The sequence below is a fragment of the Pedococcus soli genome (assembly GCF_054782575.1).
Genome location: NZ_BAAGSF010000004.1, coordinates 1408186 through 1465856 on the forward strand (window position 1 = coordinate 1408186; position 57671 = coordinate 1465856).

The 57671-nt window shown below is 71.4% G+C and carries 49 protein-coding genes and 1 tRNA gene (2 of these 50 only partly in view); 32 read left to right on the forward strand and 18 right to left on the reverse strand.

All coding sequences use genetic code 11. The annotated features are described in order from the left end of the window. On the forward strand, positions 1–328 hold the 3' portion of the coding sequence (locus ACYVKF_RS12770; protein ID WP_460966800.1) for a response regulator transcription factor. 95 nt of this gene lie to the left of the window's left edge; 328 of the gene's 423 nt are visible here — the last part of the coding sequence; its start codon lies off the left edge, out of view; its stop codon occupies positions 326–328. Positions 329–338: 10 nt separating this feature from the next. Here ACYVKF_RS12770 and ACYVKF_RS12775 read toward each other — a convergent pair whose 3' ends face one another. Both ACYVKF_RS12775 and ACYVKF_RS12780 read right to left on the reverse strand, forming a co-directional pair. Further along, positions 339–560 carry a hypothetical protein gene (locus tag ACYVKF_RS12775; protein WP_460966802.1) on the reverse strand — a complete coding sequence of 74 codons (222 nt, stop codon included), beginning with the start codon at positions 558–560 and terminating at the stop codon, positions 339–341. 16 nt (positions 561–576) lie between these two features. Then, entirely contained in the window at positions 577–1299 is a 723-nt protein-coding gene (locus ACYVKF_RS12780; RefSeq protein ID WP_082553316.1) for a response regulator transcription factor, read from the reverse strand. A gap of 490 nt (positions 1300–1789) precedes the next feature. Here ACYVKF_RS12780 and ACYVKF_RS12785 point away from each other — a divergent pair, with 490 nt between their 5' ends. From ACYVKF_RS12785 to ACYVKF_RS12795, 3 genes are all read left to right on the forward strand, one after another. Then, on the forward strand, positions 1790–2218 hold the full coding sequence (locus tag ACYVKF_RS12785; RefSeq protein WP_460966804.1) for a response regulator: 429 nt from the start codon (positions 1790–1792) through the stop codon (positions 2216–2218). A gap of 1 nt (position 2219) precedes the next feature. Continuing rightward, positions 2220–4286, forward strand: a complete 2067-nt coding sequence (locus ACYVKF_RS12790) for a sensor histidine kinase (protein WP_460966806.1) — start codon at positions 2220–2222, stop codon at positions 4284–4286. 71 nt (positions 4287–4357) lie between these two features. Beyond that, positions 4358–6574, forward strand: coding sequence for a glycoside hydrolase family 31 protein (locus tag ACYVKF_RS12795; RefSeq protein ID WP_460966808.1), 2217 nt, complete (start codon positions 4358–4360; stop codon positions 6572–6574). Between the two features lie 81 nt (positions 6575–6655). Here the strand turns inward: ACYVKF_RS12795 and ACYVKF_RS12800 are convergent, their stop codons facing one another. Both ACYVKF_RS12800 and ACYVKF_RS12805 read right to left on the reverse strand, forming a co-directional pair. Next, positions 6656–6916 (reverse strand): hypothetical protein, encoded by a 261-nt coding sequence (locus ACYVKF_RS12800; protein ID WP_056919780.1) that lies wholly within the window; start codon positions 6914–6916, stop codon positions 6656–6658. 17 nt (positions 6917–6933) lie between these two features. After that, complete coding sequence (locus tag ACYVKF_RS12805) at positions 6934–8490, reverse strand: dolichyl-phosphate-mannose--protein mannosyltransferase (protein WP_460966810.1); 1557 nt, start codon at positions 8488–8490, stop codon at positions 6934–6936. 33 nt (positions 8491–8523) lie between these two features. On the opposite strand from ACYVKF_RS12805, the gene rsmI reads away from it, so the two are divergent. After that, positions 8524–9375: a 16S rRNA (cytidine(1402)-2'-O)-methyltransferase gene (rsmI, locus tag ACYVKF_RS12810; RefSeq protein WP_460966813.1), complete on the forward strand. Its 852-nt coding sequence runs from the start codon at positions 8524–8526 to the stop codon at positions 9373–9375. 24 nt (positions 9376–9399) lie between these two features. Here rsmI and ACYVKF_RS12815 read toward each other — a convergent pair whose 3' ends face one another. From ACYVKF_RS12815 to ACYVKF_RS12825, 3 genes are all read right to left on the reverse strand, one after another. Next, the gene (locus ACYVKF_RS12815; RefSeq protein ID WP_056916544.1) at positions 9400–10170 is read right to left on the reverse strand and encodes a CPBP family intramembrane glutamic endopeptidase; all 771 of its coding nucleotides are present in this window, start codon (positions 10168–10170) and stop codon (positions 9400–9402) included. Positions 10171–10201: 31 nt separating this feature from the next. After that, complete coding sequence (locus ACYVKF_RS12820) at positions 10202–10801, reverse strand: DUF4126 domain-containing protein (RefSeq protein ID WP_460966815.1); 600 nt, start codon at positions 10799–10801, stop codon at positions 10202–10204. A gap of 94 nt (positions 10802–10895) precedes the next feature. After that, entirely contained in the window at positions 10896–12053 is a 1158-nt protein-coding gene (locus ACYVKF_RS12825; protein WP_056916546.1) for a cell wall-binding repeat-containing protein, read from the reverse strand. Positions 12054–12367: 314 nt separating this feature from the next. Between ACYVKF_RS12825 and metG the strand changes: the two genes are divergently transcribed. The 4 genes from metG to rsmA all read left to right on the forward strand — a co-directional run bounded on the left by metG (position 12368) and on the right by rsmA (position 17475). Further along, complete coding sequence (metG, locus tag ACYVKF_RS12830) at positions 12368–14170, forward strand: methionine--tRNA ligase (RefSeq protein ID WP_056916547.1); 1803 nt, start codon at positions 12368–12370, stop codon at positions 14168–14170. Positions 14171–14184: 14 nt separating this feature from the next. After that, entirely contained in the window at positions 14185–15057 is an 873-nt protein-coding gene (locus ACYVKF_RS12835) for a TatD family hydrolase (protein WP_056916548.1), read from the forward strand. Between the two features lie 326 nt (positions 15058–15383). Beyond that, on the forward strand, positions 15384–16478 hold the full coding sequence (locus ACYVKF_RS12840; RefSeq protein WP_460966818.1) for a ubiquitin-like domain-containing protein: 1095 nt from the start codon (positions 15384–15386) through the stop codon (positions 16476–16478). Between the two features lie 130 nt (positions 16479–16608). Then, positions 16609–17475: a 16S rRNA (adenine(1518)-N(6)/adenine(1519)-N(6))-dimethyltransferase RsmA gene (gene rsmA / locus ACYVKF_RS12845; protein ID WP_056919785.1), complete on the forward strand. Its 867-nt coding sequence runs from the start codon at positions 16609–16611 to the stop codon at positions 17473–17475. 19 nt (positions 17476–17494) lie between these two features. Here the strand turns inward: rsmA and ACYVKF_RS12850 are convergent, their stop codons facing one another. Further along, positions 17495–20008: a DUF4153 domain-containing protein gene (locus ACYVKF_RS12850; RefSeq protein WP_460966821.1), complete on the reverse strand. Its 2514-nt coding sequence runs from the start codon at positions 20006–20008 to the stop codon at positions 17495–17497. Further along, positions 20005–20691 (reverse strand): response regulator transcription factor, encoded by a 687-nt coding sequence (locus ACYVKF_RS12855; protein WP_460966823.1) that lies wholly within the window; start codon positions 20689–20691, stop codon positions 20005–20007. Before ACYVKF_RS12855 ends, ACYVKF_RS12850 begins: the two co-directional genes overlap by 4 nt. A gap of 150 nt (positions 20692–20841) precedes the next feature. On the opposite strand from ACYVKF_RS12855, the gene ACYVKF_RS12860 reads away from it, so the two are divergent. Together ACYVKF_RS12860 and ACYVKF_RS12865 are read left to right on the forward strand one after the other, a co-directional pair. Continuing rightward, on the forward strand, positions 20842–21777 hold the full coding sequence (locus tag ACYVKF_RS12860; protein ID WP_460966825.1) for a 4-(cytidine 5'-diphospho)-2-C-methyl-D-erythritol kinase: 936 nt from the start codon (positions 20842–20844) through the stop codon (positions 21775–21777). Then, positions 21777–23597 carry an ABC-F family ATP-binding cassette domain-containing protein gene (locus ACYVKF_RS12865; protein ID WP_460966827.1) on the forward strand — a complete coding sequence of 607 codons (1821 nt, stop codon included), beginning with the start codon at positions 21777–21779 and terminating at the stop codon, positions 23595–23597. The genes ACYVKF_RS12860 and ACYVKF_RS12865 overlap by 1 nt, the downstream gene beginning before the upstream one ends. A 6-nt stretch (positions 23598–23603) precedes the next feature. Here ACYVKF_RS12865 and ACYVKF_RS12870 read toward each other — a convergent pair whose 3' ends face one another. Next, positions 23604–24125: a MarR family winged helix-turn-helix transcriptional regulator gene (locus tag ACYVKF_RS12870; RefSeq protein ID WP_056919788.1), complete on the reverse strand. Its 522-nt coding sequence runs from the start codon at positions 24123–24125 to the stop codon at positions 23604–23606. A gap of 64 nt (positions 24126–24189) precedes the next feature. Between ACYVKF_RS12870 and ACYVKF_RS12875 the strand changes: the two genes are divergently transcribed. Beyond that, positions 24190–24996: a methyltransferase domain-containing protein gene (locus tag ACYVKF_RS12875; protein ID WP_460966829.1), complete on the forward strand. Its 807-nt coding sequence runs from the start codon at positions 24190–24192 to the stop codon at positions 24994–24996. Between the two features lie 20 nt (positions 24997–25016). On the opposite strand, the gene ACYVKF_RS12880 is transcribed toward ACYVKF_RS12875, so the two are convergent. Continuing rightward, positions 25017–25619 (reverse strand): TetR/AcrR family transcriptional regulator, encoded by a 603-nt coding sequence (locus ACYVKF_RS12880; protein ID WP_056917417.1) that lies wholly within the window; start codon positions 25617–25619, stop codon positions 25017–25019. Positions 25620–25794: 175 nt separating this feature from the next. On the opposite strand from ACYVKF_RS12880, the gene ACYVKF_RS12885 reads away from it, so the two are divergent. From ACYVKF_RS12885 to ACYVKF_RS12895, 3 genes are all read left to right on the forward strand, one after another. After that, positions 25795–25873: transfer RNA gene (locus tag ACYVKF_RS12885), tRNA-Gln, on the forward strand. Between the two features lie 99 nt (positions 25874–25972). After that, a complete protein-coding gene (locus ACYVKF_RS12890) occupies positions 25973–26650 on the forward strand; it encodes a GPP34 family phosphoprotein (protein ID WP_460966830.1) in 678 nt (225 codons plus the stop codon). Positions 26651–26691: 41 nt separating this feature from the next. Then, positions 26692–27243, forward strand: coding sequence for a hypothetical protein (locus ACYVKF_RS12895; protein ID WP_460966832.1), 552 nt, complete (start codon positions 26692–26694; stop codon positions 27241–27243). Between the two features lie 30 nt (positions 27244–27273). On the opposite strand, the gene ACYVKF_RS12900 is transcribed toward ACYVKF_RS12895, so the two are convergent. From ACYVKF_RS12900 to ACYVKF_RS12910, 3 genes are all read right to left on the reverse strand, one after another. Beyond that, positions 27274–27612, reverse strand: a complete 339-nt coding sequence (locus tag ACYVKF_RS12900) for a hypothetical protein (RefSeq protein ID WP_460966834.1) — start codon at positions 27610–27612, stop codon at positions 27274–27276. Positions 27613–27630: 18 nt separating this feature from the next. Continuing rightward, positions 27631–28362, reverse strand: coding sequence for a VOC family protein (locus ACYVKF_RS12905; RefSeq protein WP_460966835.1), 732 nt, complete (start codon positions 28360–28362; stop codon positions 27631–27633). A gap of 117 nt (positions 28363–28479) precedes the next feature. Next, complete coding sequence (locus ACYVKF_RS12910) at positions 28480–28986, reverse strand: hypothetical protein (protein ID WP_460966837.1); 507 nt, start codon at positions 28984–28986, stop codon at positions 28480–28482. A 279-nt stretch (positions 28987–29265) separates the two neighbouring features. On the opposite strand from ACYVKF_RS12910, the gene ACYVKF_RS12915 reads away from it, so the two are divergent. The 5 genes from ACYVKF_RS12915 (at position 29266) to ACYVKF_RS12935 (ending at position 33277) form a co-directional block, all read left to right on the forward strand. After that, positions 29266–29715 (forward strand): cupredoxin domain-containing protein, encoded by a 450-nt coding sequence (locus tag ACYVKF_RS12915; RefSeq protein ID WP_460966839.1) that lies wholly within the window; start codon positions 29266–29268, stop codon positions 29713–29715. After that, on the forward strand, positions 29712–30179 hold the full coding sequence (locus ACYVKF_RS12920) for a hypothetical protein (protein ID WP_460966841.1): 468 nt from the start codon (positions 29712–29714) through the stop codon (positions 30177–30179). The genes ACYVKF_RS12915 and ACYVKF_RS12920 overlap by 4 nt, the downstream gene beginning before the upstream one ends. 102 nt (positions 30180–30281) lie before the next feature. Then, complete coding sequence (locus tag ACYVKF_RS12925) at positions 30282–31046, forward strand: hypothetical protein (protein WP_460966843.1); 765 nt, start codon at positions 30282–30284, stop codon at positions 31044–31046. Then, the gene (locus tag ACYVKF_RS12930; RefSeq protein ID WP_460966845.1) at positions 31046–31756 is read left to right on the forward strand and encodes a class F sortase; all 711 of its coding nucleotides are present in this window, start codon (positions 31046–31048) and stop codon (positions 31754–31756) included. The genes ACYVKF_RS12925 and ACYVKF_RS12930 overlap by 1 nt, the downstream gene beginning before the upstream one ends. A 96-nt stretch (positions 31757–31852) precedes the next feature. Beyond that, positions 31853–33277 (forward strand): HNH endonuclease signature motif containing protein, encoded by a 1425-nt coding sequence (locus tag ACYVKF_RS12935; protein ID WP_460966847.1) that lies wholly within the window; start codon positions 31853–31855, stop codon positions 33275–33277. A gap of 117 nt (positions 33278–33394) precedes the next feature. On the opposite strand, the gene ACYVKF_RS12940 is transcribed toward ACYVKF_RS12935, so the two are convergent. Continuing rightward, entirely contained in the window at positions 33395–33721 is a 327-nt protein-coding gene (locus tag ACYVKF_RS12940) for a sigma-70 family RNA polymerase sigma factor (RefSeq protein WP_460966849.1), read from the reverse strand. 150 nt (positions 33722–33871) lie between these two features. Between ACYVKF_RS12940 and glmU the strand changes: the two genes are divergently transcribed. Both glmU and ACYVKF_RS12950 read left to right on the forward strand, forming a co-directional pair. Beyond that, the gene (glmU, locus tag ACYVKF_RS12945; protein ID WP_460966851.1) at positions 33872–35413 is read left to right on the forward strand and encodes a bifunctional UDP-N-acetylglucosamine diphosphorylase/glucosamine-1-phosphate N-acetyltransferase GlmU; all 1542 of its coding nucleotides are present in this window, start codon (positions 33872–33874) and stop codon (positions 35411–35413) included. Next, the gene (locus ACYVKF_RS12950; RefSeq protein WP_056916564.1) at positions 35410–36390 is read left to right on the forward strand and encodes a ribose-phosphate diphosphokinase; all 981 of its coding nucleotides are present in this window, start codon (positions 35410–35412) and stop codon (positions 36388–36390) included. Before glmU ends, ACYVKF_RS12950 begins: the two co-directional genes overlap by 4 nt. Before the next feature lie 46 nt (positions 36391–36436). On the opposite strand, the gene ACYVKF_RS12955 is transcribed toward ACYVKF_RS12950, so the two are convergent. Further along, positions 36437–36988 (reverse strand): CGNR zinc finger domain-containing protein, encoded by a 552-nt coding sequence (locus ACYVKF_RS12955; protein ID WP_460966942.1) that lies wholly within the window; start codon positions 36986–36988, stop codon positions 36437–36439. A gap of 89 nt (positions 36989–37077) precedes the next feature. Between ACYVKF_RS12955 and ACYVKF_RS12960 the strand changes: the two genes are divergently transcribed. From ACYVKF_RS12960 to ACYVKF_RS13000, 9 genes are all read left to right on the forward strand, one after another. Continuing rightward, positions 37078–38052 carry an EamA family transporter gene (locus tag ACYVKF_RS12960; RefSeq protein WP_460966853.1) on the forward strand — a complete coding sequence of 325 codons (975 nt, stop codon included), beginning with the start codon at positions 37078–37080 and terminating at the stop codon, positions 38050–38052. A gap of 147 nt (positions 38053–38199) precedes the next feature. Further along, complete coding sequence (locus ACYVKF_RS12965) at positions 38200–38895, forward strand: 50S ribosomal protein L25/general stress protein Ctc (protein ID WP_460966855.1); 696 nt, start codon at positions 38200–38202, stop codon at positions 38893–38895. A gap of 127 nt (positions 38896–39022) precedes the next feature. After that, positions 39023–39625, forward strand: a complete 603-nt coding sequence (gene pth / locus ACYVKF_RS12970; RefSeq protein WP_056916568.1) for an aminoacyl-tRNA hydrolase — start codon at positions 39023–39025, stop codon at positions 39623–39625. 408 nt (positions 39626–40033) lie between these two features. After that, positions 40034–41566 (forward strand): sugar transferase, encoded by a 1533-nt coding sequence (locus tag ACYVKF_RS12975; RefSeq protein WP_460966858.1) that lies wholly within the window; start codon positions 40034–40036, stop codon positions 41564–41566. Then, positions 41566–42261 carry a hypothetical protein gene (locus ACYVKF_RS12980; RefSeq protein WP_460966860.1) on the forward strand — a complete coding sequence of 232 codons (696 nt, stop codon included), beginning with the start codon at positions 41566–41568 and terminating at the stop codon, positions 42259–42261. Before ACYVKF_RS12975 ends, ACYVKF_RS12980 begins: the two co-directional genes overlap by 1 nt. Further along, positions 42258–43580 carry a hypothetical protein gene (locus ACYVKF_RS12985; RefSeq protein ID WP_460966861.1) on the forward strand — a complete coding sequence of 441 codons (1323 nt, stop codon included), beginning with the start codon at positions 42258–42260 and terminating at the stop codon, positions 43578–43580. Before ACYVKF_RS12980 ends, ACYVKF_RS12985 begins: the two co-directional genes overlap by 4 nt. After that, positions 43570–48273, forward strand: a complete 4704-nt coding sequence (locus ACYVKF_RS12990) for a PKD domain-containing protein (RefSeq protein WP_460966863.1) — start codon at positions 43570–43572, stop codon at positions 48271–48273. The genes ACYVKF_RS12985 and ACYVKF_RS12990 overlap by 11 nt, the downstream gene beginning before the upstream one ends. A 110-nt stretch (positions 48274–48383) precedes the next feature. After that, positions 48384–53072: a PKD domain-containing protein gene (locus ACYVKF_RS12995; RefSeq protein ID WP_460966865.1), complete on the forward strand. Its 4689-nt coding sequence runs from the start codon at positions 48384–48386 to the stop codon at positions 53070–53072. After that, on the forward strand, positions 53069–54229 hold the full coding sequence (locus ACYVKF_RS13000) for a glycosyltransferase family 4 protein (RefSeq protein WP_460966867.1): 1161 nt from the start codon (positions 53069–53071) through the stop codon (positions 54227–54229). The genes ACYVKF_RS12995 and ACYVKF_RS13000 overlap by 4 nt, the downstream gene beginning before the upstream one ends. On the opposite strand, the gene ACYVKF_RS13005 is transcribed toward ACYVKF_RS13000, so the two are convergent. Continuing rightward, complete coding sequence (locus ACYVKF_RS13005) at positions 54178–55536, reverse strand: O-antigen ligase family protein (RefSeq protein ID WP_460966869.1); 1359 nt, start codon at positions 55534–55536, stop codon at positions 54178–54180. The genes ACYVKF_RS13000 and ACYVKF_RS13005 overlap by 52 nt on opposite strands. Positions 55537–55668: 132 nt before the next feature. Here ACYVKF_RS13005 and ACYVKF_RS13010 point away from each other — a divergent pair, with 132 nt between their 5' ends. Continuing rightward, positions 55669–56337, forward strand: coding sequence for a hypothetical protein (locus ACYVKF_RS13010; RefSeq protein WP_157581494.1), 669 nt, complete (start codon positions 55669–55671; stop codon positions 56335–56337). Positions 56338–56352: 15 nt separating this feature from the next. Here the strand turns inward: ACYVKF_RS13010 and ACYVKF_RS13015 are convergent, their stop codons facing one another. Next, a protein-coding gene (locus ACYVKF_RS13015; protein WP_460966872.1) for a tyrosine-protein kinase domain-containing protein crosses the window boundary here: on the reverse strand, positions 56353–57671 show its 3' portion. The gene runs 709 nt beyond the window's last position; the window shows 1319 of its 2028 coding nt (coding positions 710–2028); its start codon lies beyond the right edge, outside the window — the gene reads right to left on this strand; it ends in the stop codon at positions 56353–56355.

The window sequence follows — 57671 nt, forward strand, 5'->3', positions numbered from 1 at the left end:
CACCACCGTCGGCAACGGGGCCGCGGCTCTGGCGGCCGTGTCGGACGTCGACCCGCACTGCCTGGTCCTGGACCTGCGCATGCCCGACGTCGACGGCATGGAGGTCCTGACCACCATGCGTCACACGGGCGCCACGGTGCCGGCGGTCATGCTCACTGCCTCGGTCGAGACCGAGATCGAGGTGGAGGCGCTCGAGGTGGGGGCCTTCGCCGTGGTGCGCAAGCCGTTCCAGACCCGTGCCCTGCTCACCGTCGTGGCACGGGCGATCCGTTCGGTGTCACCGGACCTTCCGTTCCCCGAGCGGTTCGCGGAGGCGACCCGGCTCTGAGGCCTGGGGGCTATCCCTCGTCCCTGACGTCCTCGACGTCCTTGTGGGCGCCCTCGCCGTGGTCGGCGGTGCCGTCGTCCGCATGCACCCCGAGGAGGTGCTCGAGCCTGGTCAGCGACGCAAGGCTGTCGCTGAGGTCGCGCACGACGTCCTCCGGCCGACCCGCCTCACCGCGGGCTGCCTCCCTGGCCAGCTCGAGGTAGCCGCGCAGGGCGGCCAGCGTGTTCCGCACGCGGTGGTCCACGGGCTCACCCACCCTGGCCGGTCCCTGCCTGGGCGACGCCGGCGACGACGGTCGGCACCCAGCGGTAGCCGATCCGGGTCTCCGTGCGCACGAACCGCGGTTCCTTGGAGTCGTCGCCGAGCTTGGCCCGCAACGAGCGCAGGTGGGCCCGCAGGGTCTGCACCGTCTCCTCACCGTGGCCGGCGCCCCAGATGCGGGCGATCAGCCACTGGTGCGTCAGCAGCTTGCCCGGCTGCGCCACGAACAGCTCGAGCAAGCGCCACTCGGTCGGGGTGAGCCGCAGGGCGACGCCGTCGAGCTCCACGGTCTTCATGGCCAGGTCCACGTCGAGGCCGTCCGTGCTGAGGGTGGCCGAGTCCGGGGTGGCGCCCGACCGCCGGAGCAGCGCCCGCACGCGGGCGCGGAGCTCGCCCAGGCTGAACGGCTTCTCGAGGTAGTCGTCAGCGCCCTCGTCGAGAGCCGCGATCTTGCGCTCCTCCTCCCCGTCGCCGGAGAGGATCAGGACCGGGACCGAACTCCACGAGCGGATCCGGCGCAGCACCTCGATCCCGTCGATGTCCGGGAGGTTGAGGTCGAGCACGATCAGGTCCGGGGCGCTGGACGCGGCGAGGGAGACGGCATCGAGTCCGTTCCGGGACGCGTCGACGTCGTATCCCTCCCGCTGGAGGCCGCGGGTCAGCGCCGTCACGATCTGCGCCTCGTCATCGACCACCATCAGTCGAGCCATTCCGTGAGTCTAGAGACACAAAGGTGCACAAGGGGCACAATCGACGTAGCTCACAGGTGGACGCGTGGGTCGGCATCGCGACGGCTTCCCTGGCGCGCGGTCGCTCCCGCTGGCCCTCGTCGGCCAGGACCTTCGTGGATCTTCACGCCATCTTCACGCGGTGCGGGGGGTTGCTCATCGCCTCCTTCACGCCGACCGTCGCAGAATGGGTCTCGGCACCACGCGGTGCCGGTCATGACGGTCCTGGATTTCCCCCCTGCAGGACCCCGGCGACCGGACGGACTCGTAGAGACCTCCCTGCACTCTTCGAGTCCGTCCACCCCCTGATGAACCCGTGCCGACGTCCCCCGGTCGGCGCGCGGACGTCACCGAAGACGGCGGCGGTGCGAGACCCCTGATCGCACCTGCCGTCACTGCCCCGGGACGGGCTCGTGATGGTTCCCCCTCCATTTCGAGCCCGTCCCTGCACGTGATGGGAGATCGTGGACTCATGCCCCTTGCCCTGATCGCCGACGACGACGCGGACATCCGCGATCTCCTGTCGCTGGCCGTGGGCAGGACCGGCGCCCAGACCGTCCTCGTGGAGGACGGCCGTGAGGCGGTGCGGAGGCTGCAGGACATCACCCCGGACGTGATCCTCCTCGACGTCCAGATGCCCGGGTTGAGCGGCATCGAGGTCTGCTGGTGGATCCGGCGGCAGCGGCACCTGGTGCACGTGCCCGTGATCCTGGTCAGCTCGCGGACGTCGCCGTTCGAGATCGACGCGGGCCTGCTGGCCGGTGCGAACCACTACGTGACCAAGCCGTTCAGCACGGCGCACATCATGGCGGTGGTCGCCCAGCTGCTCACCGAGCGTGCCGCACTTGCACTTCCCGCACCGGTCGTGATCCCCGACCTGCCGATGCAGAGGGACTGCTGACATGACCATCGCCGGCCTCACCGCATACGGGAAGGGCCTCCCTCGTCGCCCGAGGGAGGTGGCCGTCGGTGTCGCGGTCCTCGCGGTCGTCTTCGTCCTCATGCTGACGTCCGTCCGGTTGGCGCCGGTGGGTTCCACCGTGGCTGCGTGGTGGCCGGCGGCGGGGGTGAGCGCAGGCGGCGTGCTCCTCGCCCGCGGCCGCCAGCGGGTGGTCATGCTCGCCGGCATCTGGCTGGTGTGCCTGTCCGCCAACGTCATCGGTGGCCGGCACGTGCCCTCCGCCGCGGGCTTCGCCTTCGCCAACCTGGCCGAGTGCGTCGTGGTCGCGCTGCTGATGTTCGGCTACGGCGGCCAGGGGCGCTCGCTGCGGACGATGCAGGACTTCTGGCGACTGCTGCTCGCGGCGTTCTGCGGTGCCGTGGTGGCGGGCGCGCTCGGCGGGCTCAGTGCCACGGCCCTCACGCCGGCACCGTTCCTGCCCACCGCGCGCTCGGTCGCCGCGTCCCACCTCGCAGCCCTGCTGGTGATCCTCCCCCTGTTCCTGCGCACCGGTCCGACCATCCACCGCCGGCCGTGGGAGCGGGTCGTTCAGTGGACCGGCGTCGTCGTGAGCACCTCGGTGGTGTTCGGCCTCACCGAGCAGGTCCCCGTGGCGTTCGTGGCGATCCCCGTCCTGGTCTGGAGCGCGTTGCGCAACTCCCTGCGGACGACCTCGCTGCAGCTGCTCTGCGTCGGGGTGCTCGTCAGCGTGTTCACTGCTCGCGGCCACGGTCCGTTCGCCCTCAGCGCGTCCGGGTCGAACCTCCGGCCCGAGACCGTCGCCTCGCTGGTGCAGGCGTTCCTGGCCGTGTGCGCGTTCACCGTGCTGCCCCTGTCGTTGACGGTCATGCAGCGCCGTGAGCTGCTGGCCCGGGTCAGCGAGAGCGAGGAGGTGTTCCGGCACGGGTTCGCCGACGCGATGCTGGGCATGTTCATCCTGCGTTGCGAGGACGCCTACCCCCGCGCCATCGAGGCGAACGACGTGGCGGCCCGCCTCCTGGGCCAGGACCGCGGGGCCCTGCTGTCCGACGGCGACTGGCTGGAGAACTTCCTGGAGCCGGGACGTTCCGAGGTCCGCGCCGGAATGCTGGCGATCATGGCCGAGACCAGCAAGGGGTGGCGCGGCGAGGTCCAGCTCGCGCAGGACCCGTCGCGGTGGATCGAGCTGGTGCTCTCCACCCTCAACCGTGACGGCTCCCACTACATGTTCACCGCCCAGCTCGTCGACACCACGGAGCAGCACAGTGCGCGCCAGCTCCTCGAGGCGGCCCTGGTCAAGGAGCGCGAGGCCGTCGTCGAGCTCCAGCGCCTCAACGACGCGAAGTCCACGTTCGTCTCGTCCGTGAGCCATGAGCTGCGCACCCCCGTGACGAGCGTCGTCGGCTACACGGAGATGCTCATCGACGGGGTGGGCGGCGACGTCAACCCCGACCAGCGCGACATGCTCGGCCGGATCCGGCGCAACGGTCAACGCCTCATGGTCCTCATCGAGGACCTCCTCACCGCCTCCCGGCTCGAGTCCGGCGCGAACACCCCGGTCCTGCGCAACCACGACCTGCGCGACACCGCCAAGGGCGCGCTCGAGGGGGTCGCGCCGCTGCTGCGCGACCGGCGGCTGCGGATGAACCTCGAGGTCGGCAGCCAACCGACGCCGGTGCTCGCCGATGCCGGTCAGCTCGAGCGACTGGTCATGAACCTGCTGAGCAACGCCATCAAGTTCACCCCCGACGGTGGTGCCGTCACGGTACGCGTGTCCCACAGCGGCACGAACGCCCTGCTCTCGGTGTCGGACACCGGCATGGGCATCCCCGAGGACGAGCAGGACCAGCTCTTCAGCCGCTTCTTCCGGTCCAGCAGCGCCCAACGGCAGGCGATCCAGGGCACGGGGATCGGCCTGTCGATCGTCCGCGGCATCGCCAGCCAGCACGGTGGGGCCGTGTCGGCCGCCTCGGTCGAGGGACTCGGCTCGACGTTCACGCTGAACCTGCCCCTCGACGACCCTGCCGCCGTGGACGCCGCCACCCTCTGACGCCGAGGTCCGGGCGCACGGACGTGGAAGAGTGGTGGCCGTCCGTTCCGGCCCACCCGACAGGGAGCACCGTGAAAGAGCACTTCCGGCTCGAGACCCACCCGATCGCCGACCCCGCGAACATCGTGCAGGGCGAACACCACCGGATCACCGTCCTCGACGCCGGGCTGGCGCGGCTGGAGTACAGCGCGACGGGGGAGTTCGAGGACCGGGCGTCGCAGACGGTGCTCAACCGCGCCTTCCCGCCGTGCGACTTCACGGTGACGCAGGGGGCCGACGGCCTGGTCGAGATCAGCACCGAACGCTTCCACCTCACCTACGACGGGGGCGAGTTCACCACCCAGGGCCTGTCCGTGTGGGCGAAGGGCGGGTTCCACTCCCAGGACAGCGTGTGGAGGTATGGCGTGCCGTCCCCGAACCTCGGTGGCACCGCGCGCACGCTCGACGACGTCGACGGCGCCATCGCGCTGGAGAACGGGATCCTCGCCCACGACGGCATCGCGATGGTCGACGACTCCTCGACGGTCCTGCTCACCGACGACGGCTGGATCACCCCGCGCCGTGAGGGCAACCTCGACCTCTACGTCTTCGCGTACGGCCGCGACTTCCGTCGCGCGCTCGAGGTGCTCTACACACTGACAGGCCCGACCCCGCTGCTGCCGCGGTACGCGCTCGGCAACTGGTGGAGCCGCTACCACCCGTACTCCGCGGACGAGTACCTCGCGCTCATGGACAAGTTCGCGGGCGAGGGCATCCCGTTCTCCGTCGGTGTCATCGACATGGACTGGCACCTGGTCGACATCGACCCGAAGTACGGCAGCGGCTGGACCGGCTACACCTGGAACCGAGACCTCTTCCCCGACCCGCAGGCGTTCCTCACCGCGCTGCACGAGCGGGGTCTGGCCACGTCGCTCAACGTGCACCCGGCCGAGGGCGTCCACGCGCACGAAGCCGCCTACGCCGCTCTCGCGAAGAGGGTCGGGGTGGACCCGGCCTCCGAGGTCGCCGTCCCCTTCGACCCCACCGACCCCGACTTCCTCGAGGCGTACTTCGAGGAGCTGCACCATCCGCTCGAGGACGAGGGCGTCGACTTCTGGTGGCTGGACTGGCAGCAGGGCGGAGTCACCCGGGTCCCCGGCCTGGACCCGTTGTGGCTGCTCAACCACTTCCACTACCTCGACTCGGGACGGGCGGGCCGACGGCCGCTGACCTTCTCGCGCTACGCGGGGATCGGCAGCCACCGCTACCCGATCGGCTTCTCGGGCGACACGATGATCACGTGGGAGTCGCTGGACTTCCAGCCGTACTTCACGGCGACGGCGAGCAACGCCGGCTACGGCTGGTGGAGCCACGACATCGGCGGCCACTTCAAGGGGTACAAGGACGACGAGCTCGCCACGCGCTGGGTCCAGCTCGGGGTCTTCTCGCCGATCAACCGGCTGCACTCGGGCTTCAACCCGTTCAACACCAAGGAGCCGTGGCGCTTCGGCACGCGCGCCCAGCAGGTGATGACCGAGCACCTGCGGTTGCGGCACCAGCTGATGCCCTACCTCGCCACGATGAACGTCCGCGCGCACGAGGGGCGCCCGATCGTCGAGCCGATGTACTACGAGCACCCGGACGAGCACGAGGCGTACCAGGTGCCCAACCAGTTCATGTTCGGCACCGACCTGCTCGTGGCGCCCATCACCTCGCCGGCCGACCGCGAGACCGGTCTCGGGCGGGTCAAGGCGTGGCTGCCGGAGGGGGAGTGGGTCGACCTGTTCACGGGCACCCGCTACCGCGGCGGTCGGGTGCTGCACCTGCACCGCGACCTCGGCTCCATACCGGTGCTCGCGCGGGCCGGCACGATCCTCCCGGTGGTGCCCGCGGACTCCCTCGGCGGAGGCACCGACCCGTCGAGCCGGATCGAGCTGCGCGTCGTCCCCGGCGCGGACGGGGAGTTCACCCTGGTCGAGGACAGGGACGACCAGCGGTGGGCCCGCACGCGGATCACGTATGACGACGCGGCGGGTGCCGTGACCGTGCACGACGTGGAGGGCGACGGCTCGTCCGTGCCCGCGGACCGTTCGTACGACACGGTTCTCGTCGGGATCGACAACGGCGACCCGGTGGCCGCGGCGTTCGCGATCCTCGACCGGGCGCAGATGGGCTTCGAGCTCAAGGGCGCGGCGTACGAGGCGATCCGCACGGCCCCCACACCGGCCTCCGCGATCGGGACCCTGCAGGCGCTCGAGGTGTCGCCGGCCCTGCTGGGCGCGCTCACCGAGGTGCTGCTGGCCCGCTGACCTCCTCGGTTCGAGGTGTTCGGGTACCGGATCCCGGTCCTCGAACACCTCGAACCGGCCGGTGAGGCGCTCAGCCGGCGGTCAGCCGAAGAGGGTGCCGTCGCTGATCGCCTCGGCATCGGCCCGCAGGTCGGCGTCACGGACGACGAACGCGGGGCCGACGCGATCAGCGAGGAGGCGGTTGAGCTCGGCGTGGACCGTGTCGGCCGGCACCCCACCCATGGCGTCGCGCACCTCACGGATGGTGGCCCGCAGGACGGCGTTCGCGGCGTCGAGGCGGGCGACGTCCTCGTCCTCGATCATCATGCCCACGGTGCCCGGGGCGAACTCGAAGCGCGTCACGGGCCAAGCCTGCCGTGTCAGACCCAGCTGGGGAACCACATCCGCAGCGACCACTGACCCTGGGGGATGACCTGGGCGGTGTAGATCGGCCAGAAGAACGCGAACAGCACCAGCGTCAGCAGGCAGTAGGCGCCCACGACGTAGAGGCCGACCTCGCGTCGGCGGCGCGAGTCCGTCCGCTTGCCGAGGACGATCCCGAGGACGAAGACGACGGCGAAGATGATCCACGGCTCGAACGCCACCGTGTAGAAGGAGTAGATCGTGCGCTCCTCGAGGCCGAACCACGGCAGGTAGCCGCCGGCCAGCCCGGCGAGGATGCCGCCGGCCCGCCAGTCCCGCTTGAACAGCCAGTAGAAGACGAGCACGAACACCGCAGCCGCGCCCAGCCACCAGATCGAGACCGTGCCGATCGAGGTGATCGCCTTGGAGCACTGGGCGACGGTGCAGCCGTCCTCGCCGCGCTTGGGCCCCTCGTAGAAGAACGACGTGGGCCGCCCCTGGACGACCCACGACCACGGGTTGGTCCGGTAGGGGTGGTTGTCGTGGAGGTTGACGTGGAAGGTGTAGATCTCCTGGTGGTAGTGCCACAACGAGCGCACCGCGTCAGGGACCCATGGCGTGTCCTTCGACGGGTGCATCGCTCCCCACGTGCGGTCGTACCCGAGGTTCGAGCGGAACCAGCCCACCCAGGACGCGAGGTAGGTCAGCGTGGCCGTCCCCACCATGAGCAGCGCGGCCCACAGCCCGTCCTTGACGAGCATCGCTGAGAACCAGTGGCGCACCCCGGCAGCTCGCCGCGCGCCGAGGTCCCACAGCACCGTCATGAGGCCGAACGCCACGAGGAAGAACAGTCCCGACCACTTGGTGCCGGCACACAGGCCCAGGCAGACCGCCGCCACCCAGCGCCATGGTCGCCAGCCGAGCCACGGGCCGAGCCCGGCCGCGAGCTGGCGCGGCGTGAGGTCGGCGACCTTGGCGGCCAGGATCGCCCGCGAGCGGTCACGGTCGATGAGCAGCGCGCAGAACGCGGCCAGGGCCCAGAACATGACGATGAGGTCGAGCAGCCCCGTCCGGGACTGGACGAAGTGGTGCCCCTCGAAGGCCACGAGGAACGCGGCGATCGTCCCGAGCAGGGACGAGCCGAACAACCGCCGGGCCGCTCGGCCGATCATGAGGATCGACAGCGTCCCGAGCACGCACACCGAGAAGCGCCAGCCCCACGACGAGGTCTGGCCGAAGAGGTGCTCCCCGACCGCGATGATCCACTTGCCGACGGGCGGGTGGACGACGAGGTCGCCCTCGGTCCCGAACACGTCGGGCGTGCCGCGGGTGAACAGCTCGTCGGGCTTCTTGATGCTGTCGGGCACGCGCATCTCGACGCCGTACTCGAGCATCGAGACGCCCTGCTTGACGTAGTACGTCTCGTCGAACACCAGCTGGTGCGGCCGGTCCAGCGACCAGAAGCGCATGATGCCGCCGACGACGGCGAAGAACAGCGGACCGAGCCAGCCCCACAGGGTGTCGCTGGGCCGGAACCCGAGCAGCCGTGATCGCAGCTCGTCGGTCCGGGTCATGCGCGACATCGTATGCACACCGGGCCTGACAGGATGACACCCGTGACACCAGAGCCGAAGGCAGGAGTCCTCGTCCTCGCGGCGACCCCCATCGGCGACCCCCGTGACGCCGCACCGCGGCTCGCGCAGGAGATCACCGGCGCCGACGTCGTCGCGGCGGAGGACACCCGCCGGCTGCGCCGGTTGTGCAACGACCTCGGGGTGACGCCCGGGGGGTCGGTGCTCAGCTACCACGAGCACAACGAGGCGGCCCGGACCCCCGAGCTCGTCGAGCGGCTGCGCGGCGGCGAGCGCGTGGTCGTCGTGACCGACGCCGGTATGCCGTCCGTGTCGGACCCCGGGTACCGCCTGGTCGACGCGGCCGTGGCTGCCGGCGTCCGGGTCACCTGCGTGCCGGGGCCCAGTGCCGTGCTCATGGCGCTCGCGGTCTCCGGTCTGCCGGTCGACCGGTTCTGCTTCGAGGGCTTCCTCCCGCGCAAGGGTGGCGAGCGGGCACGCACCCTCGCTGCGCTGTCCGACGAGCGTCGCACCATGGTGTTCTTCGAGGCGCCGCACCGCATCGAGGTGAGCCTGCGGGCGATGGCCGAGGCCTGGGGGCCGGACCGCCGAGCCGCCGTGTGCCGCGAGCTGACCAAGACCTACGAGGAGGTCCGCCGCGGTGGGCTCGGTGAGCTCGCCGACTGGGCCGCCGACGGCGTGCGCGGCGAGATCACGGTCGTCGTGGCCGGGGCGACGCCCACGGTGACATCCGTCGAGGAGGCGCTGCCCGCCATACGCGAGCGGGTCACGGCCGGGGAGCGGCTCAAGGACGTGTGTGCCGACGTCGCGGTGACCACGGGGCTGTCGAAGAAGTCGTTGTACGACGGGTACCTGGCGCAGCGGTGAGCCGGACCCGGGCCGGCGCCCGGGTCAGGTGAGGAACGACAGGTGGTCCTTGAGCAGCGCGTAGCCGACGAAGGCGACGACGTCGAGGATCGTGTGGCACACGACGAGCGGGCCGACCCGCTTGGTGCGGGTGTAGACCCAGCCGAAGAACAGGCCCATGGCGATGTTGCCGATGAAGCCGCCGAAGCCCTGGTAGAGGTGGTACGAGCCGCGGATCAGGGCCGACGTCACGACCACTGCGGGCAGCGACCAGCCGGCCTGGCGCCACCGGGTGAAGAGGTAGCCGACCATGATGACCTCCTCGAGGACGGCGTTCTGCACCGCCGCGAGGACGAGGACGGGCACGGTCCACCAGTGGTCGGAGAGGTTGGCCGCGGCGATGGTGGTGTTGAACCCGGCGGCCTTCGCCGCGGCGTACAGCGCGAGTCCCGGCAGTCCCACGGCGGCTGCCAGCAGCAGTCCCCGGACGAGGTCCCGGCCGGGCTGGCGCAGGTCGGCCCCGATGGCGTGGGTGGCGTCGGGGCGGTCGCGCCGCAGCAGGTGCACGGCGAGGGCGACCGGGACGAGGGCGATGACGATGCCGACGAGCTGGTAGGCCAGGTCGAGCCAGGGTCGGTCGGGCGTCACCGACGAGTTCATCGCGGTGGTCTGCTGGTTGAGCGCGCGCTGCTGCGTGAGCTTGTTGATGATCGACAGGAGCGACCAGATCGCCGACGCCCCCAGGCTGACGCCGAGGACGAGGACCGTCTCGGTGACCAGCGAGCGACGCGACAGCGGGGTGGTGGCGACGGTCATGCGCCCATCCTGTCCGCGAACCCTGAGAGCGTCATGCAAGCGCTGAGCGGCTGTCGCGTCGGCGCCGTCGTCGCCGGGCGACGCGCCACAGCCACACGAGCAGCGCAGCGAGGGCGACGAGCAGGACGATCACCAGGACGGGCAGGAAGACCGCGACCAGGCTCATCCCGATGGAGACGCCGTCCTCGACGGTCGAGGCGACCGGGGCGCCGAAGCCGAGGGTTCCGGCATTGATCGCCGGCCGCGCCACGGTCTTGCCGGTGTGGACCAGGCCGGACACCACCACCCCCAGGGCGATCCCGACCCACGGGTGGTCGGTCATCCAGGTGGAGCGGTCGATCTGGTCCGCCGCGGACGTGGCCGCGAAGACCAGGCCACCCATGCTCGGACGGATGAAGGTCTGCACGGCGTCGTTGACGGTGTCGACGGCGGGGATCTTGTCGAGCACGACCTCGGTGAGCAGCAGCAGGGCGCCGATCCCGATGGCCCACCAGGACTCGATCCAGGCGTAGGACTGGGGGAGGGTGAGGACGTCGGTGAAGCGTGCGACGAGTGCGACGAGCAGGAACGGGATGTAGGCGTTCAGGCCCGCCGCGGCGGACAGGCCCATGCCGGTGAGGGCGGCGATCATCGGTCACCTCCTAGGGCGAAGGGCCCGGCAGCCGTGGTGGCTGCCGGGCCCTTCGGGTGGATCACGGTCGTGCGGGTGGTGCTGTGGAGCTGGGTCAGCAGGGCTTCCCGTTGAGCGCGTCGTTGGACACGATCGCCGTGCCGCCGATGGCGCGGATGAGCCTCGGCTCCAGCTCGTTGACCGCCTTGAACGTCTCGGCCGGGACGCACTTCTGCTGGACCAGCAGCAGCGGGGCGCCGATGACGGCCGAGGAGGTGGAGGCGGACAGGGCGTCCGGGAACGTGCTGCCGTTGGCCAGCATGACCGCGCCGCCGGTGGGCAGGCCCAGGTTGTGCGCCGTCAGGGCCGCGGTGCCGTAGCGGTTGGCTCCACCGAGGCGGGTGATCTTCACGTTGGGCAGGACCATGCGGATCTTGGAGGCGACCGCGCCGGAGACGGCGCCGGTCCCGCCCAGGATGCGGACCTCGGTGGGGTTGGTGTCCTCGAGGGCGAACTGCGTCACGTCCGGGAGGCTCGCGGGGTCGGTCAGCATGAGCGGCGCACCGGCGATGGACCCGGCGGCGCCACCTGCGAGGGCGTCGGCGAAGGTCTTGCCGCTGGAGAGGTAGACGACCGACGGCGGGGTGGGCTCGGCGTCGGGGTTGGCCTCGTCGAACTGCCACGTGAAGTACGACGCGAAGGCCGCCGTCTCGTAGCGGTTGTCGCCGTACAGGCGGTCGACGAAGGGGACGACCTTGGCGAGCTGGTCCTCGATGCCGCTGCTGACCGCACCGGTGCCACCCATGATGACGATGGACTCGACGCCGAGGCGCTTGATCTCGGCGATGGTGCCGGCCGGGACGGTGCCGTTCGGCGGGACGAGGAGGAGGGGGCCACCGATGCCTGCCGCGGCAGGGCCGCCGGCGAGGGCGTCGGGGAACTGCATCCCGGAGGCGACGACCAGCGTGCCACCCGCGAGCTGCTTGTCGTCGTAGCTGGTCTTGGAGACCGCGACCGACGTGGCGTAACGGTCGGCACCGGCCAGACGACCCGTGGTGGGCTCTCCCGCGGCGTTCGGGGCCACCTTCTTGGCGGTGGCGCGGTGGTCGGAGCGCTGGTGCAGCAGCTTCGCCAGCGCCTTGGCCTGGGAGGCCGACTGGACGGTCTGGGGGGCGGGCTTGGTCACCGGTGACGCGGTGGCGGCGCCAGCTCCGAGCGGGACGGCGATCACTGCAGCGATGAGGGCTGCAGCCTTGGGCAGACGGTTGGCCATGTCTCTTCTCTCTGGAAAGGCGGCATCTCCCCGCCGCACGCGCTCACAGTAGGTCCTCACCCGCGTCGAAGTAAGGCATAACCGGCAAAATTTGTGCCTCCCCACGGAACCGACACGTCCGGCCGGTTCGGCAGGAGGTATGACGCGCGCGATGGCGCGCGGGCGCCACACCGGTGCGGGGGTGCCTGGAGCGCCCGGAAGTCGCTTGCCCGTGCCCCCTAGGATCGGTGCGTGAGCACCGCAACCGTCGTCCCATGCTCCCGAGCCCTGCCGGCACCGCACGTGCGCTGCCCGGGCACCGAGGCCGTCGCCGCATGAAGGTCCTGTCCGCCGTCGCCTGGCCCTACGCCAACGGGCCGCGCCACCTCGGCCACGTCGCCGGGTTCGCAGTGCCGTCCGACGTGTTCAGCCGCTACATGCGGATGGCCGGCAACGACGTCCTCATGGTCAGCGGCTCCGACGAGCACGGCACCCCGATCCTCGTGCTGGCCGACCAGGAGGGTGTGACCGCCCGCGAGCTGGTCGACCGCAACCACGCGATCATCGCGCACGAGCTCGCCGACCTCGGGTGCTCCTACGACCTCTACACGCGCACCACGACGGCCAACCACTACTCCGTGGCGCAGGAGCTGTTCACGCAGGTCTGGAAGAACGGCTACATGGTCGAGCAGACCACCCGTGGCGCCATCTCTCCGTCGACGGGCCGGACGCTGCCCGACCGCTACATCGAGGGCACCTGCCCGATCTGCTCGTACCCCGAGGCCCGCGGCGACCAGTGCGACAACTGCGGCAACCAGCTCGACCCGACCGAGCTGATCAACCCGCGGTCCAAGGTCAACGGCGAGACCCCGGAGTTCATCGAGACGCAGCACTTCTTCCTCGACCTGCCGGCGCTCGCGGACGCCCTGCGCGAGTGGCTCGAGGGTCGCGAGGCGTCGGGTACGTGGCGTCCCAACGTCATCAAGTTCAGCCTCAACATCCTCGACGACATCCGCCCGCGGGCCATGACCCGCGACATCGACTGGGGCATCCCGGTGCCGCTCGAGGGCTGGGTCGACCAGCCGACCAAGCGTCTCTACGTGTGGTTCGACGCCGTCATTGGGTACCTGTCGGCCTCGGTCGAGTGGGCCCGCCGGCTCGGTGAGCCCGAGCGCTGGCGCGAGTGGTGGAACGACCCGGAGGCCGTGTCCTACTACTTCATGGGCAAGGACAACATCACCTTCCACTCCCAGATCTGGCCGGCCGAGCTCCTCGGGTATGCCGGTCTGGGCAGCAAGGGGGGAGAGCCGGGGGCGTTCGGGACGCTCAACCTGCCGACCGAGGTCGTCTCGAGCGAGTACCTCACGATGGAGGGCAAGCAGTTCTCGACGTCCCGCGGGTACGTCATCCACATCCGCGACGTGCTCGAGCGCTACGGCCCCGATGCGATCCGCTACTTCATCTGTGCGGCCGGACCGGAGAACCAGGACTCCAACTTCACCTGGGCCGAGTTCGTCCAGCGCAACAACTCCGAGCTCGTCGCGGGCTGGGGCAACCTGGTCAACCGCACGGCGGCCATGGTCGCGAAGAACTTCGGCGAGATCCCGCAGCCCGGTCCGCTCGAGCCGGTCGACGAGGCCGTCCGGGCCAAGGTGCTCGCGGCGTTCGGGACGGTCGGCGACCTGCTCGCGCGCCAGCGGATCAAGTCCGCCGTCGCGGAGGCGATGCGCACCGTGGGCGAGGTCAACAAGTACGTCACCGACACCGAGCCGTTCAAGCTCAAGGGCGAGGACCAGCAGGTCCGTCTGGCGACCGTGCTGCACACCCTCGTCCAGTGCGTCAGCGACCTCAACACGGTGCTCAGCCCGTTCCTGCCGCACTCCTCGAACGCCGTGCACCTGGCCATCGGTGGCGAGGGCGGGTTCATGCCGATGCCGGCCGTGCAGGACGTCCCCGGCCTGGACGCCGGCGACGAGGGCCGCAGCTACCCGATCATCACGGGCGAGTACACCTCGACGCCGCGCTGGGAGTCCCGTCCGGTGCGTGTCGGGGCGAGTGTGACCAAGCCCACACCCATCTTCACCAAGCTGGACGAGGCGGTCGTCGAGGAAGAGCTCGCCCGGCTCGAGCAGAGCTGACCGGACGGCCCCGGATGGCGGACCCCACGAGCAGCGACGCGCCTGCGCGCACCGGCCACGGCCGGGTGCCGACCGCGCCCGACCCGTTGCCCATCCCGGTCGTCGACAACCACACCCACCTCGACATCGCGCGCGAGGGGGAGGACGCCCCCGACGTCGCTGCCGCGGTGGCGCTCGCGGCCTCGGTCGGGGTCGACCGGATGGTCCAGATCGGGTGCGACCTGCCCGGCGCCAGGTTCACCGTCGAGGTCGTCGACCGGCACCGCGCGATGCTCGGCGGGGTGGCCCTGCACCCCAACGAGGTGCCCCGCCTCGCCGAGCAGGGCGACCTGCCCTCCGCCTGTGCGGAGATCGAGGCGCTGGCCGCCCACCCCCGGGTCCGGGTCATCGGGGAGACGGGGCTGGACTACTACCGCACCGGTCCCGAAGGGGTTGGGGTGCAACAGGATTCGTTCCGGTGGCACATCGACCTCGCCAAGCGCACCGGCAAGGCGCTCCAGATCCACGACCGTGATGCCCACGACGACGTCCTGCGGATCCTCGCCGAGGAGGGGGCGCCTGAGAAGACGGTGCTCCACTGCTTCTCCGGAGACATGGGTATGGCGCGTGAGTGCGTCGAGCGCGGCTACTACCTGTCCTTCGCGGGGACGGTGACGTTCAAGAACGCCAAGGGCCTGCGGGACGCCCTCGCGGTCACCCCGTTGGACCGCCTGCTCGTCGAGACCGACGCCCCGTACCTGACGCCGGTGCCGTGGCGCGGGGCGACGAACTCGCCCTTTCTCGTCCCCCTCACGGTCCGGGCCATGGCCGGGGTCCTGGGCGTCGCCGTGCCGACTCTCTGCCAGGCCCTGAGTGCCACGTCGGAGGACGTCTACGGCCCCTGGTGAGGCGACGTCGGGCGCGTGGGCGCACATGGTGCTCCTGTGACGGGAGTCCCGCATGTCCTTGGTGAAAGCAAGACGGTTCCGTTATCAAAAGTTGACCTACGGGAGATCGGCGGTCATGGTTGATGACTGTTGGCCGGGGTCGGACCTTGGGTGACGCGAGCGGGGGTGCTCAATCCGTCGGGGAACCGGCGGCCCGGAGCGCCCCTCTTTCTTTGCCGGTGGCACCCTTGCCGGCGGGACGCGGCACCCCACCGATGCCCGGGGAGATCGACCACTGGAGCATTGTGATCACCCGTCCCGTTCGGCGTATCGCCCAAGCCGCGGTGGTGACGTCCCTCGTCGCCGGAGCCGTTGGCGTCTCGCACCTCGACAAGTCCGTGACCGTCTCGGTCGACGGCAAGCCCTCCACCGTCCACGCCTTCGGCGGCACGGTGGGTGACGTCCTCGCGAAGCAGGACATCACCCTCAAGGAGCACGACGTGGTCGTGCCGGCCCCCGACACCAAGGTGTCCGACGGGCAGAAGATCGTCGTCCGTTACGGACGCAAGCTCACCGTGACCGTCGACGGCGCCACGCGTGACTACTGGACCACCGCGACCACGGTCGACGGTGCCCTGCAGGAGCTCGGCATCCGCGCCGACTCCGCCAAGCTCTCCGCGTCACGTTCGATGAGCCTGGGCCGCGAGGGCCTGGCGCTCTCCGTGACCACCCCCAAGGACGTCCTCGTCCGCGTGGACGGCAAGAACCGCACCGAGACCACGACGGGCACCACGGTCGGTGCCGCGCTCAAGGAGCTCGGCGTGACCATGGACGCCGACGACCGCGTGGCTCCCGGCCCCGCGCGTGCGGTGACCAAGGGCATGAAGATCTCGGTCCTGCGCGTCTCCGCCACCCAGGCCAGGACCACCGAGTCGATCGCCGCCCCGGTCTCGCAGAAGAACGACAGTGGCCTGTTCAAGGGCCAGAGCAAGGTCCTCAAGGCCGGCTCCGAGGGTGCCCGCGTCACCACCTGGCGCGTCACCAAGGTCGACGGCAAGGTCGAGAGCCGCAAGAAGCTCTCCTCCGTCGTCACCCAGAAGCCGGTGACCAGGATCGTCGCCGTCGGCACCAAGTCGCGTCCGGCGGCCACCACCAGCAGCCGTCCCAGCGCGGGCAACACCTCCGGCGCCGGGATCAACCTCTCGAACGCCGCGATGTGGGACCGCATCGCCCAGTGCGAGTCGACCGGCAACTGGTCGATCAACACCGGCAACGGCTACTACGGCGGCCTGCAGTTCGACATCTCGTCGTGGATGGCCAACGGTGGCGGGGACTTCGCGTCGCGCCCTGACCTGGCCTCCCGGGCCGAGCAGATCACGGTGGCGAACCGCTACTACGCCAAGGCGGGCCTGAGCCCGTGGGGATGCGCCCACGCGGCCTGATCGCCGTGCCGACGTCCTGACACGTCACGACGGCGCCCTCGACCCCACCGGGTCGGGGGCGTCTTCGTGTGTCCCGCCGGGTGTCCCTGGGTGTGAGGGGAGCGCGCCCACCTCCCCTAGAGTTCTCGGCATGGCGGAGCAGACCAGCGGATTCCTCGGGGCCGCCCAGATCCGCGAGATCGCCGCCGGGCTCGGGATGCGTCCCACCAAGCAGTGGGGCCAGAACTTCGTCGTCGACGCCAACACGGTCAAGCGCATCGTGCGGCTGGCCGGTGTGGGTCAGGACGACGTCGTGGTCGAGGTCGGACCCGGTCTGGGCTCGCTCACCCTGGCCCTCCTGCCCGAGGTGGGTCACGTCACGGCCGTCGAGGTGGACCCGACCCTCGCGGAGGCGCTGCCGGGCACGGTGAGCCGGCTCGCGCCGGCATACGCCGACCGGCTCACGCTCGTGCACGCGGACGCGATGCAGGTCCGCGAGCTGCCCGACCCGCAGCCCACCGCCCTCGTCGCGAACCTGCCGTACAACGTCTCCGTGCCCGTGGTGCTCAACTTCCTCGAGACCTTCCCGACGCTCGAGCGGGTGCTCGTCATGGTCCAGCTCGAGGTCGCCGAACGCCTCGCCGCGTCGCCGGGGTCCAAGGCCTACGGCGTGCCGAGCGTCAAGGCCGCCTGGTATGCCGCGGTGCGGCTCGCAGGGACGGTGCCACGCAGCGTGTTCTGGCCGGTGCCGAACGTCGAGTCGGGCCTGGTGCTGCTGGAACGGCGACCGGCGCCGACGACCGCCGCCAGCCGCCGCGACACCTTCACCTGCATCGACGCGGCGTTCGCCCAGCGGCGCAAGACGTTGCGCGCCGCGCTGAGCGGGTGGGCGGGTTCGGCCCCCCGTGCCGAGGAGTGCCTGCGCGCCGCCGGGGTCGACCCCCGCACGCGGGGGGAGCAGCTGGGCATCGCGGAGTTCGCCGCGATCGCCGCGGCCCGCGCCGCCCTCGGCGACTGACGGGCCGCGGCCACCGGTCTCAGGGCGTCGTCGGGCAGACGACGGCCGAGCCGGCCCCCGACGCGGTGCGCTCGGCGAGCTGGTCCGCGCCCCGCTCGCGGGCGAGGTTGAAGTCGAGCCAGTCGCCGCGGACCGGCACCTGGAGGCCGCGCACCGCGCAGGCGAACTCGGCGTCCGGCAGCCGGACGATCGCGGGGAGGGCGTCCGCGGACAGCGACCGCAGGTAGGCGTAGTCGACGGGAGTGGTGGCCTGCGTGCGGGAGAGGTTGTGCTCGGCGATGTAGAGGTCGGGGTTGACCAGGGCCAGGCCCAGCAGCCCGAGCGCTCCGGTCCGGACGGCGACCGGGACGAGCCACCGGCGCCCGCCCACGACCCCGGCGACGAGGACCATCACCAGCACGAGGCCGAGCCAGCCCTCGAAGACCGAGACGAGCAGCCGGAGCCGGGTGAAGCCGTACGCCTCCTCGTAGAGGCTCATCCGGTGCAGGGCGGAGACGACCACGACGATGGTCATCAGGCACAGGGCGCCGAGCGCCACGTCACGGCGCCGGGACGGCTCGGCCTTGTGGCTGGCCCAGGCGACGACGGTGAGGGTGAGCACGGTCGCCACGGTCAGCTGGCCGAACCCCTCGTGGACGTAGTCGGCGTACGTCAGCCCGGTCGTCCGCCGGAGGTAGTCGTGGCCACCGAAGAGCGCGGTCGCCTGGGCCACGAGGAAGGCGGCGAAGACGGCGTTGACGGCCGCGATCGGGGCCAGCCACTCGAAGGGGCGGCGGCTGGGACGCAGCCGCGGCTGGAGGCGGTCGACGGCGGGAGGGGCGAGGCCCACGTAGGCCGCCGCGAGGGTGCCGCCCGCGACGAAGAGGGCCAGGACCGTACGGGCGGGCAGGTCGTTCCAGGTGATGTCCGGGGTGATCGCGTCGACCCAGGTCGCGAAGAGGGCGTCCGCTGAGGCGAACAGCGACCCGAACACGAGGAGCAGGACGGCGGACAGGAGCCCGGCGCGCACGGCCGGGAGCCAGCTCTGCGTGCCGCCGCGGGGTCGCAGCGTGCGCCCCAGCCAGGGGAGACCGCGCAGGCCGGCCAGGGGGACGGCCACGGCGGACCCGACGGTGCCGAGGACGGAGCTCGCACGGGTCGAGCCCACGGCGACGAGGGCCAGCGCCGCCAGCAGGCAGAGCACCGTGATCCACGCGGCGTCGCGCAGCACCAGGGTGACGAGCAGCAGGACGACGACGGCGACGTCGGCGGTGTCCGTCCAGGACCAGGTGCCCCTGCCGGCCCGGCGGGTGCGCGTCGCGAGCACCGTGGCGCAGATGGCCGCGAGCACGAGTGCTGCGCCGAGCCCGATGCGGTGGTCGGGCAGCACCAGGGCGGCGAGGATGCCGGACGCGGCAGCTGCCCCCACGAGGCCCGGCCGGCGCCGGTCCGCGTCGGGCCAGAACGAGGTGAGGGTGTCACGGGCCGGCGCGGGCAGGGGTGGCTGCGAGGGTGCCGGCGGGGTCAGGGTGCTCATGACGGGCTCCTTGGTCGTGGTCGGACGGGTGGGGTCGACGGGTAGCAGCACCTCGATGCGGCAGCCGTGCTCGCTGTCGGCGACGGCGATGGTGCCGCCGTGCAGCTGGACGACCCAGCGCGAGATGGCCAGGCCCAGCCCGGTGCCGCTGTTGTGGGCTGCGCTCGTGGTGAACCGCTCGAACACGAGGCCGCGTTCGGCCGGGGCGATGCCCGGTCCGTCGTCGGCGACGTCGAGGCGGACCCGGTCGCCCTCGGCGACGGCCGCCACCCTGATCTCGCCGTCGCGCGGGCTGTGGCGGGCGGCGTTGTCGAGGAGGTTGGCGAGCAGCTGGTGCAGGCGGTCCGCGTCCGCCGACAGCCGCAGTCCGGGAGGTGAGACCACCACGGAGTAGCGCAAGCCGTCGGTCCGGGCCTGCGCGACGGCCTCCTCGAGGAGCTCGGCGACGTCGACCTCCGCGACCTGGAGGGGTGTCACGCCCTCCTCCACGCGGGACAGGTCGAGGAGGTCGCCGACGAGGCGCCCCAGTCGCTCGGTCTGGGCCAGGGCTGACCGCAGCTCCTCGGGGCCGGGTTCGGAGACGCCGTCGACGAGGTTCTCCAGGACGGCCTGGAGCGCGGAGATCGGGGTCCGCAGCTCGTGCGAGACGTTGGCGACGAGGTCGCGACGGTGCCGGTCCACCAGCTCGAGGGTCGCCGACATCCGGTTGAACGCCCGCGCCAGCTCGCCCACCTCGTCGCCGGAGGTGGCGCGCACGCGCTGGGAGTAGTCGCCCTGCGCCATGCGCTGCGCCGCCACCGTCATCTCCCGCAGCGGCGAGGTCATGCCGCGGGCCAGGAGCTGGGTGACCACGAGGGCGGCCACGACCGCGACCGGCACCGTCGCCCACGGCGAGACGCCGAGGCGCGTGCCCACCACGGCGAGGACCGACGCCACGGTGATCGTCACGGCGACCAGCAGGCCGAGCTTGGTCTTGATGGAACGGGCCCGGTCGAGGGGACGCAGGTCGTAGTTCACGCGCCCGGCTCCAGGGCGTAGCCGACGCCGTGGACCGTGCGGACGCGGTCGGCGCCGAGCTTGCGGCGCAACGACTTCACGTGGCTGTCGACGGTGCGGGTGCCGGAGGCGTCGGCCCAGCCCCACACCTCGGCGAGCAGTGCCTCCCTGGACAGGACGGTGCCGGGACGGGCGGCGAGGCAGGCGAGCAGGTCGAACTCGGTGGGGGTGAGGTGCACCTCTGCGTCGCCCGCCCAGACCCTGCGCTGCGCGCCGTCGATCCGCACGCCGTTGACGGCGACGGTGGGGGCGGGGGCGTGCGCCTCGGCAGCCCGCTCGACCCGGCGCAGCAGGACGCGGAGCCGGGCCACGAGCTCGCGCATCGAGAACGGCTTGGTCATGTAGTCGTCCGCGCCGATGCCGAGGCCCACCAGCAGGTCGGTCTCGTCGTCGCGTGCGGTGAGCATGAGGACCGGCACCGGTCGGGTCGCCTGGAGGCGGCGGCACACCTCGAGTCCGTCGAGCCCCGGCAGCATGACGTCGAGGACGACGACCTGGGGGTCCCACGTCGCGGCGTGGTCGAGGGCCACCAGCCCGTCGTGCACCTGCTGCGCGTCGAAGCCCTCGGCGACGAGGCGGGCGGTGATGGCGTCGGCGATGGTCGGCTCGTCCTCGACGACCAGGACACGGGGTGGGTGGCTCACGGTTCGAGCGTAGGAGGAGCGCGAGGAGGGTCGGCGGAGATCATGTGAAGGTTCTGTGCAGATGTGTGAGGCGTCGGTCCTCGAGGGCCCCCAGGTGCCGGCGGCTGTGCTGATCCGCGCGGTGCGGCCGTCCCCGTTAGGGTTGCGACCATGACCTCTGCCGCCGTGATGCCGTCGTCCGTGACGGTGCGGGTCCCGGCCAAGGTCAACCTCGAGCTGCTCGTCGGTGCGCCCCGTGAGGACGGCTACCACCCGCTGGCGACCGTCTACCACGCCGTGAGCCTCTACGACGAGGTCACCGTCGCCGCCGCGGACGACTGGGGGGTGGGGGTCTCGGGCCCGCAGTCCCTCGGGGTGCCGGTGGACGAGAGCAACCTCGCCCTCCGGGCCGCGCGCATGCTCGCCGAGGTCGGCGAGGTGCGCGAGCCCGTGCACGTGAGCATCCGCAAGGACATCCCCGTGATGGGCGGTATGGCGGGTGGTTCGGCCGACGCCGCGGCCGCCCTGGTCGCGTGCGACCGGCTGTGGGGTCTGGCGCTGCCCCGGACCGAGCTCGAGCACATCGCGGCCGAGCTCGGGAGCGACGTCCCCTTCCTGCTCTCCGGCGGCACCTCGATGGGATCCGGGCGCGGCGAGGTGCTGGCACCCGTGCTGGCACGGGGCAGCTTCCACTGGGTGTTCGCGCTCAGCGAGACCGGACTGTCCACGCCGGCCGTGTACGCCGAGTGCGACCGGCTGCGCGGCGACCAGGCCGTCAAGGACCCCTCACCGAGCCCGCAGATGATGCAGGCACTGCGCTCCGGCGACCCGCGTGCCCTCGGCGAGGCGCTGCAGAACGACCTGCAGGCGGCGGCGATCTCGCTCATGCCGGCGCTGGGTGACGTGCTCGACGCAGGCCTGGAGTTCGGGGCCCTCGGCGGCGTCGTCTCCGGTTCGGGACCGACCGTGGCGTTCGTGGTGGAGAACAACGAGGCCGCCCTCGACCTGGCCGTGTCGCTGACGGCCTCGGGCGCGGTGCAGGACGTCCGGCGCGCCACCGGCCCCGCGCACGGTGCCCACGAGATCAGCGGACCGCGGCCCGGCTGATGGCGAACCTCATCAGTGTCGAGCGCGCCTCCCTGGCCCTCGGCACCGCCCAGGTCCTCGACGAGGTGTCCCTCGGTGTCCTCGGTGGCGACCGCATCGGCATCGTCGGCCGCAACGGCGGCGGCAAGACGACCCTGCTCAGCGTCCTCGCCGGCCAGCGGGAGGTCGACTCCGGACGGGTGACCCGCGCCGGGGTCTCCAGCCTGGGAGTGCTCGCCCAGGAGGACGTCCTCGACCCCACCCACACCGTGCGCGAGGTGGTGCTCGGCGACCTCGCCGAGCACGTCTGGGCCGGTGACGCCCGCGTGCGCGACGTGCTGACGGGCCTGCTCGGGGGCATCGAGGCTCAGTCCGTGGGCGGTTTCGAGGCGACGATCGGTCCGATGTCCGGTGGCGAACGCCGTCGGCTGGCGCTCGCCCGCCTGCTCGTGCAGGACCCGACCGTGCTGTTCCTCGACGAACCCACCAACCACCTCGACGTCGAGGGGGTCGCGTGGCTGGCCGAGCACCTGGTCCGTCACCGAGCCCGTCCTGACAACGCCGTCGTCGCGATCACCCACGACCGGTGGTTCCTCGACGCCATCGCCACGAACACGTGGGAGGTCGTGGACGGCACGGTCAACGCCTTCGAGGGCGGCTACGCGGCATACGTGCTCGCGAAGGCCGAGCGCGAGCGGATGGCGCAGGTGACCGCCGAGCGGCGCGACAACCTTCTCCGCAAGGAGCTCGCCTGGCTGCGCCGGGGCCCGCCGGCCAGGACGTCCAAGCCGAAGTTCCGCATCGACGCGGCCAACACCCTCATCGCCGACGAGCCGCCCCCGCGCGACGACGTCGAGCTGCTGAGGTTCGCCACCACGCGCCTGGGCAAGGACGTCGTCGACCTCATCGACGCGACCGTCGCCCTCGGTGACCGGGTCCTGCTCGACCGGCTCACCTGGCACCTCGCGCCCGGCGAACGCATCGGGGTCGTGGGGGTCAACGGTGCGGGCAAGTCCACCCTCCTGCGCGCCATCGCGGGTCAGCTGCCGCTGGCCTCGGGCAAGCGCAAGCAGGGCATCACCGTGCGCCTGGCCTACCTCTCGCAGGAGGTCAGGGAGCTGGAGCGGTATGCCGACTGGCGAGTCATCGAGGCGATCGAGGACGTCCGCAAGTTCGTGCGGCTCGGGCCCAAGGAGATCTCGGCGTCCCAGCTCGCCACGCGCCTGGGGTTCACCGGCGGGCGGCAGCAGACCCGGGTCTCCGACCTGTCCGGTGGTGAGCGACGACGGCTGCAGCTGACCAGGCTGCTCATGGACGAGCCCAACGTGCTGCTGCTCGACGAGCCCACCAACGACCTCGACATCGAGACCCTGACCTCGCTCGAGGACGTCCTCGACGGCTGGGCCGGCACGCTGCTCGTCGTCTCGCACGACCGCTACCTGCTCGAGCGGGCCTGCGACCGGCAGGTCGCCCTGCTCGGCGACGGCAAGCTCCGACAGCTCCCTGGCGGTGTCGACCAGTACCTCGAGCTCCGGCACGCGGCGATCGAATCTGCTGCGAGAGAAGCCATTTCGACGTCCGCGCGGGTGGACAACGCTCCGGTCGCCGGCACGTCCGGGCCGAGCCCGGCCGAGCTGCGCGAGGCGCGCAAGGACATGGCGCGGATCGAGAAGCAGCTGACCCGGCTGACGCAGCGCGAGGACAAGATCCACCTCGCGATGGCAGAGGCCGCCGCCGACCACGCGAAGGTGCTCGAGCTCAACGGCCAGCTGCGCGAGATCGTCGACGAGCGCGAGAACCTCGAGCTGGAGTGGCTGGCCGCGGCGGAGATCGTCGGCTGAGGAGCCTCAGACCTCGAACGGCGAGAGGAGGCGGCGCAGCATCGCCGCAAGCTCCTCGTGGTCCTTGGGGGACAGCTCGGCGAGCAGCGTGCGCTCGCGGTCGAGGAGGTCGGCCATCGCGGCGTCAACCGCCTGCTGCCCCGCCGGGGTGAGCCGGACGATGACGCCGCGGCGGTCGGTGGGGTCGGGGCTGCGGCCGACGAGGCCGCGACGCTCGAGCCGGTCCACGCGGTTGGTCATGGTGCCGCTGGTGACGAGGGTCTGGCGGATCAGCTGCCCGGGGGAGAGCTCGTAGGGGTCGCCGGCGCGGCGCAGGGCCGAGAGGACGTCGAACTCCCACCCCTCGAGCTGGTGCAGCGCGAACGCCTGCGCGCGGTCGAGGTCCAGGCGGCGGGCGAGGCGGGAGACGCGGGAGAACACCTGCAACGGGGCGACGTCGAGGTCGGGGCGCTCGCGCCGCCAGGCCTCGACGATGTGGTCCACGTCGTCGGCCGGTGGCACGACCGGTCCTGGGCGTCGGGGACTCATGGCGAGAACTGTACCCCTCATCAAGTATCTTGATATCAAGAGAAGTGAGGGGCATCATGAGGACATGAGCACCCACTGGGACCCGACGCAGTACGCCAAGTTCTCCGACCACCGGTCGCGCCCCTTCGGGGACCTCATGGCCCGGGTCGGTGCGAGCTCGCCCGGTCTGGTCGTCGACCTCGGTTGCGGCAACGGCCCGCTGACGTTGGGGCTCGCCCGCCGGTGGCCCGACGCGCGCGTCGTGGGCGTGGACCACTCGCCGGAGATGTTGGACGCGGCTCGAGAGCTCGACGCCGAGGGGCGGGTCGAGTGGGTGGACGCCGATGTCGCGTCGTGGGACGTGGGCTCGCTCGGGGCGGCCCCGGACGTCATCGTCACCAACGCGACGTTGCAGTGGGTGCCCGGTCACCTCGCGCTCGTCCGCGCCTGGGTGCAGGCGCTCGCTCCCGGCGGCTGGTTCGCGATGCAGGTGCCCGGCAACAACGACGCTCCCTCTCACGCGCTCATGCGTGAGACGGCGGCGGACCACCCCGCGGCGGACCGGCTCGCTCCTGCGCTCGACCGGCTGGCCGTCCACGACCCGGCCCGGTACGTCGTGGAGCTCGGCGCCCTCGGCTGCGAGGTCGACGGGTGGGAGACGACCTACCAGCACGTCCTCGACCCCGGTGGTGCGCAGGACAACCCGGTGCTCGAGTGGGTGCGAGGGACCGGGTTGCGGCCGGTTCTCGAGGCGCTCGACGACGAGACGGAACGAGCGGCGTTCCTGGCGGACTACGACGCGCGGCTCCGCGCGGCATACCCCCGCACGCCGGTGGGGGTGATCCTGGCGTTCCGGCGGGTGTTCGCCGTGGCCCACCGCACCGGTGCCTGACCGCCGGGCGCGCCAGCGGCCTACTTGGCGGTGATGGCGAGGGTCGGCTTGTTCTCGAGGTTGGCGAGGCCGTTCCACGCGAGGTTGACGAGGTGGGCGGCGACGTCGGCCTTCTTCATCTTGCGCGAGTCGAGCCACCACTGGCCGGTGAGGGCCACCATGCCGACGAGCATCTGGGCATAGAGGGGGGCGGTCTTGGGGTCGATCTTCCGGCGCTTGAACTCGGCCGCGAGGATGTGCTCGACCTGGCTCGCGACGTCGGACATGAGGCTCGCGAACGAACCGGTCGACTGCCCGGGCGGGCTGTCGCGGACGAGGATCCGGAACCCGTCGGTGGAGCTCTCGATGTAGTCGAGCAGGGCCATGGCTGCGCGTTCCAGGGTCTGGCGACTGTTGAGGTCGGCGGTCAGCGCTCCGGTGACGAGGCTGAGGAGGGCGGCGATCTCACGGTCGACCACGACGGCGTACAAGCCCTCCTTGCCCCCGAAGTGCTCGTAGACGACCGGCTTGGAGACGTTGGCCTTCGCGGCGATCTCCTCGACGGTCGTACCCTCGAAACCCTTGTCGGCAAACAACTTCCTGCCCACGTCGATGAGCTGCTCGCGACGCTGCTTCCCGGTCATGCGCGACTTCGCGACCGTGGTCACGGGCTTGTCATGGCTGCTGCTCACACGCTCCATCATGCCTGTTGCCCCCGCCCCGCCCGACCGGTGTGCCGCGTGGCCGGACCGCGAGGTCCAGCGGGGTGAGGGCACCGCCGCGGATTGGCTACCCTTTGCAGGTCCCTCCGCGGGACGTTCCCCGGTTGGTCTGCTGGCAGGGCCCGCCTGACTTTGAATCAGGACAAGCGACGTAGGTTCGATTCCTACCCGGGGAGCGCCGTTCCGAGGCGCGCGGGTTACTCCAGCCCCGGGGCGGACCATCGGAGGGTGTTGCTCCGCTCGTGCCTTGTGGCTCGACGTGGGACGCTCCGGTGATGGGGGAGCTGTCGGTCGCTCGCGTGCTCTGGTTGCTGGGGCAGGACGAGCAGCTGTTCCGGCCGCGGGTCGGTGCGATGGGGGTCGCCGTGGCCGCGGCGGCGCTCGTCGACGTCGTCGGCAGTGGTGCGGCAACGTGGGTCGACTCGTCCGGCCAGCGCGAGGTCGTGTGCACCGGTGAGTCGCCCTCGGACGCTCTCATCGGGCGCTGGGCTGCCGCGCTCGAGGAGTCCGGAGGGAGGGAGCCGCTCCGAGTCATCCACGCCATCAACGCGATGGGTTCCCATAACTGGGACGCCGTCGGCGCGGACCTGGCGAGGCAGGGGATGGCCGAGGAGGTCCCGCGTCCCGTGCGGCGATGGATGGCGCCACGACGCAGGCCCGACCTCGCCGTCGCGCGCCGGGAGCGGGCAAGGCTCCTCGCCGTGATCGGAGGCCGTGGCGCCGCCTCTGCGCAGGAGGAAGGTGTGCTCGCGGTGGCCTGGTGCGCGGGGGTCGCCGAACACGTCCTCAGCACGAACGCCTTCACGGACTCGGGGGTCATCGAGCCCACGCGGAGGTTCCTCGCCGACAGCGCGCTGGTGCCCAGGCTCGAACCCGCGGTGTCCTACCTCGTGAGCATGGGCCCCCTGCTCGGGATGGACGGGAACCCCGGCTGGAGTGGCCCTGGCGGCTGAGGTCGCCGGCGTGCGACGGCACCGTCTGGCACCATCCGGTCATGGTTCGGTACCTCGTCGCCCCAGGCATCTGGCTCACGCTGGGCCTCCTCGGCATCTGGATGTCGTTCCACCTGACGAGCGACGCCCATCTGGCCAGCCGCACCGAGGACCAGCTCGTGCAGCTGCGTGAGGTGCTCAGCAGTCGTCTCCACCTCGTGCTCAACGGCGGGGTGGGTGCCTTCTGCCTCGGCAACACGATCATCTCTGCGTGGACCGGCCGGGGCTTCTGGTGGATGTGGTTCCTGGCGACCCTGTCCCACCTCGCCGCACTGGTGGTGCGCGACCGCGCATTCGGTCGAGTCCTGCGCCATGTCGGTCAGGCCCGCCCCGCTCGGACCCACCAGGAGCGCATCAGCACCCGGTACGTCCTCGCAGGCGGCTTCACGTCGGCGCTGGCCCTCTCCATCGGTCAGGCCGTGCTCCCACCCCAGGACCGCGCCTCGGTCGAGGGCGCTCGAGTGGTCATCGCAGTGGCCCTGCTCGTCGTTGCCGTCGTCGCTGCCATCGGCGCCATGTGGGCGGCGGCGTGGAAGTTCAAGGAGCCGGCGTGACCGCGGTCGGCGTGGAGGGCTGACGGGCCGTCACCGGCCGAGTGCAGAGGCCGCAGCCCTTGCCTCAGCTGCGGAGGCGAGCTTCAGGGAGTGCTGGCCGGCGGGCGTCCGCAACAGGATGCCGCGGGTCCCGGATAGCGAGGCGTCACACGCCTCCACCGGCCACCTCGTGACGGTGGGCTCCCCGCCGAAGAGCGTCCGGAGGCCGTTCCGCGCGCACCACAGGGACCGGGCCGTGACGACATACGTGGTTGTGCCGTTGAAGCCGAACCACGGTCCGCGCGAGGCGACGAACGTCAGGACCTCGGTCTCGTCCACCTCGGCGGCCCTCGCTACGAGGGTTCGTCGCAGCGAGTCGCTCGGGGACATGCCGCCGAGTATGCCGCGTCAGGTCGGGTTCGCGGCCCGGAGGCAGAACTCGTTCCCGTCGGGATCGGTCATCGCGACCCATCCCTCGCCGCACTGCTCGACGGTCGACCTCGCGGCGCCGAGGGAGAGGAGGCGTTCGACCTCGCGGTCGGCGCCGGCGGGATCGCGCGGTGTGAGGTTGAGGTGGAGCCGGTTCTTCGTCAGCTTCTCGAGGACCGGCGGACCGCCCCAGCTGATCTTGGTGCCACCGGCTGGCGACTGGATGGCGGTCTCCTCGTCCTGGTCCCACACCAGCGGCCAGTCGAGCGCAGCGCTCCAGAAGTAGCCCACCTGCTGGCTGCCGTCGGAGGACAGGGCACCGATCGGTGCGGTGTCGGCGAGGAAGTTGTTGCCGGGCGGGATCACGCAGAACTCGTTCCCCTCGGGATCGGCCAGCACGACGTGGTCGACGTCAGGGCCCTGGCCGATGTCGAGGTGCCTCCCACCCAACGCGAGGGCGCGGTCCACGGTGTCCTGCTGGTCCTCGAGGGAGGCGCTGGTCAGGTCGAAGTGGATCTGGTTGGGCTGGGTCTTCTGCGCCCCGGTGGGCAGGAACCGGATCTGGAACCCTGCGTCACCGTCCGACGGCAGGACCACCCCGTGCTCGGCGTCCTCCGACAGCTCTCGGCCCAGCACTCCTGCCCAGAAGCGCCCGACCCTGACGGGATCGTGCGCGTCGAAACAGAGTTCTGCGAGCTCGCTGGACGCCACGTCTGCACCTTCGTTCGGCTGGAGCCGGGCCGACCCTGGAAGGCCATCCCTCGGCACGTCGACGTTAGGCCGCAGGCGGTGGCAGGAGCAAAAGAATTGTGACGCGAGGGAGCCGGGTCACGGCCTGCAAAGCACGATGAACGGCATCCGGGTCGGGGTCAGGGTGACGTCGTGGACATGCGGGATCACCAACGCCGACCACTCCACCGGGATCGTCTCGAGGTACTCGCTGATGCCGCTGCCGTCAGCGCAGTCTGGCTTGGAGACGCTCACCCACATCGGAACCTGTTCCCCGGGCCCGAGCTCCACGGAGGCCGTGGTTGCGACAGGGGTGTCGGTGGGACGGGTGGCGGAGGACTTCACCGGCGTCCCCCATCGGATCGTGAGGTCCTCGGGCAGTCCGGCATCGCGGTTCACCCCGCGCAGCCGGACGGGGAGTCGGCCGTCGTTGCGCAGCGAGTAGACGAAAGTCGCTCTGGTGCCCGGGTCACCGTTGATCACGAATGCGTCGCCGAAGATCGGGTCGTGCACCTTCCCGGCAGTGGCGCCGTCCAGACCTGTCAGGCTGCCGGGTACCAGGGGGTCGTAGCGCGCGGCCCAGGTGAGACCGACCACGACCATCACCACGACCACGATGCCCATTCCGAGGGCGCGCCCCCGCGTCCGCCGCGGGCCGGCCGCGGCCGATGGCTCCACAGCAGTCCCTGCTCCCGCGACGGTCATCGTCACCCACCCCCTGTGACGGACGACGGTAGCCGCCCGGCAGGTCGATCGCAGCAGGTTCGAGCGACGCGGGGCAGGGCGATCGCCGGCCGCCCGGGGTGCGTCGCCAACCCGGATTGCGCTCGGCGCCGAACTCCTCCCCGTGGCCGTCACATCGACCACCTGATCCGGAGGCATCACATGACCCGCAAGATCACACTCATCGCCCTCGTCCCCGTTCTGGCCCTCGGCCTGGCTGCCTGTGGCTCGTCGAACTCGGACAACACCTCGTCGCCCTCCACCTCCTCGACGTCCATGTCGTCCATGCCGATGCCGTCGGACTCGAGCAGCAGCACCAGCAGCAGCTCGGCTGAGCCGTCCCCCTCGACGAGTGCAGATGCGGCGGCAGCAGCGGTCATCTCGATCGCCGACTTCGCCTACAAGGTGCCGGCGTCGGTGGCGCCGGGCACGAAGATCACCATCAAGAACGATGACTCACAGGCCCACACGGTCACGTCCAAGGACGGCGGGTTCGACGTGAAGGTTGACCCCAAAGGCACCGCCACCATGACCGCGCCGAGCAAGCCCGGCACCTACAAGATCACCTGCACCTTCCACAGCAACATGAGCGGGATGCTGGTCGTCAAGTGACCTCCACCACCGCAGAACGGATCGGTATCGCCCGAGGTGCGACCGCATGGATGCTGCGTGTGCTCGTAGCGGCCGCGCTCGTCGTCGATGCGGTGGTTCACCTCCGGCTGGCCGGGGGATACCAGCAGTCGGCGCCGAGCGGGATCGGCGCCGGCAACCTCTTCCGTATCGAAGCAGCCGCTGCCGTCGTCGTGGCCCTCTGGGTGCTCTGGCGCGGCAGCGGAAAGGCCTTCCTGGCGGCGTTCGTCGTCGGTCTGAGTGCTGTCGTGGCCGTCGTTCTCTACCGCTACCTCAACATCCCTGCCATCGGCCCCCTGCCGGCGATGTACGAGCCGGTGTGGTTCGCCGAGAAGACGCTCAGTGCCGTCGCGGAGGGCGTGGCAGCTGCCGGGGCCCTGGTGGCCCTGTCGCTGATGCGCAGCCATGGCGACGTTCACGATCCCAGCAGGCCGACCAGAAACTAGTTGGCCCTTGCACCAGTCCGTTCCACGCCGGGCACCGAAGTACCTACACAAGCGTGGTTCCCAGTGCGGCCCGATGCGGCCGCGAATCAAGGAGATACCAGAATGCGCACTACCTCGAAGATTGCCTCTGTCGCCCTCGGCTCTGCAGTGCTCCTGCCGTTCCTCGGTGCAGGTGTCGCCCAGGCTGCTGACGGCAACACCATGGCGACGCTGCGTCCCGTCGCGTTGAACGGTGTCAAGGGCAGCGGCACCGCGATGGTGACCGTGCACGGCACCCGCATCGACGTGACCATGGCCGCCAACGGCCTGCTCCCCGACGCGCCGCACGCGGCCCACATCCACTTCGGTGCCGACGCTCGCCACGAGTGCCCGGTCGCCGGTGACGACGCCAAGGGCGACGGCACCATCAACACGAGTGACGGTGGCCCGGCATACGGCGGCATCGTGGTCTCGCTCACCAAGACCGGCGACACCTCGCCCAAGAGCGGCCTCGCCGTCGACCGCTTCGACACCGCCCCCGGCGGCAAGATCAACTACGAGCGCGGCAGCATCAACGTCGCCCCGGAGGTTGCCGCGGCCATCGCTGCCGGCAAGTCCGTCGTCGTCGTCCACGGCGTCGACCACAACAACGACGGCAAGTACGACGGCACCACCAAGAGCGACCTCGACCCGAGCCTGCCCACCGAGGCCACTGACCCGGCCATCTGTGGCGTCCTGAACGCCGCTCCCGCCGGCGGCATGGACACCGGCGCGGGTGGCACGTCCACCCCGAACAACGAGGGCATGCTCCTCCTCGGTGGCGGCCTGCTCATGGCGGCTGTCGGCACCGGTGCCTTCACTGCTCGCAAGGCTCGTAACCGCGTCTGATGTCTGACATCACGAAGTTCGGTGGCCGTCGCGGCAGCATTGCCGCGGCGGTCACCGTCGTGCTTCTCGGGGTCGGTGGGTTCCTCGTCGCGAAGTCTTTCTCGGGAACCGATACCCCGCCGCAGCCCGACGCAGCCCAGTCCGCACCGTCGGTCACGCCGGCACCCTCGTCCTCCTCGCCGAGCCCGACGTCGTCACCCACCTCCGCGACCGGGAAGACCGCTGCTCCCAGCACCGCGGACTTCGGTCCGATCATGGGACCGAGCGCGCCCGTCTCGCTGAAGATCCCGTCGATCGGTGTCGACACCAAGGGCATCGTCGACCTCGGTCTCGACAAGAGCGGCAAGCTGCAGGCCCCGACCGACTTCGGCAGGGCCGGCTGGTACGCCAACGGCCCGACCCCGGGTGAGTTCGGCCCCGCGGTCATCGGTGCCCACGTCGACAGCAAGTCCGGTCCCGCCGTGTTCTACCGCCTGGGATCGTTGAAGAAGGGCGCCACCGTGTCCGTGGCCCGCAAGGACGGTTCGACGGCGCGCTTCGTTGTCGACCGTGTCGCGCGCTACTCGAAGGCGGACTTCCCGACCATGACCGTCTACGGCGACACGAAGGGCCGCGCCGAGCTCCGGCTCATCACCTGCGGCGGTGCCTTCGACCAGTCCACGGGTCACTACGTCGACAACATCGTGGCGTTCGCGCACCTCACCTCCTGACGGATCGGTCCCGGCCCGATTCCGTTGCTGCGCAACGACGCTGGGCCTGTGGATGGTGCCGGTGCCCTGTCAGTGGTCGCCGATAGTGTCCTCGGTATGGCGATCGCTCCGGGCACGTCGCACCCCACCTTCGGTGGTGGTGCACGCAAGGGTGCGGCCCGTCCGGTGCTGGGTGGCGCGCGGGTCGCCCTGGAGGCGATGACCGACGGTGCCGCAGATCGGTTGTGGGCGTTGTCCGACGCCGAGGTCGGTGACGCGCTCGGCGTGCTGGCTGAGGTGCACGCGGCTGTTGCGGCCCAGCTGGTCGCGGTGCTCGCAGAGGCCAAGGGTCGCAGCCTGGGTTCGGGCCAGGGGTGGGGCGCGGTCGACTGGGCGCGCGCCATGGCGCCGTCCCTGCCTACCAAGGACCTGCTCGACGCTCACGTCGTCGCGACCGCGGTCCTCGACGGGGTTGGTCCCGAGCTCGGCGACCACCGGTTGGACGAGGTCGCCGACGCGGTCGCTGCAGCCGCCTCGGGTGATGCGCAGGAGCGGGCCGGGTCGTTGCCCGTGTCCAAGGCGGCGCAGCTGTGCCGGTTCCACCGCGGGATCCGTGGGTTGGCCGAGCCGGCCTGGTTGGCCGGGGCGACGGCTGACCTGGTGGATGCGGCACGGGGCAGGTGGGGTTGGGACGAGCGCACGTTGGGGGTCGCTGTCAGGCGCACCACGGATGTGGCGCGCTCGGACGGGGCGGTGGAGCGGGACGCGCAGGTACGTCGGGACCACCGGTCGCTGGTGAAGTCGCGTGGTCCGGTGGGGATGTCCCGGTACACGCTGCTGCTGGACGAGGAAGGCGCCGCGGTCGTCGACGCCGCCGTCGATGCGCTGGCCAGGCCGCGGCGGGACGAGGACACCGGTGAGCTCGACACCCGGACCCCGGCAGCCCGTCGCGCGGATGCGTTGCTGGACCTGGTGTCCCGGGCCGTGTCCGCGCCCGGCGGGGTGCCTCGTCAGGCGAAGACCTCGGTGGTGGTCACGATCGGGCTCGAGGTCCTGCAGGGCCGGTGCCGCGGCGCCGGGATGACCCTCGATGGTGAGGTCCTGACGGTGGGGGCGGTGCGTCGGATGGCATGCGACGCCCAGGTCGTTCCCGTGGTCCTGGGCACCCGTGGTGAGGTGTTGGACCAGGGGATGGGGCGGCGGTTGTTCGACCGGGCCCAGGTCCGGCACCTGTGGTTGCGGGACCGGCACTGCACCTTCCCCGGCTGTTCGAAGCCTGCGGCGTGGACCGACGCGCACCACCTGGTCCACTGGGCCGACGGCGGGCCGACGGACCTCGACAACGCTGCCCTGTTGTGCCGGGCGCACCACACGGTGGTGCACACGCACCGCTACGGCGGCAGGGTCCGCCTCGAGCACGGCAGACCCCAGGTCGAGTGGGACCTGACGGTCGGCTCCTACGAGACCACCCTCGACGAATGGCGACAACGCACCGGAGGACGAGCCCGAACTCGGCCTCGCTTCCACCCCGCCACGACCTGAGCGGGCGATGGTCCACGCCCCGGTTGCGCATGAGCATTGACGAGTCCACCGGGTCGCGGCGCGCGCGACGTGCTGAGGACGGTGCTGACTCCCGGGGCAGCCGTCCTGACGAGAACGTCAGGCGGCCCGGGGTCCGCGTGCCGAGCGGGCGAGGTCGTAGACGATCGTCGTCATCCAGCTCAACGGCCGGTGCTGCAGGGCGTCGAAGTCCCGGGCGGTGGCCCAGATCTGGGCGTAGGCAGCCCGGGTGGTCTCCTCGGCCCGGCCGTGGTCACCGAGCACGGTGAGGGCGAGGTGGTAGAACCGCGCCGCGGTGCGGTCGTACAGGTCCCCGAAGGCGGTGGTGTCGCCGAGGGCGGAGCGGGACAGCAGCCCGTCCAGCTCGGTAGCCGGTGCCGGTGTTGCCTCAGTGTGGAGCTGCGACGCCGCCCCCAGATCCGTCATGTCCACCACTGTGCGCCCAACCCGGACGAACCGCACCACAGGGACGGCCAGGGGTTCGCGCCGGCCGAGAACCTGCCCGAACGGACCAGGTCGCCCGTCCTGCGCGGGGTCGGCAACCGTGGGGCGAACAGCACCTGACCGGCGGGTAGCATGACGCCCGACCCGTCGCACCCGACCAGATCTCTGGAGTCCTCGCGCGTGAACGTCCCCCACGGCACCCCCAGGCTCGCTGCAGTCATCGTCCTCGCCGCAGGTGAGGGCACCCGGATGAAGTCCTCGACCCCCAAGGTCCTGCACCGGATCGGGGGCCGGACCCTCGTCGGACACGCGATCGCAGCGGCCCGGGCGGCCCAGCCGGAGCACCTCGCGGTCGTCGTCCGCCACGAGCGCGACCTCGTCGCCGCCCACGTCGCAGAGGTCGACTCCTCCGCGGTCATCGCGGACCAGGACGAGGTCAAGGGCACCGGCCGCGCCACGGAGTGCGCCCTCGACGTGCTCCCCGCCGACCTCGAGGGCACCATCCTCGTCACGTACGGCGACGTCCCCCTGCTCGCCGGCGACACCCTGGTGTCGCTGCTCGCCGAGCACGCGGAGTCCGGCAGCGCCGCAACCGTGATCACGGCCCACCTCGCCGACCCCACGGGGTACGGCCGGATCCTGCGGGACGCCGACGGCGGCGTCGAGGGGATCGTCGAGCAGAAGGACGCCACCGAGCAGCAGCGCGCGATCACCGAGATCAACTCGGGGATCTACGCCTTCGACGCGACGGTCCTGCGTGAGGCCCTGGCCAAGGTCGGCACCGACAACGCCCAGGGAGAGAAGTACCTCACCGACGTGCTGGCCATCGCCCGCGGCGCCGGCGGCCGGGTCAGCGCCCACCTCATCGAGGACCTGTGGCAGACCGAGGGCGTGAACGACCGGGTGCAGCTCGCCCGCCTCGGCAAGGAGCTCAACCGCCGCACCACCGAGCGCTGGATGCGTGAGGGCGTCACGATCATCGACCCCGACACCACGTGGATCGACACGGACGTCACCATCGGCCGTGACGCCACCGTCCTGCCCGGCACCCAGCTGCTCGGGGCGACGACCATCGGTGCGACAGCCGTCATCGGCCCCGACACCACCCTCACCGACACCGAGGTGGGGGAGGGGGCCGAGGTCAAGCGCACCGAGGCCCTGCTCGCCGTCATCGGCGCGGGCGCGACGGTGGGTCCGTTCAGCTACCTGCGCCCCGGCACCGAGCTCGGCGCGCAGGGCAAGATCGGCGGTTTCGTCGAGACCAAGAACGCGAAGATCGCCGACGGTGCCAAGGTCCCGCACCTCACGTATGCCGGTGACGTCACCATCGGTGAGGGCGCCAACATCGGCGCGGGGACGATCTTCGCCAACTACGACGGCGTCAAGAAGCACCACACGACGATCGGGCGGCACAGCTTCGTGGGCTCCAACTCGGTGCTCGTCGCGCCGGTCACCATCGCCGACGGCGCGTACGTCGGCGCCGGCTCCGCAGTGACCGGTGACGTCGACCCGGGCCAGATCGCGGTGGCCCGCGGACGGCAGAAGAACATCGACGGCTGGGTGGCCCGCGCCCGCGCCGGCACGAAGACCGACAAGGCCGCCAGGGCGGCGCAGGCCGCGAAGGCAGCTGCGCCGCATACCGAAGACTCCACGGAAGGGCAGGGCCAGGCGTGACCGGCATCCTCAAGACCACCGAGAAGAACCTCATGGTCTTCTCCGGCAGGGCCCACCCCGGGCTCGCCGAGGACGTCGCCCGGATGCTGGGGACCGGCCTCGTGCCGACCAGCGCCTACGACTTCGCGAACGGTGAGATCTACGTGCGGTACGAGGAGTCGGTGCGCGGCTCCGACGCGTTCGTGATCCAGAGCCACACCGCGCCGCTCAACGAGGCGATCATGGAGCAGCTCATCATGATCGACGCGCTCAAGCGCGCCTCCGCCAAGCGCATCACCGTGGTGCTGCCGTTCTACGGGTACGCCCGTCAGGACAAGAAGCACCGTGGTCGTGAGCCGATCTCGGCCCGCCTCATGGCCGACCTGTTCAAGACCGCCGGGGCCAACCGCCTCATGGCTGTCGACCTGCACACCGCGCAGATCCAGGGTTTCTTCGACGGTCCCGTCGACCACCTCATGGCGCTGCCGATCCTGTCGGACTACGTGCGCGAGAAGTACGGGAACGAGAAGCTCGCGGTCGTCTCGCCCGACGCCGGTCGTATCAAGGTCGCCGAGCAGTGGTCCGAGCGCCTCGGTCACGCGCCGCTGGCGTTCATCCACAAGACGCGGGACATCAACCGGCCGAACGAGACCGTCGCGAACCGGGTCGTCGGTGAGGTCAAGGGCCGCATCTGCGTCCTGGTCGACGACATGATCGACACCGGCGGCACCATCACCAAGGCCGCCGACGCCCTCATGGCGGACGGTGCGGCCGGCGTGGTCATCGCCGCGACGCACGCGATCCTCTCCGGTCCCGCGGTCGACCGGCTCAAGGCCTGCACCGCGCAGGAGGTCATCGTCACCGACACGCTGCCGATCGACGAGGCGCACGACTTCGACAAGCTGACGACCCTGTCGATCGCCCCGCTCATCAGCCGTGCGATCCAGGAGGTCTTCGAGGACGGCTCGGTGACGAGCCTGTTCGACGGCCACGCCTGAGCACAGTGCGTCCACGCCCTGAGGACAGGGCCACCGTGGCCGCGGGTCAGCCGGTCGAGGCCCTGCGCGCGCGGTAGGCGGCGACGTTGGCGCGGTTCCCGCAACCGCCGTCGCAGTAGCGCTTCGACCTGTTCTTCGACAGGTCGACGACGACGTCCTCGCAGTCGTCGGCCGCGCACGTGCGCAGCCGGGCCAGCTGGTCGGCGCGGATCACGTCGACCATCGCCATGGCCGCCTCGACGGCCATCCGGGTCGACAGCGGGGCCTCGGGCGGCGTCGCGTGCAGGTGCCAGGTCCACCCGTCGTGGCGCACGAGCTGGGGGAGGGCGTCGGCCTCGGCGAGCAGCGTGTTGACGAGCTCGACGGCGCGGTCCGTGTCCGCGGTCCACAGCTCGCGCAACCGCGGCCTGAGGGCGCGCACCGCCTCGAGCTCGGCGGCGTCGTGGGCGCGCGAACCGGTCCACTGCCACTCGCGCACGAACGTGTCGAGCTCGGGGAGGGTCTGCAGGTCGTCGGTGTCCGTGGGCAGGGTCGCGGCCGTGTTGACCAGGGCCGCGCAGCCGCGCAAGGCTTCCTCGGTGTCATGGGCGAACAACATGTTGACTCCTGACATGAACCATCGGTACCGTCACGAGTATAAGGAGTTTTGCTCCTGACAAGATCTCTGACGACGAAGCGAGGCGTGTCATGCACCCACGGTCCACCGCGGTCGGCCTCTGGCTCGCCCTCGCGTCGGCGGCGACGTTCGGCAGCAGCGGCCCGTTCGCCAAGTCCCTGCTCGTCGAGGGCTGGAGCTCGGGGGCGATCGTCCTGCTCCGCGTCGCCGGCGCCACGCTCGTCCTCGCCGTCCCGACCGTGCTCGCCCTGCGTGGTCGGTGGCACCTCGTGCGGGAGAACCTCGCTGCCGTCCTCACGTATGGCGCCGTGGCCGTCGCCGGCTGCCAGGTCGCCTACTTCTACGCGGTCCAGCGCCTCGACGTCGGGGTCGCCCTGCTGCTGGAGTACCTCGGTGTCGTCCTTGTCGTGCTGTTCGTCTGGGCGCGCACCCGGCGGGCCCCCAGTGCCCTCACCGGGCTCGGGGTCGTGCTCGCGATCGGCGGGCTCGCGCTCGTGCTCGACCTCGGTGGCCAGGCCGCGCCCGACCTCGTCGGTGTCGGCTGGGGGCTGGTCGCCGCCGCGGGCCTGGCGACCTTCTTCGTCCTCGCGGCCGAGGAGAGCCACCTCCCGCCGGTCGCCCTGGCCGGTCTCGGCATGGGCGCCGGGGCGGTCGGCCTCGGTGTGCTCGGTGGGGTCGGTGTGCTGCCGATGCACTTCGTCGCCACCGACGTGGTCCTGCGCGGCGCGGACGTGCCCTGGTGGGTCGCGGTCGGTGAGCTGGCCCTCGTGGCCGCCGCCGCGGCATACCTGCTCGGGGTCACGGCCGCCCGCATCCTCGGCTCCACGGCCGCGTCCTTCGTGGGGCTGACCGAGGTGCTCTTCGCGGTGCTGTTCGCGTGGGTGCTGCTCGGCGAGCTGCCGGGCCTGGTCCAGCTGCTGGGCGGGGTCTGCATCGTCGGGGGCGTGGTCGCCGTCCGCCTCGGCGAGCTGCGCCGCGAGCGTTCGGCCCGGGCGACGGCCGCGGCGGACGACGCGGATTTCCCTCTCCCCGCAGGCGTCGCCTAGACTCTCCGGGTTGCCTCGGCGAGGGACACTGCACGGCTGCCACCACCTGGGGGCCGGTCACGTCCGTAATTCGACGCGGTGTGGTCTCCGTGCTGCGCCCCGCGTCGAGGCCCACCGCCTACTCGAGTCCCCGTCCAAGGAGTCCCCGTGTCTGACACCAACCTCACGCTCAACGCCGAGAAGCGCACGCAGTTCGGCAAGGGCGCCGCGCGCAAGATCCGCCGCGACCACAAGATCCCCGCCGTCATGTACGGCCACGGCGCGGAGCCGGTGCACATCACCCTCCCCGGCCACGAGACGATGATGGCGCTCAAGACCGCCAACGCCCTCCTCACCATCGTCATCGACGGTGACGAGCAGCTCGCCCTGGCCAAGGACGTGCAGCGCGACGCCATCAAGCCGGTCATCGAGCACATCGACCTCGTCGTCGTCCGCAAGGGCGAGAAGGTCACCGTGGACGTGCCCGTGCACCTCGAGGGCGACGCCGCCCCCGAGACCGTGGTCACGCTGGACTCCCAGACCCTGCAGCTCGAGGTCGAGGCCACCCACATCCCCGAGAACATCGTCATCTCGGTCGAGGGCCTCCAGGCCGGCACGCAGATCAAGGCGTCCGACGTCGAGCTGCCCCGCGGCGCGACGCTGATCGTCGACGAGGAGACCCTCGTCGTCAACATCACCCAGCAGATCTCGCAGGAGGAGCTGGACGCCGAGCTCGCCGAGGCCGAGGAAGAGGCCGGCATCGAGCGCGAGGAGTCCGACGAGGACGCCGCCGCCGAGGGCGACTCCGCTGCTGCCGAGGGCGAGTCCACGGACGGCGCGAAGGCCGAGTCCGAGGACGCCTGAGTCCCACCGGCACGGCGCGAGCCGTGCCATCGGCGCGGCCCAGCGGCCGCGCCACAGGCTCCACCACTGCTCCACACAGGAAGGCCGGGTCCGCGACGGACCCGGCCTTCCGGCATACTTGCCGCCCGTGAGTGCAGACGGGACGTGGCTGGTGGTCGGGCTCGGCAACCCCGGGCCCACCTACGCGGGAAACCGCCACAACGTCGGTGCGATGGTCGTCGACGAGCTGGCCCGACGGGGGTCGGCGTCCCTCACGAAGCACAAGGCGCGGGCCGTTGCGGCGACGATCAGGATCGGCATGCTGCCCGGCGGCGCTCCCGGCCCCCGCGCTGTCATCGGCGTCCCGCTGTCGTACATGAACGAGTCCGGCGGTCCGGTGAAGGCCCTCATGTCCTTCTTCTCCGTGGACCCCGACCACCTCGTGGTCATCCACGACGAGCTCGACATCCCTGCCGGTGACGTCCGGCTCAAGAAGGGCGGCGGCGAGGGCGGCCACAACGGCCTGCGCTCGATCAGCTCCTCCCTGGGCACCAAGGACTACCTGCGCGTGCGGGTGGGGATCGGGCGGCCGCCCGGCCGGATGGACGCCGCCGACTTCGTCCTGCGCGACTTCTCGCCGACCGAGCGCAAGGAGCTGCCGTTCCTGCTCGACGCCGCCGCCGACGCGGCGGAGATGGTCGTCACGGAGGGCCTGCAGACGGCCCAGCAGAAGTTCCACAGCCCCGCCTGAGGCCTGCTGCTCCGCCCGTCCACCCCTCGGGGCGGGGCGCGGGAGTGACTATTTTTGGGACTAGTTCCTTTTGCGTATCCCTACGTCAGGCGAACGGTGCCGAGGGTCGACCCCTTCGTCCCTGCGGGACCGAGCGAACGGCTCGTGTTCGCGAACTCCACCATCGGTATGAGGTGAGTACGTAGACAGCGCTACTCCACCTGGGGTGGATCACCGTCCGTTGCGCGGCGTACAGGTCGAAACCCTTGTCCTGCAAGGCTGGCGGAGCCGGTTGATGACTTCTGCAGGAGCCATTAACAGGTCGACCGTGGGGGTCTACCTTCGGCCGAAAGCGATGCGCAAGGGGTGCAAGTCATGACGGATCTCGCGGGGGCGGATTCCGTGTCGTCGATACCGACACCAGCGCCGGTGCAGGTGCCGGTCCAGGTGCCGTCGGACGACCTCATCGGACGACCGACGACGCCGACCGAGGCCATCGGGACCGCCGGGCTCGTCGGGACGCACGACTGGGCGGGGGTGGCGCCCGAGCACCCGGCCAAGCAGTCCTGGTACCTGCGCTACCGCTCCAAGGCGGTCGCCGTGGACATCGCCGGCGCCGTCGTCGCCGGGCTGCTGTGCACCTTCGTCCCCATCGGTGACGCCCCGCTGGTCGACCGCGGCCTGGTCGCGCTCGCCCTCCCCGGCGCCTGGTACCTCGCGATCCTGCTCTGCCACGGCTACGAGCGGCGCTACCTCGGGATCACCGCCGACGAGTACCGCGCCATCGGCCGGGCCGTCGTCGGGCTGGTCGTGTCGGTCGCCGTCCTGTCCTGGCTCGTCCACGCCGAGATCGCCCGCGGGCTGGTGCTCACCGCAGCCCCGCCGCTGCTCGTCCTCGGCCTGCTCGGCCGCCACCTCCTGCGTCGTGGCCTGCTGGCCCGCCGCGAGGTCGGCATCGACTCCCAGCGCACCGTGGTCATCGGCAACGTCCGTACCGTCGCCCCCCTCATCCGCCAGCTGCGCCGCGCGCCCGGCGAGGGCATGCAGGTCGTCGGCGCGTGCGTCTCCGGCATCGCGACCGAGGGCGACTTCTCCACCGAGATCGAGGGCGTGCCGGTCTTCGGCTACCCCGACGAGGCGATGTACGCCATCGACCTGCTCGACGCCGAGGTCGTGGCCGTGTCCAGCGACCCCGAGCTCAGCGGCCCCAGCCTGCGTCGCCTGGCATGGAGCCTCGAGGAGCGCGCCGTCGACCTCGTCATCGCCCCCGGCCTCTTCGAGGTGGCCGGCCCGCGACTGAGCATCCGCCCCTCTGCCGGCATGCCGCTGCTGCACGTGGAGCGGCCCGCGATGTCGGGCGCTCGCCGCGTGTTCAAGCGCACCGTCGACCTGGTCCTGGGGGTCGTGCTCACCGTCCTGGCCGCACCGGTCCTGCTCGGCATCGCCGTCGCGATCCGCCTGGACTCACCCGGTGGCGTCATCTTCCGCCAGACCCGGGTCGGTGCCCGCGGCGAGACGTTCCAGATGCTCAAGTTCCGCACCATGGTCGTCGACGCCGAGCAGCGCAAGGCCGAGCTCGTCACCGCGGTGGACGCCGGCAACACGGTCCTGTTCAAGATGCGCCGCGACCCGCGCGTCACCTCGGTCGGCCGGATCCTGCGCCGACTGTCCATCGACGAGGTCCCCCAGCTCATCAACGTCATCCGAGGCGAGATGTCGCTGGTCGGGCCGCGGCCACCGCTGCCCTCCGAGGTCGCCGGCTACGAGTCGGACGCCACCCGCCGCCTGCGGGTCAAGCCGGGCCTCACCGGTCTGTGGCAGGTGAGCGGACGCAGCGACCTGTCCTGGGACGAGTCCCTGCGGCTGGACCTCTGGTACGTCGACAACTGGTCCCTGCTGCTGGACCTGCAGATCATCGTGCGCACCGCCAAGGCCGTCCTGCGTGGGACGGGGGCGTACTGATGTCCCTGCGCCGCCTCCCCGCCGTCCTCGTCGTCGGTGCCGTCACCGCCGCCCTCCTGTCCGGTTGCTCGGGCGACCGCACGTCGCCCACCGCCGCCAGCAGCACCGCGGCCGTCGGCCCGGTCGCGTCGTCGAGCTCCTCGAGCCCGAGCCCGTCGGCGACCACGACGCCTGACGACGCCGAGAGCCCGACCACGTCGGCCACCGTGCCGCCGCCCCTGCCGCAGCCGGTGGCGTCGGTCCCGAAGGTCAAGCGTTCCGGCCAGCCGTCCTCGCCGTCGGTCACCGCACCTGCCGCGAAGTTCACCGCGCCGGTCACCTACCCCGACGGGGTCCGCCTCGACATCGTCCGGACCGTGCGGGCCACCGAGACCGGTCACGGCCCCGGGGTCATGGCCGGCCGCAAGTACGTCCGCTTCGAGCTCAAGCTCACCAACGGCTCGGCGAAGGCGATCAATCTCAACCAGGTCGTCCTCACGACCTACTACTCCGCGTCCAAGCAGCTGGCCGCCCCGGTCTACACCGAGAGCGCCAAGACCTACGACTTCTCCGGCATCGTCAAGCCCGGCGCCTCCGCGACGGCGTTCTACGCCTTCGCCGTGCCGGACTCCGGGCTGAAGAAGCTGACCATGGTCGTCGACTTCGACGGCACCCACACCTCGGCCACCTACTCCGGCGCGGTCGTGGTCTCGTGAGCCACCACCGGGGCCTGCCGACGGGACGTCTGCGCGCGCTCGTCACGTCGCACGCCTCGGGCGCCCTCGTCGCACAGGTCTGGCAGGCGGCGACCAGCTTCGTGCTCCAGGTCGTGGCCGCGCACGTGCTCGGTGCGAAGGGTCTCGGCCTCGTCTCGCTCTGCCTGGGCACCATCGTGCTGGTCACCGCGGTCACGAGCGGATTCGTGGGCGACTCGCTCACCGTGCTCGACCGCGCGGACTCCCGCGTCCGTGGTGGCCTGCAGTGGTGGGCCCTCGTGCTCGGCACCGCTGGTCCGGCCCTGGCCGCCGCGGTGCTGTGGGGCACGGGTTCGCTCGACGCCGCCGAGGCCGGGTTGTTCCTGCTCGCCGCGGCCCTGTTCGCGGTCGAGGAGGTGGGGCGCCGGCTGCTGATGGCGTCGCTGCGCTTCTGGCGGCTCGTGGTCGTCGACTCCGTCGCCCTGGCCACGGCGGTCGCGGCGCTGGTGGCGTTCGGCCTGGCCGGCACCATCACCCTCGGGAGCTTCCTGGGCGCCGTCGCCCTCGGGCAGGCGACCGGGTTGCTCACCGTGGCCGCCATGCTGGCGCCGTCGGAGCGGTGGGCTGCTCCCGTCCGTGGCGGCGCCGTGCGTGACGTCGCGTCCTTCGGCGTATGGCGCGGGGCGCAGGTCGCGGTCAACCCCGGCGTCTTCACGGCGTTCCGCCTGCTCGTCGTGGCGGTGGCCGGGGCCGCGGCGCTGGGTCACCTCGAAGCCGCCCGGATCCTTGTGGCACCCGCCCTGCTCATGGTCCAGGGGATCGGGTCGTACCTGCTCGCGTCCTACGGGCGCGACCGTTCCCTCGCCCTGACTGCACTCGTCACCCGGGCGCGTCGGGGCAGCGCCGCTCTCGTCCTCGGTGCCCTCGGTGTCGGCCTCCTGATCTGGTTGGCTGCGCCCCTCGTCGGACCGTGGGTCACCGGTGACGGGTTCACCGTCCCCCTGCTCGCAGTGGCCGGCTGGGCCTGCTACGCCGCGGCCATCGCGTCGATGCAGCCGTTCGTCAGCCTCGCCGCTGCTCGCGGACGCCAGCGCGCGATGCTCGGCGTCCGGCTCCTGGACGCCGCGGTCTCGCTCGTCGCGCTCGTCGCCTGGTTGCTCGCCGACCTGCCCACGGCCGCAACGCCGTTCGTCCTCGCCCTCGGACCGGTCGCAGCCGGCCTGGTCACCCGCTTCGTCGTCCTCACCCCGATGCTCCGCACGGAGCAGTCAGTCACCACCAGCGCCCCGGCGGTCCCCGCCCCCGCGCAGCCCCGAGAGGCAGCACACCATGCACGTTGAGGAACTCGGCGGTCTCGTCCGTCGCGCTGTCGCCGCAGCAGCTGCTGCCGCGGTCGTCCTCGCAGGCGCCTCGGCGCTGGCCACGCCGGCCAGTGCCGCGGAACCGCCGCCGGTCGTCCCGTCCGCGGCGCCGGTGACCGCGGACGCCCTGCCGACGTGGCAGATCAACGGCGTCGTGTGGAGCCAGGCCATCGTCGGCAACACCGTCTACGTCACGGGCAGCTTCACCAAGGCCCGGCCGCCGGGCGTCGCCGTCGGTGGCGTCGGCGAGGTCGACGCGCTCAACATCTTCGCCTACGACATCACCACCGGTAACCGGGTCGCGTCCTTCGACCACGCGCTGAACGCCCAGGGCATGGTCGTCCGCGCCTCGTCGGACGGCTCGCGCATCATCGTCGGTGGCGACTTCACCACCGTCGACGGTGTCGCCCGTGGCCACGTGGCGTCGTTCTCGGCCGCTGACGGCTCCCTGACCTCCTGGGCGCCGAACGTCGGCGGCCAGGTCCGCGCGCTCGCCACGACGCCGTCGACGATCTACGTCGGTGGCACCTTCCCGTCGGCCAACGGCCAGACGCGCGGGGCCCTCGCAGCCTTCTCCTCCACCAGCAGCACCATGCTCCCGTGGGCCCCCGTCGCCGGTGGCTCGAACGCCAGCGTGCTGGCGCTGCTCATGTCCCCCGACCAGAGCCGGGTCATCGTCGGCGGCTCGTTCGAGACCCTCAGCGGTGTCGCGGCCTACGGCATGGGCTCGGTCGACGCCGCCAGCGGGGCGATCCTTCAGTGGGACGCCAACGCCCGCATCCGCACGGCCGGCCTCAACGGCGGCATCACCAGCCTCAGCACCGACGGGACGCAGGTCTTCGGCACCGGGTACGCGTTCGGTGCCGGTGCCGCGTTCGAGGGCAACTTCTCGGCGGACCCCTCGACGGGCGCGATCAACTGGGTCAACGACTGCCTGGGTGACGAGTACAGCTCCTTCCCGATGAACCAGACGCTCTACACCGTCGGCCACGTCCACAACTGCAGCGTCGTCAACGGTTTCCCCGACACCAACCCGCGCTCGCGCTGGCAGAAGGCCACCGCGTTCCCGACCTACCCGACCGGCATGACGGCCGTGAAGGACGCGTACGGCTGGGACTTCCGCAGACTGCCCTTCACCGGGCTGACGCACTGGTACCCGGACCTCGAGTTCGGCAGCTACACCCCCGACCGGCAGGCCGCCTGGTCGGTGACCGGCAACGGCACGTACATCACCCTCGGTGGCGAGTTCCCGATGGTCAACAGTGTCGCCCAGCAGGGCCTGACCCGCTTCGCGATGCCGTCCGCAGCTCCCCGGCTCTCGAAGCCGATCTACACCACGGCCATCAACCCTGTCGCCACGTCGACCGAGGCCGGCAAGGTCAAGCTGACCTGGGGCTCGGTCTGGGACCGTGACGACGCCACGCTGACCTACGACGTCTACCGCGACGGCGGAGCCACGATCGGCAACGTCTCGGGCGCGAGCATCTGGTACCGCCTCCCCGGCCTCACGTTCACCGACAGCGGGGTCGCACCCGGGACGACGCACACGTACAAGGTCCGCGCCAAGGACAAGGACGGAAACATCCAGTGGAGCCTGGCGTCCGCACCGGTCACGGTGTCCAGCGCACCCGTCTCCTCCTACGTCTCCGCGGTCCGCGGCGACGGGGCCAGCCACCTGTGGCGCCTCGGTGACGCCGGTCCGGCGATCACCGACGCTGCAGGCGTGGGCATGGGCTCGTCCACGGCCCTGACCACCGGCCAGCCCGGCGCGATCGCCGGCGACCCCGCCGTGACCTCGACGGACGCCGCGAACTCCAAGGCCTGGACGACCTTCCAGGAGTCCCACGTCCCCGAGGTGACCGTCGAGGGCTGGATCCAGACGACGAGCACGACCGGTGGGCGGATCATCGGCTTCGGCACCAGCCAGCAGGGCACGTCGGCCTCCGGCACGAACGACATGGTGCTCTACGTCAACAACGCCAACAGGTTGTCGTTCCTCCTGATGAACGGCTCGTCGCGCTGGGTGACGAGCAACCGGACCGTCAACGACGGGCAGTGGCACCACGTCGCCGCGACCGCCGGAGCCTCGGGCGTCTCGCTCTACGTCGACGGACGCCGGGTCGCCCGCGACCAGACGCCGGTGTCGATGGCGACCTACGACGGGTACTGGCGCCTTCTGGCCGACCAGACCTCCAACCTGGCCAACAAGCCCACGAGTGCGGGCCTCCTCGGCTCCGTCGACGAGCTCGCGGTCTACCCCACGGTGCTGACCCAGGCGCAGCTGCAGGCGCACTTCCTCGCGTCGGGTCGCCCGGCCACGTGGTCGACCCCGCCGGCCGACGCCTACGCGGCAGCCGTCACGGCGAACAGCCCTGACTCTTACTGGCGCCTCGGCGAGTCCTCCGGCACCACCGCGGTCGACTCCTCGACCTCCGGCAAGGACGGCACCTACGTCACGGGCACCACCCTCGGTGCCGCCGGCTCCCCGGCCTCCGCCTCGGGCACGGCCGTCACGCTCAACGGCACCTCCGGCCTGATCGTGGACAAGGAGCCGACGACCAACCCGCGCGCCTACTCGACCGAGCTCTGGTTCAAGTCGACGAGCACGAAGGGCGGGAAGCTCATCGGCTTCGGCAACACGGCCACCGGGCTGAGCACTTCCTACGACCGGCAGGTCGTCATGCTCAGCAACGGCCACCTGCAGTTCGGCACCAACGGCGCCGTGCGCAGCCTCGCCGAGACCACCGCGTCCTACAACAACGGCGTGTGGCACCACGTGGTCGCCACCCAGGGCGCCAACGGCATGAACCTGTGGGTCGACGGGGCCAAGGTCGCCTCGAACCCCGCCACCGACGCGCAGAACTACACCGGCTGGTGGCGGGTCGGTGGGGACCGCACCTTCGGGGGCACCACGAGCAACTACATCGCCGCCACGGTCGACGAGGTCGCCGTGTACCCGACCGCCCTCACCGGCACCCAGGTCCGGGCGCACTACGAGGCAGCAGGGTTCACCGCCCCCAACGCCACGCCGACAGCCGCCTTCACCAGCAGCTCGTCCTTCCTCACGGCCTCGGTCGACGGCTCGACGTCCAGCGACCCCGACGACGCGATCGCTTCGTACGCCTGGGACTTCGGTGACGGCGCCACCGCCACCGGGGTCACCGCGAGCCACGCGTACGCCGCGGCCGGCACCTACACGGTGCGGCTCACCGTCACCGACGACCGCGGTGCGACCAACAGCACCACGCGTGCCGTCACCGTCGTGACCAACCAGGCCCCGACCGCCTCGTTCACGGACTCCGAGTCGTTCCTCACCCTCGGGGTCAACGGGTCCGCCTCGAGCGACCCCGACGGCACCGTGGCGTCGTACGCCTGGGACTTCGGTGACGGCGCCAGCGCCACCGGCGCCACCGCGAGCCACTCGTATGCCGCCGCGGGCACCTACACGGTCCGCCTCACCGTCACCGACGACAAGGGGGCCACCGGCACCAGCGCCCGTGCGGTGACCGTCGCCACGGCGCCGAACCAGCCGCCGACGGCGTCGTTCACCCACAGCGAGTCGTTCCTCAAGACCTCGGTCAACGGGTCGGCCTCCACCGACGCCGACGGCACCGTCGCGTCATACGCGTGGAGCTGGGGTGACGGCACCGCCAACGGGACCGGCGCCACGGCCACGCACACGTATGCCGCCGCCGGCACCTACACCGTGAAGCTCACCGTCACCGACGACAAGGGCGACTCGGGCACCACCTCCAGCTCGGTGACCGTCGTCGCCAACCAGGCCCCGACGGCGTCCTTCACCGACAGCGAGTCGTTCGTCGACCTGTCCGTCAACGGCTCCGCGTCCAGCGACCCCGACGGCAGCATCGCGTCGTACTCGTGGAGCTGGGGTGACGGCACCGCCAACGGGACCGGCGCCACGGCGACCCACTCGTACGCGGCGAGCGGCACCTACACCGTGGCCCTCACGGTCACCGACGACCAGGGCGCCACCGCCACCACCTCGCGGGCCGTCACCGTGACCGCGCCGCTCGCCCTCGCGGCGGACGCGTTCGAGCGGACGCTCGCGACCGGGTGGGGGACCGCTGACGTCGGCGGTGCCTGGACCCTGGGTGGCACCGCCTCGCGCTGGAGCGTCTCGGCCGGCACCGGTCGGGTCAGCCTCAACGCCGGTGACGGCTACACGGCGGCGCTCGCGTCGGTGAGCAGCACCGACAACGAGTTCCGCACGACCGTCACCACCGACAAGGTGCCCACCGGTGGTGGGCAGTACGTCAGCCTCATCGGCCGTCGGGTCAGCTCCACGCTCGACTACCGGGCCAAGGTGCGGTTTGCCTCCACCGGGGCCGTGGCCGTCTGGCTGACCCGCAACGAGAGCGCCACGGAGACCGTGCTCACCAGCGTCACCGTCCCCGGCCTGACCTTCGCGGCCGGCGACAAGATGCTCGTGAAGCTCCAGACCTACGGCACCTCGCCCACCACGTTGCGGGTGAAGATCTGGAAGGCCGGCACCACGGAGCCGACCGCCTGGCTCCTCACCGGCACCGACAGCACCAGCACGTTGCAGGTCCCCGGCTCGGTCGGCCTGTACGCGTTCCTCAGCGGCAGCACCACGAACGGTCCTGTCGTGTACGGCGTGGACGACCTCTGGGTCGGACCCCGCAACCAATGATCAATCGGATGGATGTCCTGCTGCCAGCAGGGGAACGTGAGGACGTCATGACGCGTGGGCCGATAGCTCGATGGTCTCGCAAGGTCGGGGTGGGTGTGGTCACGATGGCCATGGCCTTGTCAGGGGCTGCCGTGCTGGCCTCGCCTGCGCAGGCGGCGGATCCGCCGCCTGCGGTGGTGGCGCCGGACCCGGCGACCGTCAGCTCCGACGCCCTGCCCTCGTGGCAGATCAACGGCGTCGTGTGGAGCCAGGCGATCGTCGGGGACGTCGTCTACGTCACCGGTTCCTTCACCCGCGCCAGGCCTCCGGGCGTCGCCGCGGGCGGTGCCGGTGAGGTCGTCGCCAACAACATCTTCGCCTACCGCCTCTCCACCGGTGACCGCGTGACGACCTTCGCCACGAACCCCGGGCTCAACGCCCAGGGCCTGGTGATCCGGGCGTCGGCCGACGGCAGCCGCCTGTGGGTGGGTGGCGACTTCACCACCGTCAACGGGACCGCACGCGGCCACCTCGCCGCGCTCAACCCGGCCGACGGCTCGCTCGTGACCGGGGGCGGCTTCGTTCCCCCGAACGTGGGCGGCCAGGTCCGTGGCCTCGGTATCACGGGGTCGACGGTCTACGTCGGCGGCAACTTCACGTCCGCGAACGGCGTGGCTCGCACCCGCCTGGCGGCCTTCTCGGTGAGCACCGGCGCCATGTCGTCGTGGGCGCCCGCGGCGGCCGGTGGTTACGTCTGGGCGATGACCATGTCGCCGGACAAGAGCAGGGTCATCCCGGCGGGGTCGTTCACGACGCTCAACGGACAGCCTGCCTACGGCATGGGGTCGGTGAACGCCTCGGACGGCAGCACCAACCCGTGGCCCGCGCAGGAGAAGATCCGCGCGGCGGGCGCCAACGGCGCCATCACGTCGGTCAAGACCGACGGGACCCAGGTCTACGGCACCAGCTACGCGTTCGGCGCCGGAGCCTCCTACGAGGGCACCTTCGCGGTCGACCCGATGACGGGGCAGATCAACTGGGCCAACGACTGCCTCGGTGACACCTACGACATCGCCCCGGCCGGCGACGTGCTCTACAACGCGTCGCACCAGCACGACTGCACCGTGGTCGACGGCTGGCCCGACACCAACCCGCGCGTCCGCTGGCAGAAGGCGGCGGCGTCGTACTCCCACGCCACCGGTGTCTCCACCAAGGACGACGCGTACGGCTGGGGCAGCACCTACGGCCTGATCGGCCTCCCGAACGCCAAGCTCCTGCACTGGTACCCCAACTTCGCGTTCGGCTCGTTCACGAGCTCGCGCCAGGCGGGCTGGGCGGTCGACGCCTCCCCGGACGGCCAGTGGGTGGTCTACGGCGGCGAGTTCCCGCGCGTCAACAACGTCGCCCAGCAGGGCATCGTGCGGTTCCGCACCAAGGCCGGCGCACCGGACAAGGTCGGCCCCTCCTACAACACCACCCCGGCCACGCCGACCCCGAGCACCAACGCCGTCTCGCTGACGGCCGGCACGGTCCGCGTCTCGTGGGGCTCGGCCTGGGACCAGGACGACAAGAACCTCAAGTACGAGGTGCTGCGCAACAACAACACCTGGGTCTACACGACCACGGGCGACTCCAACTTCTGGACGCTGCCCACCATGGGCTTCGTCGACAAGGGCCTCACCCCGGGCACCACGGTGCGCTACCAGGTGCGGGTCACCGACCCCGACGGCAACATCCTGTGGAGCCCGGTCTCCAACACGGTGACCGTCGGCAGCGGTTCGCCGAGCGCCTACGCGCAGAAGGTCCTCGACGACGGAGCCAACCACCTCTGGCGGCTCGGTGAGCCGTCGGGCAGCGCCATCGACTGGGCCGGGTTCGACGACCTGACGATGTCGGGCGGGCTCACCCGTGGTGCCGACGGCGCCGTCATCGGCGACACCGACAAGTCCACGAGCTTCGGGGGAGCTGACGGCCTCGGTGCCACGACCTCCCCGGTCGTCGGACCGGACGTGTTCAGCGTCGAGTCGTGGTTCCGGACGACCACCACCAGCGGCGGCAAGATCGTCGGCTTCGGCAACGCCAACACGGGTCTGTCGAACAACTACGACCGCCACATCTACATGGAGCCGGACGGCCGGGTCACCTTCGGCGTCTACAACAACGGCTTCTTCACCGTCACCTCGCCGACCTCCCTCAACGACGGCCAGTGGCACCAGGTCGTGGGCAGCCTCGACCCGTCGGGCGTGGTCCTCTACGTCGACGGGAAGCGGATCGGCCGCAACGCCGGGACCTCGGCAGGACAGCCCTACTCCGGGTACTGGCGTGTCGGCGGGGACAGCCCGTGGAGCGGCAACCCCTACTTCGCCGGTGACATCGACGACGTGGCGATCTACCCGACGGCTCTCGCGCTGACCACGGTGCAGTCGCACTACACCGCGAGCGGTCGCACGCTCAACGTCCCGACCCGCCCGACGGACGCCTACGGCCAGGCGGTCTGGGACGCCAACCCGGACCTGTACTGGCGCCTGGGTGACACGAACGGCACGGCCAAGGACTCCAGCCCGAACGAGTCCAACGGCACCTACCAGGGTGGCTACACCCAGGGACAGGCCGGCGCGTTCGACCCGGCGACGAACAAGGCGGTGGCCTTCAACGGCACGGATGGGTTCATCGCCTCCAACACCCAGTACAGCAACCCGCACAACTACACCCTCGAGGCGTGGTTCAAGACGACGTCGACCAACGGGGGCAAGATCATCGGGTTCGGCTGCTCGCAGACGGGGACCTCCGGCTGCTACGACCGGCACGTCTACCTGAGCAACGACGGCACCCTGACCTTCGGGGTCTGGACCGGCTTCACCAACACGATCACGACGCCGGGTCCGGTCAACGACGGCCAGTGGCACCACGTGGTGGCCAGCCAGAGCAACACCGACGGCATGAAGCTCTACGTCGACGGCCGGCTCATCGGCACCAACGGCCAGACCGACGCCCAGGACTACGCCGGCTACTGGCGGGTCGGTGGCGACAACCACTGGGGCTGCTGCAGCCCGTTCCTCGACGCCACCATCGACGAGGTCGCGGTCTACTCCTCCGTGCTCTCCCCGAGCACCGTCGCGGCGCACTACCAGGCCGGTGGCGGGCAGCTGCCCAACCAGACGCCGACCGCGGCGTTCAGCCACTCCGAGTCGTTCCTCGGCCTGTCGGTCGACGGCTCCGGCTCGAGCGACCCCGACGGCAGCATCGCGTCGTACTCGTGGAACTGGGGTGACAACACGCCTGCGGGCAGTGGTGCCAACGCCACCCACGCGTATGCCGCGGCGGGCACCTACGACGTCACCCTCACGGTGACGGACAACCGTGGCGGCACCAACACCGTGACCCACTCGGTCACGATGACGGCACCGCCGGCCAACCAGCCGCCGACCTCGGCGTTCACGGTGACCAAGGACTTCCTCGACGTGGCCGCCGACGGCACCACCTCGAGCGACGCCGACGGCACCATCGCGTCGTACTCGTGGAACTGGGGTGACGGCACGCCTGCGGGCAGTGGCGCGACCCCGACGCACGCATACGCCGCGGCGGGCACCTACACGGTCACGCTCACCGTGACCGACGACAAGGGCGCCACCGGCACCTCGTCGCAGGTCGTCACGGTCGTGGCCAACCAGGCGCCGACGGCGGTGTTCACCTCGACGCCGACCAACCTGTCGGTGGCGTTCGACGGCTCCGGGTCCTCCGACGCCGACGGCACCATCGCGGGCTACTCGTGGAACTGGGGTGACGGCACGCCTGCGGGCAGTGGCGCGACACCGACCCACGCGTACGCCGCGGCGGGCACCTACACGGTCGTCCTCACGGTGACCGACGACAAGGGCAAGACCGGGACGAAGACCGACACGGTCACCGTCACCGGCCCGCCCAACCAGCTGCCCACGGCAGCCTTCACCCACACGGAGAACGGGCTCGCGACCTCGGTCAACGGCTCGACCTCCAGCGACCCGGACGGCACCATCGCGTCCTACTCGTGGAACTGGGGTGACGGCACCGCCGCCGGCAGCGGGGTCACGGCCAACCACACGTATGCCGCGGCCGGCACCTTCACGGTGACCCTCACCGTGACGGACAACCGTGGCGGCACCGCCACGAAGTCGGCGGCAGTGACCGTGGCCGCTCCCACCGTGTTCGCCCAGGACGACTTCGCGCGCACCCTGGCGACCGGCTGGGGCACGGCTGACGTGGGCGGCGCCTGGACCCTCGGTGGGCCCGCAACCCGCTGGAGCGTCTCGGGTGGCCAGGGCCGGGTCAGCCTCAACGTGGGCGACGGCTACACCGCCTACCTCCCGAGCGTGAGCTCCACGACGACGGAGGTGGTGGCTGCGGTGACCACCGACAAGGTGCCGACGGGTGGCGGTCAGTACGTCTCCGTCCTCGGGCGCCGGGTCAGTGCGACGCTGGACTACCGGGCCAAGGTCCGGATGGCGTCGAACGGACAGGTGGCCGTGTGGCTGACCCGCAACGCGAGCGGCACCGAGACCGTGCTCACCAGTGCCACACTGGCCGGCGTGAGCTACGCGGCGGGTGACCAGCTGAAGGTGCGCCTCCAGGTGACCGGCACCACGCCGACCACCCTGCGCGTCAAGGTCTGGAAGTCCACCGCGACGGAGCCGACGGCGTGGAGCCTCACGTCGACGGACAGCACGGCAGGGTTCCAGGCTGCCGGTTCGGTGGGCGTGTACGCCTACCTGAGCAGCAGCTCGACCAACGGGCCCGTGGTGTACGGCCTCGACCAGCTGTGGGTCGGACCTCCGCGCCCGTGACCCCAGCACCCTCCGAGATCGGCAGGCGGGTGGCCCTCGTGGCCAACCCGTCTGCCGATCTCTATGGCTCGGACCGGATGGTCCTCGAGGCCGTCCGCGGCCTGCGCCAGGACGGCTGGGACGTCGTCGTCGCCGCCACGCAGGACGGCCCGCTCAAGGCGGAGATGCTCGCGCTCGGCGCCCAGTGGCAGCTGTGCCGGGCCCCGGTGGTGCGCAAGAGCAACCTGCGTCCTGCCGGTCTCGTCCAGCTCGCCGCCGAGGTGGTCCGCGGCCTGCCGTCGATGGTGCGGACCCTGCGCCGGGTCCGTCCCGATGTCCTGTACGTCAACACGGTGACGATCCCGCTGTGGTTGCTGGTCGCCAAGGTCCTGGGCGTGCCGTCGGTGGTCCACGTGCACGAGGCGGAGAGCTCGGTGCCGCGGGTCGCCCGGGTCGGACTGGCCCTGCCCACGCGGCTCGCGACGAGGGTGATCTGCAACAGCGAGACGAGCCGCGCCGTGACGGCCTCGTCGGGCGGTCCCACGGCGCGGATGGTCGTCGTGCGCAACGGTGTCGCCGGCCCGGACCACGTGGAGGCCCCCCGCCTGCAGCCCGATGGTGTCCGCCTCGTCTTCGTCGGTCGGCTCTCGCCCCGCAAGGGGGTCGACGTCGCCGTGCTGGCTGCCGCCGCGCTGCTCCGGCGGGGGATCGACGCCCGCCTGGAGGTCGTCGGAGACGTCTTCCCGGGCTACGAGTGGTACCACGAGGAGCTCGTCGAGCTGATCCGCCGGGAGGCCCTCGGCGACCACGTCTCGCTGGTCGGCTTCGCCAGCGACGTCTGGCCCCACCTGCGAGCCGCCGATGTCGTCCTCGTGCCGTCGCGGTCCGAGGAGTCGTTCGGGAACAGCGTCGTCGAGGCGGCCCTCAGTGCCCGACCCGTGGTCGTCAGCGACCACACCGGGCTCCGCGAGGCGGCCTCGACGCTGCGGGCAGCCGTCCGCGTCGCCGTCGACGACCCGGACGCGGTGGCCGTCGCCGTGGAGGGGCTGCTGTCGCGGTGGGAGCAGACGCGCGAGGACGCGCTCCGCGACGCCGACGTCGCCGCGCGGGAGTACGCCCCGGCCCGCTACCGCGAGGCCGTGTGCGGCGTGCTCGTGGCTGCTGCCGCGACCCGCTGACGGTCGTTCCGCCCTGCCTCCGTGTGGGGGGCGGTGTCCGTGTCCTCCGGCCCGGCACCCGCGACCCGCGCCGAGGGCTCGGAGGCGAGGCTCACCAGGGCGAAGACGATGAAGGACGTGCTCGCGTCGAACAGGCCGCTCTCGAGCAGGCTGCGGAAGACGATGAACACGAGCAGCCCCGTCCAGAGCGGGCGCCAGGGCCTCGGGGTGCGCAGGGCCGCGACCGAGGTGCTCAGGACCCACACCGCGATGAGGACGAGGCCGAGGATGCCGGTCTGGACCAGGGCCGAGACCCAGCTGCTGTCGAGGAGCTGGGTCGCCCAGTACTGCCCGGACACCGGGATGTGCTTCATCGTCAGGCCACCGCCGAACCACCGCTGGTAGGTCGAGGTGTCCATCGTCAGGGCGGCCTGCCACGCGATGGTGCGGGAGCTGAGGGTGGTGACGTTCTGGCTCCCGCCACGCAGCAGCATGTCGCTGACGGCGGTGGTGGCCAGGGCGGCATACGCCACGGCGGGGACCGCGAGCACCATGGCGAGGAACGCGGGGACCGAGAAGCGGCGCGCCTGGACGACCATGACGGCCAGCGCAACGGCGAGGGTGGCGGCGGTCGTCCGTGACCCGGTCAGCCAGACCAGCGCCCCCAGGAGGCCGGCCGCGGCCACCTCCCAGCCCGCAGCCTGCCGCTCGATGATGCGGTGGACCGTCAGCAGCAGCAGGGCACCGCACAGGAAGGCGATCTCGTTGGGGGCCAACGGAGGTATGCCGCCCTGGAGCCGGCCGCTCGCGAGGGTCCCGATGCCGGTGGCGATCGCCAACGCCGCGACGGCTCCCATCGTCCTGAGCATGGCGGGCACGACCCGTCCGATGCCGAACGCCTGCAGGAGGAAGGCCAGGCTCGCCAGCAGCATGCCCACCCGGACCGCGATGACCACGGAGGGGAGCATCGTGCCGGCCGCCCAGCCACCCACGACGGAGATGACGAGGTAGGTGGTGGCGAGCACGACGGTGCGGGCCCCGAGCCGCACCTGGGCGGTCCGTCGCCGCGACAGCGCGAACGCCAGGACGAGTCCGGCACCACCGATGGCTCCCTTGAGGAGGACGACCGGGTCCAGGCCGCCGGAGAAGTAGGTGCCGCGACGCCACGGGATGGTGCAGGCGACCAGCAGGATGCAGCACAGGTACAGCGACCACCGCGCGGCCCCCGCCTCCTGGCCCGCGACCGGCTCGGGCGTGGGCCGTCCGGTCGGGTCCGTGGTCCCGGCCGCCCTGGGGTCGAGGGTCCGGGCGAACGGTGGGGCGCTCATCGGTGGCCCCCGGATCCGCTCGGACGGGTGGTGGCTCCTGCGTTGTGCGTAGGGGGACCCTGCAATTTGCAGGGTCCGGTGCGAGCTCCCGCCCGGTAGAAAAGGACAACTGCGGACGCATCGGGGGTGGTCATGTCGACGAAGGTGCTCGTGGTGTGCGGGAGTGACGCGTGCCTGGCTCCCGCAGCCGCCTTCGCCCTCCGTTCCGGCCTGCTCGACGCCGGTGGCGTCGAGGCGGTCGAGGTGGGGACGGCGGGGGTGCGCGCGGAGCCGGGCGGGTCCTTGTGCGCCGAGGCGGCGAGGGCCATGGTGGGATCGGGTTCCCCGGAGCCTCGCTGGGCGCACCACCCGCGCCAGATCACAGCGGCGGTCGTCGCCGAGGCGGAGGTGATCCTCGCGACCGAGCGTCGGTACCGCAGCGCCCCGCGGGTGCTCGACGTGCACAGCGCCCACCGCACGTTCACCGTGCTCGAGGCCGCGGTGCTGGGCGCCGCGGTCCTCCAGCGACGCGGCTCCGACCTCGCGGCCCAGGCCCGGCACGCCCGGGTCGCCCAAGACGCCGCGTCACAGTTCGCCTGGCTCGTCGAGGAGATGGACTCGCTGCGCGGGCTCGTGACCATGCCGGCGCAACGGCACCGCTGGCTCGGCCGAACTCCCCGCTCGCTGGTCGTTGGCATTGACGTCCTCGATCCCCACACCGTCGGTGGCAGTCACCGCCAGGCCCTCGCGGCGCTCGATCGCGCGATGCGCACGTTCGCCGTCACGGTGGCTGCGGTGACCACGCGGACCGTTCCGGTCTGAACGGTCCCGGCCCGCTCAGGTCAGGGACTCCTCCTTGTCGCTGATCGGCTGGTCCTGGGTGCTGTCGCGGTCGGTGACCCGGTCACCGGACGCGTCACGTGCGGCCTCACGGCCTCCGTCGTGCTCGTCGCCGAGGTCGAGGCGGGCCTGTTCGCCCTGGGTGGCCTGGGCGCTCCGGGGCCGCTGAGGGCCGGCGCCGTTCTGGGGCCGTGCGGACCCCTGCGGGCTCCCGGCGCGTCGCTGGGCCCGGCGTCGCTTGGCGTTGCGCGGACCCGGCTGGGTGGCGCTCCCGTGCGTGGAGGGCGGAGCGACCTCGTCGTCGGACACGACCTCCGGGTCGTCGACCGGCGCGGAGGTCGACGACCCCGAGATTGCGGGGCTCGCGGTCGCGGAGCTCTCGGGGCTCGCGGTCGCCGAGCCCACCGGTGCGGGACCCGCCGGCTGCCTGGTGGTCTCGGTCGCTGCCCGGGGCGTGGCCGTCGCGAACCAGGAGGCCGACGTCGTGGCACGGGGTGAGGTCGCGCCGGTCGCCGTGGGCGACCCGTTGGCCCAGACCTCGTCCGTGACGTCCGGCAGCGCGTCGCCGGCGTCCTGCGGGTGCTCGTGGCGGCCCCGGGCCGGGCTGGGGGTGCGCCGGGCGCGCTGGGCCAGCGGCGTGCTCGCGCCGACCCAGTCGTTGTCGGCGGCGGCCAGCGCGGCGTAGTCCTCGTCGTGGCCACGCAGGGAGCGCTGGCCGCGCGCGGGCACCATGGTGATCACGGCCCCGATGAGCCGGGCCTGCACCGCGGCGAGGTCGGCGACGGAACGGGTGACGTGCTCCCGGCGGGTCTTGCCGTACCGCGTGACGAGGACGGCACCGTCGGTGCTGTGGGCCAGGACCGCGGCGTCGCTGACCGGCAGGACGGGAGGCGCGTCGATGATCACGTAGTCGAACTCGGCGCGCAGCGACTCCAGCAGCGCCTCCATGTTCTTGGACCCGAGCAGCTTGCTGGGGTCGGGCGGCGTGGTCCCTGCCGCGAGGAACTGCAGCAGACCGCGGTGCCAGGGCATCAGCGCGTCCGCGAGGTCGAGCTGGCCGGCGACGACGTTCGAGAGGCCGATGGAGCCGTCGATGCCGAGGAGGTTGGCAGCCATCGGGCGACGCATGTCGGCCTCCACGAGGCAGACCTTGAGCGAGGACTGCGCCAGGGCGATGGCCAGGTTGCACGCGGTGGTCGTCTTGCCCTCGCCCGCCAGCGGCGAGGTGACGACGATGACGCGCGGTGGTTGGTCGACGTCGACGAACTGGAGGTTGGCCCGCAGGGACCGGAACTCCTCGACACCGCGACCGTGTC

Excerpts from the sequence above, each read along its gene's own strand:
- ACYVKF_RS12780 (WP_082553316.1), bottom strand. The coding sequence starts at position 1,299 with ATGGCTCGACTGATGGTGGTCGATGACGAGGCGCAGATCGTGACGGCG.
- ACYVKF_RS12785 (WP_460966804.1), top strand. The coding sequence starts at position 1,790 with ATGCCCCTTGCCCTGATCGCCGACGACGACGCGGACATCCGCGATCTC.
- ACYVKF_RS12790 (WP_460966806.1), top strand. The coding sequence starts at position 2,220 with ATGACCATCGCCGGCCTCACCGCATACGGGAAGGGCCTCCCTCGTCGC.
- ACYVKF_RS12805 (WP_460966810.1), bottom strand. The coding sequence starts at position 8,490 with ATGACCCGGACCGACGAGCTGCGATCACGGCTGCTCGGGTTCCGGCCC.
- rsmI (WP_460966813.1), top strand. The coding sequence starts at position 8,524 with ATGACACCCGTGACACCAGAGCCGAAGGCAGGAGTCCTCGTCCTCGCG.
- ACYVKF_RS12815 (WP_056916544.1), bottom strand. The coding sequence starts at position 10,170 with ATGACCGTCGCCACCACCCCGCTGTCGCGTCGCTCGCTGGTCACCGAG.
- ACYVKF_RS12820 (WP_460966815.1), bottom strand. The coding sequence starts at position 10,801 with ATGATCGCCGCCCTCACCGGCATGGGCCTGTCCGCCGCGGCGGGCCTG.
- ACYVKF_RS12825 (WP_056916546.1), bottom strand. The coding sequence starts at position 12,053 with ATGGCCAACCGTCTGCCCAAGGCTGCAGCCCTCATCGCTGCAGTGATC.
- metG (WP_056916547.1), top strand. The coding sequence starts at position 12,368 with ATGAAGGTCCTGTCCGCCGTCGCCTGGCCCTACGCCAACGGGCCGCGC.
- ACYVKF_RS12835 (WP_056916548.1), top strand. The coding sequence starts at position 14,185 with ATGGCGGACCCCACGAGCAGCGACGCGCCTGCGCGCACCGGCCACGGC.
- rsmA (WP_056919785.1), top strand. The coding sequence starts at position 16,609 with ATGGCGGAGCAGACCAGCGGATTCCTCGGGGCCGCCCAGATCCGCGAG.
- ACYVKF_RS12860 (WP_460966825.1), top strand. The coding sequence starts at position 20,842 with ATGACCTCTGCCGCCGTGATGCCGTCGTCCGTGACGGTGCGGGTCCCG.
- ACYVKF_RS12865 (WP_460966827.1), top strand. The coding sequence starts at position 21,777 with ATGGCGAACCTCATCAGTGTCGAGCGCGCCTCCCTGGCCCTCGGCACC.
- ACYVKF_RS12870 (WP_056919788.1), bottom strand. The coding sequence starts at position 24,125 with ATGAGTCCCCGACGCCCAGGACCGGTCGTGCCACCGGCCGACGACGTG.
- ACYVKF_RS12875 (WP_460966829.1), top strand. The coding sequence starts at position 24,190 with ATGAGCACCCACTGGGACCCGACGCAGTACGCCAAGTTCTCCGACCAC.
- ACYVKF_RS12880 (WP_056917417.1), bottom strand. The coding sequence starts at position 25,619 with ATGACCGGGAAGCAGCGTCGCGAGCAGCTCATCGACGTGGGCAGGAAG.
- ACYVKF_RS12890 (WP_460966830.1), top strand. The coding sequence starts at position 25,973 with ATGGGGGAGCTGTCGGTCGCTCGCGTGCTCTGGTTGCTGGGGCAGGAC.
- ACYVKF_RS12895 (WP_460966832.1), top strand. The coding sequence starts at position 26,692 with ATGGTTCGGTACCTCGTCGCCCCAGGCATCTGGCTCACGCTGGGCCTC.
- ACYVKF_RS12900 (WP_460966834.1), bottom strand. The coding sequence starts at position 27,612 with ATGTCCCCGAGCGACTCGCTGCGACGAACCCTCGTAGCGAGGGCCGCC.
- ACYVKF_RS12915 (WP_460966839.1), top strand. The coding sequence starts at position 29,266 with ATGACCCGCAAGATCACACTCATCGCCCTCGTCCCCGTTCTGGCCCTC.
- ACYVKF_RS12925 (WP_460966843.1), top strand. The coding sequence starts at position 30,282 with ATGCGCACTACCTCGAAGATTGCCTCTGTCGCCCTCGGCTCTGCAGTG.
- ACYVKF_RS12930 (WP_460966845.1), top strand. The coding sequence starts at position 31,046 with ATGTCTGACATCACGAAGTTCGGTGGCCGTCGCGGCAGCATTGCCGCG.
- ACYVKF_RS12935 (WP_460966847.1), top strand. The coding sequence starts at position 31,853 with ATGGCGATCGCTCCGGGCACGTCGCACCCCACCTTCGGTGGTGGTGCA.
- ACYVKF_RS12940 (WP_460966849.1), bottom strand. The coding sequence starts at position 33,721 with ATGACGGATCTGGGGGCGGCGTCGCAGCTCCACACTGAGGCAACACCG.
- glmU (WP_460966851.1), top strand. The coding sequence starts at position 33,872 with ATGACGCCCGACCCGTCGCACCCGACCAGATCTCTGGAGTCCTCGCGC.
- ACYVKF_RS12955 (WP_460966942.1), bottom strand. The coding sequence starts at position 36,988 with ATGTTGTTCGCCCATGACACCGAGGAAGCCTTGCGCGGCTGCGCGGCC.
- ACYVKF_RS12960 (WP_460966853.1), top strand. The coding sequence starts at position 37,078 with ATGCACCCACGGTCCACCGCGGTCGGCCTCTGGCTCGCCCTCGCGTCG.
- ACYVKF_RS12980 (WP_460966860.1), top strand. The coding sequence starts at position 41,566 with ATGTCCCTGCGCCGCCTCCCCGCCGTCCTCGTCGTCGGTGCCGTCACC.
- ACYVKF_RS12990 (WP_460966863.1), top strand. The coding sequence starts at position 43,570 with ATGCACGTTGAGGAACTCGGCGGTCTCGTCCGTCGCGCTGTCGCCGCA.
- ACYVKF_RS12995 (WP_460966865.1), top strand. The coding sequence starts at position 48,384 with ATGGCCTTGTCAGGGGCTGCCGTGCTGGCCTCGCCTGCGCAGGCGGCG.
- ACYVKF_RS13005 (WP_460966869.1), bottom strand. The coding sequence starts at position 55,536 with ATGAGCGCCCCACCGTTCGCCCGGACCCTCGACCCCAGGGCGGCCGGG.
- ACYVKF_RS13010 (WP_157581494.1), top strand. The coding sequence starts at position 55,669 with ATGTCGACGAAGGTGCTCGTGGTGTGCGGGAGTGACGCGTGCCTGGCT.